The sequence below is a fragment of the Umezawaea sp. NPDC059074 genome (genome assembly GCF_042738955.1).
Taxonomy (GTDB): domain Bacteria; phylum Actinomycetota; class Actinomycetes; order Mycobacteriales; family Pseudonocardiaceae; genus Umezawaea.
This window is the reverse complement of record NZ_JBHYHC010000052.1, coordinates 1-41736: the sequence shown is the minus strand read 5'-3', so window position 1 is coordinate 41736 and position 41736 is coordinate 1. Positions and strand designations below refer to the sequence as shown.

At 70.2% G+C, this 41736-nt stretch carries 32 protein-coding genes, 2 tRNA genes and 1 riboswitch; of the genes, 22 read left to right on the top strand and 12 right to left on the bottom strand.

The features are described from left to right. Window positions 1–114 precede the first annotated feature (114 nt). Entirely contained in the window at window positions 115–1056 is a 942-nt protein-coding gene (locus ACFWW9_RS23735) for a trypsin-like peptidase domain-containing protein (protein WP_390381793.1), read from the bottom strand. Between the two features lie 17 nt (window positions 1057–1073). Further along, the gene (locus ACFWW9_RS23730; protein WP_390381790.1) at window positions 1074–1835 is read right to left on the bottom strand and encodes a hypothetical protein; all 762 of its coding nucleotides are present in this window, start codon (window positions 1833–1835) and stop codon (window positions 1074–1076) included. A 179-nt stretch (window positions 1836–2014) separates the two neighbouring features. Between ACFWW9_RS23730 and ACFWW9_RS23725 the strand changes: the two genes are divergently transcribed. Next, window positions 2015–5302: a BTAD domain-containing putative transcriptional regulator gene (locus ACFWW9_RS23725; RefSeq protein ID WP_390381787.1), complete on the top strand. Its 3288-nt coding sequence runs from the start codon at window positions 2015–2017 to the stop codon at window positions 5300–5302. Window positions 5303–5315: 13 nt separating this feature from the next. Here ACFWW9_RS23725 and ilvD read toward each other — a convergent pair whose 3' ends face one another. From ilvD to ACFWW9_RS23710, 3 genes are all read right to left on the bottom strand, one after another. Then, window positions 5316–7160 carry a dihydroxy-acid dehydratase gene (ilvD, locus tag ACFWW9_RS23720; RefSeq protein WP_390381784.1) on the bottom strand — a complete coding sequence of 615 codons (1845 nt, stop codon included), beginning with the start codon at window positions 7158–7160 and terminating at the stop codon, window positions 5316–5318. Window positions 7161–7237: 77 nt separating this feature from the next. Continuing rightward, window positions 7238–7678, bottom strand: a complete 441-nt coding sequence (locus tag ACFWW9_RS23715) for a vitamin K epoxide reductase family protein (RefSeq protein WP_390381781.1) — start codon at window positions 7676–7678, stop codon at window positions 7238–7240. A gap of 452 nt (window positions 7679–8130) precedes the next feature. Further along, a complete protein-coding gene (locus tag ACFWW9_RS23710; RefSeq protein WP_390381777.1) occupies window positions 8131–8622 on the bottom strand; it encodes a PH domain-containing protein in 492 nt (163 codons plus the stop codon). 291 nt (window positions 8623–8913) lie between these two features. Here ACFWW9_RS23710 and ACFWW9_RS23705 point away from each other — a divergent pair, with 291 nt between their 5' ends. The 4 genes from ACFWW9_RS23705 to ACFWW9_RS23690 all read left to right on the top strand — a co-directional run bounded on the left by ACFWW9_RS23705 (window position 8914) and on the right by ACFWW9_RS23690 (window position 12637). Continuing rightward, on the top strand, window positions 8914–10746 hold the full coding sequence (locus tag ACFWW9_RS23705) for an acetolactate synthase large subunit (protein ID WP_390381774.1): 1833 nt from the start codon (window positions 8914–8916) through the stop codon (window positions 10744–10746). Next, the gene (gene ilvN / locus ACFWW9_RS23700; protein WP_106188137.1) at window positions 10746–11252 is read left to right on the top strand and encodes an acetolactate synthase small subunit; all 507 of its coding nucleotides are present in this window, start codon (window positions 10746–10748) and stop codon (window positions 11250–11252) included. Before ACFWW9_RS23705 ends, ilvN begins: the two co-directional genes overlap by 1 nt. 39 nt (window positions 11253–11291) lie before the next feature. Then, window positions 11292–12305, top strand: coding sequence for a ketol-acid reductoisomerase (ilvC, locus tag ACFWW9_RS23695; RefSeq protein WP_390381770.1), 1014 nt, complete (start codon window positions 11292–11294; stop codon window positions 12303–12305). 65 nt (window positions 12306–12370) lie between these two features. Then, on the top strand, window positions 12371–12637 hold the full coding sequence (locus ACFWW9_RS23690; RefSeq protein ID WP_390381767.1) for a DUF397 domain-containing protein: 267 nt from the start codon (window positions 12371–12373) through the stop codon (window positions 12635–12637). Between the two features lie 7 nt (window positions 12638–12644). Here ACFWW9_RS23690 and ACFWW9_RS23685 read toward each other — a convergent pair whose 3' ends face one another. Both ACFWW9_RS23685 and ACFWW9_RS23680 read right to left on the bottom strand, forming a co-directional pair. Then, on the bottom strand, window positions 12645–13289 hold the full coding sequence (locus tag ACFWW9_RS23685; RefSeq protein ID WP_390381764.1) for a dihydrofolate reductase family protein: 645 nt from the start codon (window positions 13287–13289) through the stop codon (window positions 12645–12647). A gap of 54 nt (window positions 13290–13343) precedes the next feature. After that, the gene (locus ACFWW9_RS23680) at window positions 13344–14453 is read right to left on the bottom strand and encodes an FAD-dependent oxidoreductase (RefSeq protein ID WP_390381761.1); all 1110 of its coding nucleotides are present in this window, start codon (window positions 14451–14453) and stop codon (window positions 13344–13346) included. A gap of 69 nt (window positions 14454–14522) precedes the next feature. Here ACFWW9_RS23680 and ACFWW9_RS23675 point away from each other — a divergent pair, with 69 nt between their 5' ends. From ACFWW9_RS23675 to ACFWW9_RS23625, 11 genes are all read left to right on the top strand, one after another. Continuing rightward, complete coding sequence (locus ACFWW9_RS23675; RefSeq protein WP_390381758.1) at window positions 14523–15203, top strand: TetR/AcrR family transcriptional regulator; 681 nt, start codon at window positions 14523–14525, stop codon at window positions 15201–15203. Between the two features lie 388 nt (window positions 15204–15591). Beyond that, entirely contained in the window at window positions 15592–17187 is a 1596-nt protein-coding gene (serA, locus tag ACFWW9_RS23670) for a phosphoglycerate dehydrogenase (RefSeq protein WP_390381755.1), read from the top strand. A gap of 331 nt (window positions 17188–17518) precedes the next feature. Continuing rightward, window positions 17519–20809 carry a S8 family serine peptidase gene (locus ACFWW9_RS23665; protein WP_390381752.1) on the top strand — a complete coding sequence of 1097 codons (3291 nt, stop codon included), beginning with the start codon at window positions 17519–17521 and terminating at the stop codon, window positions 20807–20809. A 235-nt stretch (window positions 20810–21044) separates the two neighbouring features. Continuing rightward, window positions 21045–22079, top strand: a complete 1035-nt coding sequence (locus ACFWW9_RS23660; protein ID WP_330877254.1) for a 3-isopropylmalate dehydrogenase — start codon at window positions 21045–21047, stop codon at window positions 22077–22079. 173 nt (window positions 22080–22252) lie between these two features. Then, the gene (locus ACFWW9_RS23655) at window positions 22253–23890 is read left to right on the top strand and encodes a discoidin domain-containing protein (protein WP_390381748.1); all 1638 of its coding nucleotides are present in this window, start codon (window positions 22253–22255) and stop codon (window positions 23888–23890) included. Window positions 23891–23992: 102 nt separating this feature from the next. After that, window positions 23993–24065, top strand: a riboswitch (cobalamin riboswitch). 99 nt (window positions 24066–24164) lie between these two features. Beyond that, window positions 24165–25196: a FecCD family ABC transporter permease gene (locus tag ACFWW9_RS23650; protein ID WP_390381745.1), complete on the top strand. Its 1032-nt coding sequence runs from the start codon at window positions 24165–24167 to the stop codon at window positions 25194–25196. Then, a complete protein-coding gene (locus tag ACFWW9_RS23645) occupies window positions 25196–25960 on the top strand; it encodes an ABC transporter ATP-binding protein (protein ID WP_390381742.1) in 765 nt (254 codons plus the stop codon). The genes ACFWW9_RS23650 and ACFWW9_RS23645 overlap by 1 nt, the downstream gene beginning before the upstream one ends. After that, window positions 25957–26934 (top strand): ABC transporter substrate-binding protein, encoded by a 978-nt coding sequence (locus ACFWW9_RS23640; protein WP_390381739.1) that lies wholly within the window; start codon window positions 25957–25959, stop codon window positions 26932–26934. The genes ACFWW9_RS23645 and ACFWW9_RS23640 overlap by 4 nt, the downstream gene beginning before the upstream one ends. A 290-nt stretch (window positions 26935–27224) precedes the next feature. Further along, complete coding sequence (gene cimA, locus ACFWW9_RS23635) at window positions 27225–28823, top strand: citramalate synthase (protein ID WP_390381736.1); 1599 nt, start codon at window positions 27225–27227, stop codon at window positions 28821–28823. A gap of 10 nt (window positions 28824–28833) precedes the next feature. Next, entirely contained in the window at window positions 28834–29607 is a 774-nt protein-coding gene (locus tag ACFWW9_RS23630; protein ID WP_390381733.1) for a fumarylacetoacetate hydrolase family protein, read from the top strand. 166 nt (window positions 29608–29773) lie between these two features. After that, window positions 29774–30433 (top strand): LuxR C-terminal-related transcriptional regulator, encoded by a 660-nt coding sequence (locus ACFWW9_RS23625; protein WP_390381730.1) that lies wholly within the window; start codon window positions 29774–29776, stop codon window positions 30431–30433. On the opposite strand, the gene ACFWW9_RS23620 is transcribed toward ACFWW9_RS23625, so the two are convergent. Next, window positions 30434–31702: an FAD-dependent oxidoreductase gene (locus ACFWW9_RS23620; RefSeq protein WP_390381727.1), complete on the bottom strand. Its 1269-nt coding sequence runs from the start codon at window positions 31700–31702 to the stop codon at window positions 30434–30436. It abuts the gene before it with no gap. A 456-nt stretch (window positions 31703–32158) separates the two neighbouring features. Here ACFWW9_RS23620 and ACFWW9_RS23615 point away from each other — a divergent pair, with 456 nt between their 5' ends. The 3 genes from ACFWW9_RS23615 (at window position 32159) to ACFWW9_RS23605 (ending at window position 33285) form a co-directional block, all read left to right on the top strand. Beyond that, the gene (locus ACFWW9_RS23615; protein WP_390381723.1) at window positions 32159–32896 is read left to right on the top strand and encodes an HAD family hydrolase; all 738 of its coding nucleotides are present in this window, start codon (window positions 32159–32161) and stop codon (window positions 32894–32896) included. A gap of 144 nt (window positions 32897–33040) precedes the next feature. Continuing rightward, window positions 33041–33112, top strand: a tRNA-Gln gene (locus ACFWW9_RS23610). Window positions 33113–33212: 100 nt separating this feature from the next. After that, window positions 33213–33285: transfer RNA gene (locus ACFWW9_RS23605), tRNA-Glu, on the top strand. 293 nt (window positions 33286–33578) lie between these two features. Here ACFWW9_RS23605 and ACFWW9_RS23600 read toward each other — a convergent pair. Continuing rightward, the gene (locus ACFWW9_RS23600) at window positions 33579–34280 is read right to left on the bottom strand and encodes an IclR family transcriptional regulator (protein ID WP_390381720.1); all 702 of its coding nucleotides are present in this window, start codon (window positions 34278–34280) and stop codon (window positions 33579–33581) included. Window positions 34281–34379: 99 nt separating this feature from the next. Between ACFWW9_RS23600 and leuC the strand changes: the two genes are divergently transcribed. The 3 genes from leuC (at window position 34380) to ACFWW9_RS23585 (ending at window position 37349) form a co-directional block, all read left to right on the top strand. Next, window positions 34380–35783, top strand: a complete 1404-nt coding sequence (gene leuC / locus ACFWW9_RS23595) for a 3-isopropylmalate dehydratase large subunit (RefSeq protein ID WP_390381717.1) — start codon at window positions 34380–34382, stop codon at window positions 35781–35783. A 17-nt stretch (window positions 35784–35800) separates the two neighbouring features. After that, window positions 35801–36403: a 3-isopropylmalate dehydratase small subunit gene (leuD, locus tag ACFWW9_RS23590; protein ID WP_390381714.1), complete on the top strand. Its 603-nt coding sequence runs from the start codon at window positions 35801–35803 to the stop codon at window positions 36401–36403. 217 nt (window positions 36404–36620) lie between these two features. Next, the gene (locus ACFWW9_RS23585) at window positions 36621–37349 is read left to right on the top strand and encodes an HU family DNA-binding protein (protein WP_390381711.1); all 729 of its coding nucleotides are present in this window, start codon (window positions 36621–36623) and stop codon (window positions 37347–37349) included. A gap of 74 nt (window positions 37350–37423) precedes the next feature. Here ACFWW9_RS23585 and ACFWW9_RS23580 read toward each other — a convergent pair whose 3' ends face one another. The 3 genes from ACFWW9_RS23580 to ACFWW9_RS23570 all read right to left on the bottom strand — a co-directional run bounded on the left by ACFWW9_RS23580 (window position 37424) and on the right by ACFWW9_RS23570 (window position 41645). Continuing rightward, a complete protein-coding gene (locus tag ACFWW9_RS23580; protein ID WP_390381708.1) occupies window positions 37424–37771 on the bottom strand; it encodes a hypothetical protein in 348 nt (115 codons plus the stop codon). Window positions 37772–38416: 645 nt separating this feature from the next. Next, entirely contained in the window at window positions 38417–39355 is a 939-nt protein-coding gene (locus ACFWW9_RS23575) for an NUDIX domain-containing protein (RefSeq protein ID WP_390381705.1), read from the bottom strand. 22 nt (window positions 39356–39377) lie between these two features. Beyond that, on the bottom strand, window positions 39378–41645 hold the full coding sequence (locus tag ACFWW9_RS23570; protein WP_390381702.1) for an RNA degradosome polyphosphate kinase: 2268 nt from the start codon (window positions 41643–41645) through the stop codon (window positions 39378–39380). Window positions 41646–41736: the final 91 nt, after the last annotated feature.

Here is a 41736-nt window from a genome sequence, read left to right as displayed (position 1 = left end):
GGGGGGTGGTTTTGTGTCTCTCCTTTCTGTTTCCCGGCCGCGGGGCGGGCGGCGGGGTGTTTTTTTGTGTGGGGGGGGTGGGGGGGGGGGGGGGCCCCCCCCCCCCCCACCCCGCTACGCCAGGTTCACGGCGTGGCTGAACTGCTGGACCTGCGTCGTGATGTCGTAGGCCAAGCCCGTCGTGAACCCCTTCTGCGGCGTTCCGGTGTTGTTGTCGGCTCGGAAGTTGAGCCCCACGACGAAGTCGTCGGCGGCGCGCACGAGCACGGACCCGGAGTCACCTCCGTTGCACCAGACGGCACCGTTGGTGCCCTGCACCACGATCGCGTTCTGAACGTCCACCCCTACGCCCCGGTAGGCGAAGTTGAGGTTCGTGACGACACCCGTGGTGAACCTGGTGGTGGCACCGAACTTGTAGACCCGGTCGTTGAGCTGGGCGGTGCCGATTCCCCGGAGCGTCCGATTGCCGGGGTGCAGCGGGCGGTCCGGAACGGCGTTGACGAACCCGCGGTTCGTGAGCGCGACGATGGCGCAGTCGAACTGGGGTCCCCGCGCACTGGCGACGCACATGCCCACGGTGTCCTTGTCCGTGGGGTCGTCCACCTCTCCCGGCTGGATCATGGTCTGGTCCAGTGAAGGCTCGGTGGCCGACGCGGCCACGTGGTGGTTGGTGAGCAGGTAGTCGCCCGCGGGCACCCCGTTGACCGTCCCGTCCGCCCGGATGAAGCACCCGATCGACCCGTACTTGTCCGGGTCCAGGAACGCGGTGATGGACAGGCCGCCGATCACCGGGTCGTGCCGCTCGAACGGGTCGGTGGCCGTCGTGCGGAAGTCGAAGGTCTGTTCGACGACGTCCGTCGGGTGGCCGTCCAGGTCGGCGGGGATGGTCCTGGCCGGGTCGCCCTGGTCCTGCTTGCGGTCCACGTGCAGGACGATCGCGTCCTTGTCGGTGGCCTTGCCGCCCACGGACTTCTTGCCCACCGAGATGGCCGAGACGCCGGGCAGGGCGAGGAAGCGCTCCGCGTGCCGGTCGACGGCTTCGCTGATCTTCGACATGTGCGTTGTCCCCCTGCTCAGATGTCGAGGTTGCCGACGTACTGGACGGCCTTGGCGCCGAGTTTCTTGATCACGGCCTGGCGGACCTGGCCGTAGACGTCCTCGTCGAGCGTGGTGGTCTGGCTCGCGTACACGAGGTCCGTGGACGAGGCCTGGTAGTCGTTCCACAGGAAGCGCACGGTGGTCTCGCTGGTGCGCAGCGAGTAGCCGGACATGCGCATCACCAGGGTGTTGGTCGCGCCGTCCTGGTCGGCGCAGTTGCTCACCTGGAAGTTGCCGTTGGACTGGTCGTGGGTGGTCACGTCCCACACGCGGTACCAGGGGTCGTCGCTCTTGAGCGCGGCCAACGCCTTGAGCGCCGCGGCGACCAGGGCCAGTTCGCCCGCGGGCAGGACGGCGCCGAGGACGCCGAGGACGGCGGTGCTGACGGACATCGTGGAGCCCGCGGCCTGGTACTTCTCGAACTCGAACTCCTGCATGTCCCAGCCGATGTTGGACAGCACCGTCGTGTAGTTGCGGTACCACGCGATGAGCTGCGCCGGGTCGAAGCGGTTGTACAGCTTGTCGGAGTTGAGCTGGGCGAGCAGCGTCGAGTTGAGGGCGTCGCCGCGGTGCTGCGCGCTGACGTTCGCGGTGAACGACATCAGGCTGCCCGCGTCGACGGCGGCGGTCGGCCCGGTCGGCGCGACCTCGTTGGCGAGGCTGACCTTGGCGAGCTTCGGGTGGACGACGCCGATGTCCAGCGCGTGGACGAAGGAGACGCGGTCGATGGTGGTCACGGGGATTCCTCCGCGGGTAGTGGTGGTTCCGGTACGCCCCAAAAGCTAGGGAGGACAACGGGTAGGTCCGCTGGACGCGGGTTTTCGCGCGCGGTCGCCGGTGTACCTGGGAAGTGGTGTCGGGAGGTCGTCGCGCGCGACCGGCAGAACCGGCAGAATGATCTTGAGGTGATGTCGGCGTGGACGAGTTCGGGCAGCGGTTGCGGGTGGCGCGGCGGCGGCTCGGGCTGACCCAGGACGACCTCGCGCACCGGACCGGGGTGAGCGTCCGCGCGATCCGGGACCTGGAGAACGGGCGGGTGCGCGCGCCGCAGCCGCACACCGAACAGGTCCTCGCCGCCGCGACCGGGCTGTCCGACGCGCCACCGCCGGACGTCGTGGACCTCCGCGTCGACGTCCTCGGCCCGCTCACCGTCCACCGCCGCGGCACGCCGGTCGAAGTCGGGCCGCCGATGCACGCGCTGGTCCTCGGCGTCCTCGCCCTGCACCCCGGCGAACCCGTGTCGCAGGACGAGCTGGTCGACGTGGTCTGGGGCGAACGGCCGCCGCCGAGCTGCGTGAACCTGCTGCACACCTACGTGTCCCGGCTGCGGCGGCGGGTGGGCGGCGACGCGCTGGTCCGCGACCGCGGCGGGTACGCGCTGCTGCCGGACGCCTCCGACGTGCTGGAGTTCGCGGACCTGGTGCGCCGCGCGGCCGCCGCGGACGGGGACCGGGCCGCCGTGCACGACCTGACGTCCGCCGCGCTGGCCCGGTGGCGCGGCGACGTGCTGGCGGGCTCGCACGAACGCCTGCGCTGGCACCCGGCGGCCATCGCCGTGGCGCAGCAGCGCCTGTCCGCAGCCCTGCTCCACGCCGCCACCGCCCGCACCCCGCGGGAGCACGGCGAGGTGGCCGCCCGGCTGCGGCCGTTGACCGTCGTCGAACCGCTGCACGAGGAACTGCACGCGGCGCTGATCCGCGCGCTCTCGTCGTCAGGCCAACGCGCGCTCGCCGCCACCTGCTACGCCGAGATCGGCGCCCGCCTGCGCGAGGAGCTGGAGGTGGTGCCGGGTGTCGTGCTGCGCGCCGCCCACACCGCCCTCTACGCCGGACCGGCCGCGCTGGACGCGCCGAGCCCGCCCCGCGCGCCCTCCCAGCTGCCGCCGCTGCCGGTCGGGTTCACCGGCCGCGAGACGGACATGACCGCGCTGGACGAGATGCGCGCGGAGTTCGTCGCCCACGGCGTCACGGCCGTGCTGCTGGTCGTCGGCACGGCCGGGGTCGGCAAGACCGCGCTGGCCGTGCAGTGGGCCCACCACCAGCAGGCCGCGCACCCCGACGGGTGCCTCCACGTCGACCTGCGCGGCCACTCCGGCGGCGAGCCCGTGACCGCGCACGACGCGCTGGCCGGGCTGCTGCGGGCGTTGGGGGCGACGTCGCCGGAGATCCCCGACGACCCCGAGCAGCGCGTCGGCCTCTACCGGACGCTGCTAGCCGAACGCCGGGTCGTCGTGGTGCTGGACAACGCCGCGACCACCGACCAGGTCCGCCCGCTGCTCCCCGGAGCGGCGGGCAGCACGGTCGTCGTCACCAGCCGCAACCGGCTCGGCGGCCTGATCGCCCGTGACGGCGCGCGCGTCCTCGTGCTGGACGTGCTCACGCCCGCCGCGGCACGGGCGGTGCTGGCGCGGCAGATCGGCACGGCCCGCGCCGCCGCCGAACCCGACGCCGTGGCGGAACTGGCCGAGCGGTGCGCGCGGCTCCCGCTGGCGCTGCGGATCTCCGCGGCGATCCTGCGCAGCCGCCCGCACCTGTCCGTGGCGGACTACGCGGCGACGTTGACGGGCGTGGCCGGGCTGGACGCGCTGGCGATCGACGACGACGCGGACGCGGCGGTGCGGGCGTCGTTCACGCTGTCCTACCGGAGCCTCCGCGAGCCCGCGCGGGCGGTGTTCCGGCTGCTGGGGCTCCTGCCCGGCCCCGACTTCACCGCCGCGTCCGTCGCCGCCGCGCAGGGCGAGGACGTGCGGCGCACCGCGACCCTGCTGGACCGCCTGGAGTCCGCGCACCTCGTGCGGCAGCGCAGCGCGGGCCGCTACTCGCTGCACGACCTGCTCCGCCTCTACGCGACGGCCCGGTCGGCGACCGAGGACACCGCCGAGCACCGCGCCGAGGTCCACCGCCGCCTGCTCCTGCACCTGCTCGCCCACGTCCACCAGGCCCGCGTGGCCCTCTACCGGCACATGACGATCCTGCCGGGCGCCGAACGGCACCTGGCCGGTGCTCCGGAGTTCGCCGACGGCGACCGCGCGCGGGCGTGGCTCGACGCCGAACGCCCCGGCGTCGTCGCCGCGATCACCGACCTGCCCGGCCACCCGGACCTCGTCTGGGAGCTGGCCGACGCGCTGCGCGGCCACTTCACGATGGGCGTGCACCTGTCCGACTGGGCCCGCACCGCGCCCGTGGCGCTGGCCGCCGCCGAACGCGCGGGCGACGTGGTCGCGCAGGCGGCGCTGCACCTGAGCCTCGGCGACCTGAACCGGTTGCGCGGCACCACTTCCCAGGCGTTGGTGCACCTGCACACGGCGCTCGCGCTGGTCCGCCGGACGTCGTGGACGCGCGGCGAGGCGGGCATCCTCAACAACCTCGGGATCGTGTTCCTCAAGAGCGGCGAGCTGGAGCACGCCGCCGCGCACCTCCAGGCGTCACTGCGGATCCTGGAACGCGAAGGCGACCCGGTGCTGACGATGGGCAGGCTGGGCAACCTGTCGCTGGTCCTGTTCGACGCGGGGCAGTTGCACGCCGCGCTGGACATCTCGACCAGGTCCCGCGACCTCCAGCTGCGGCTCGGGTCCCGGTTCAGCCAGGGAGTGGCGGCGTCGAACCTCGGCGAGGTGCTGTGCGCCGTGGGCGAGCTGGAGCGGGCACGGGAGGTGCTGCTGGAGGGGGCCCGGCTCAGCGGGGTCAACGGCGACCTCGGCACGGAGGGCGAGTGCTCGCGGCAGCTCGCGGTCGTGCTGCGCTGCGCGGGTGAGCTGCCCGAAGCCCTGGAGCGCGCCGAACGGGCGCTGGAACTGGCCGAGCAGGCGGGGGACTCCCACGACGAGGCGTGCGCGCTCAACACCCTCGGCACCGTGCTGCTCGACCTGGGCCGGGCCGCCGACGCGAGCCGCGCCCACCGGCGGGCGCTCACCGCCGCCGAACGGGCGGGGTCCGCGTACGCGACCTGCGAGGCGCACACCGGCCTGTCCTGGTCCACGGCGGACCCCGACCCGGCGCTCGCGGCACTCCACCTGGCCCGCAAGTCCGGTTACCGCGACCTGGTGGGCGCCGCCCGTGCCGCGCTCGCCAACGCCCACTTGGTCGCGGGCGCGCGCGCCGACGCCGTGCGGCACGCTCAGGAAGCCGTCGACATCCACCACGGCACGGGCAACCGGTACGCCGAGGCCCGCGCGGCCGACGTGGTGAGCCGGGCGCGCGGGTGACTCGGCGGTCGCGCTACCGCGAGGGGTCGCGCACGGCTCCGGTCGACGCGTCCGTGGTCAGCCGGGCGTACGCGCGCAGGGCCGCGGTCACCGGGCGGACCCGGTCCACGGGCTGCCACGGGCGTTCGCTCGCGTCCATCTTCGCGCGGCGCTCGGCCAGCACGTCCTCGTCCACCAGCAGTTCGAGCCTGCGCTCGTGCACGTCGATCAGGATGCGGTCGCCGTTCCGCACCAGGCCGATCGCGCCACCACCCGCCGCCTCCGGCGACACGTGGCCGATCGACAGGCCCGACGAGCCGCCGGAGAAGCGGCCGTCGGTGATCAGCGCGCACTTCTTGCCGAGACCGGAGCCCTTGAGGAACGCGGTGGGGTGCAGCATCTCCTGCATGCCCGGCCCGCCCGCGGGACCCTCGTAGCGGACCACGAGCACGTCACCGGCCTGGATCTCCTTCTTCAGGATCACCGACACGGCCTCCTCCTGGCTCTCCACGACCCGCGCCGGGCCCTCGAAGTGCCACAGCTCCTCGTCGATGCCCGCGGCCTTGATGACCGCGCCGCGCTCGGCCAGGTTGCCGCGCAGCACCGCGAGCCCGCCGTCCTTGGTGAAGGCGTGCTCCACGTCGTGGATGCAGCCCTTCGCCGCGTCGGTGTCCAAAGAGGACCAGCGGTTGGACGTGGAGAACGCCTCGGTGGTCCGCACCCCGCCGGGGGCGGCGTGGAACAGCTCCACGGCCCGCTCGGAGGGGTTCGCGCCGCGGACGTCCCACTCGCCGAGCCACTGCTCCAGCGACGGGCTGTGCACGGAGTGCACGTCCCGGTGCAGCAGGCCGCCGCGGTCGAGTTCACCCAGCAGCGCGGGGATGCCGCCCGCCCGGTGCACGTCCTCCATGTGGTAGTCCGAGTTCGGCGACACCTTCGACAGGCACGGCACGCGACGGCTGATGTCGTCGATGTCCTGGAGGGTGAAGTCGATCTCGCCCTCCTGCGCGGCGGCGAGGATGTGCAGCACGGTGTTCGTCGAGCCGCCCATGGCCATGTCCAGCGCCATGGCGTTCTCGAACGCCTTGCGGTTCGCGATCGTGCGGGGCAGCGCCGACTCGTCGTCGTTCTCGTACCAGCGCTTGCACAGCTCGACGATCGTCTTGCCGGCGTCCACGAACAGCTCGCGGCGCGCTGCGTGCGTCGCCAGCGTCGACCCGTTGCCCGGCAGCGCGAGCCCCAGCGCCTCGGTCAGGCAGTTCATCGAGTTCGCGGTGAACATGCCGGAGCACGACCCGCACGTCGGGCACGCCGACCGCTCGACCTCGTCCAGGCCTTCCTGGTCGACGTTCGCGTTCGCCGACGCGGAGATCGTCGTGATCAGGTCGGACGAGGGGATCGCCACCCCGTCCACGATGACGGCCTTGCCCGCCTCCATCGGCCCGCCCGACACGAACACCACCGGGATGTTCAGCCGCAGCGCCGCGTTCAGCATGCCGGGCGTGATCTTGTCGCAGTTGGAGATGCAGACGATCGCGTCGGCCTGGTGCGCGTTCACCATGTACTCGACCGCGTCCGCGATGACCTCGCGGGACGGGAGGGAGTACAGCATCCCGCTGTGCCCCATGGCGATGCCGTCGTCGACCGCGATCGTGTGGAACTCGCGCGGCACGCCACCCGCCTCGCGGATGCCCTCGGCGACGATGTCGCCGAGATCGCGCAGGTGCACGTGACCGGGCACGAACTGGGTGTACGAGTTCGCGATGGCGATGATCGGCTTGCCGAAGTCGGAATCCGTCATGCCGGTGGCCCGCCAGAGCGAACGGGCGCCCGCGGCGTTGCGGCCGTGGGTGGTGGTGCGGGACCGGAGCGGTGGCACGGCTCCTCCAGAATCTGGGAACAGCGAAACGGTTCAGACGCCTGGTGGGCGTGATGATCAGGTGAAGCCGGGGTGGTTCAGACGTTACTCGTGCGCAGCTCGGCGGTAACCAGCAGAGCGGCCAGTGCGAGCGTGATCACGTGCACGACCGTGCACCACAGGCAGATCTTGCCGATGAGGAACAACTCGGCCGCGACGAGGTAGACGACCATCAGCACCCCGACCCCGGTCGCCCCGAGCCTCGCCCAGCTGATCCAGCGCTGCGGACTGCGCCAGGCCTGGGGGAGGCAGAGCAGGGTCATCGCGACGTAGAACGCGGTACCGAGATCGGCGACCGGGATGCCGAACAACCTGGACTGCTCGCTGCTGGTCACGGAAGCGCAGTCGACAACGCTGTTCTCGGCGCAGACGAGCAGTTCGGGAGACCCGTAGTGGGCGATGGTGAGGTAGATCGAGGTGGCCAGTCCCGCCAAGGCCAGAACCAGGCTGATCAGGGGGACGCGGGAGGTCGTGAGCACGGGTCGACTTTACGGAAGCCGCAGGTTGGCCTGGTGTGAACCATGGATCTAGAGACCCGATCGGGTGATCCGGCGACCACCTACGGGACTGGCAGCTGCCCGGCGACCACCTACGGGACTGGCAGCTGCCCGGCGACCACCTACGGGACTGGCAGCTGCCCGGCGACCACCTACGGGATTGGCAGAAGCATGGCGCCGACTTACGGGACTGGGGGTCGCCTGGTGACCTGCTACGGAACGCTACGGGCCGCCCGCAGCCGTGGCCGATTTTACTTGGGGATTTCGGCCTTAAAATTGGAGATCGGGCAGGGCTTTGGGGCACTGCCTTTTGGCCCGATCAAGGTCGAAATGAGGGGTCCCCAAGTCAAATCGGCCACTCCACGACGCAAATCGCCCGGTGACCACGACGGCACCGGCGGCCGCGAAGGCGACCACGACGGCCCCGGCAGCCACTACTGCCCGGCGCGTTCCCTCTCCTCTGCGGCATCGACCTCAGGAGCGGCCTCGACCTCAGGTGCGGCGTTGACCTCTGCCGCTTCCTCCGCCGGAGCCGGCTCGGCCTCGGGCTTCACCCCAGGCACCGTGATCCGTCCACCGCTCACCGCCGCCAACGCGGGCAGGTGCATCATCCGCACCGCGGGCAGCTTGACCAGCGTGTCGTCGTTCAGCTGCACGCTCAGCCAGGACTTCTCCGCCAGCTTGATCGCCTTCACGTCCGTCCACGCGACGGTCTTCTTCCCGAACACCCCACGCGCCACGATGGTCGAGGGCGTCACCGTCGTCCGGTTCCGCACCACCCACACCGCGAACGCGAGCGGCAGGACGTACAGCGCCTGCATCCCCGGTACGGCGAACGCCACCGGCGTCACGCAGATGACGCCGACCGCGGAGGCGAGGAGGGCTACGGCGGGGATTCGGAAGACCAGCTTGTCCACGTCGGCCATGGTCGCACCGTTCAACCGAGCGGGTGACTCCGGGCTGGGTTCGTGCAGCACGTCACGTCCACGATCCGGGAATCCGATCCCGCCCAGTTGACGGTTCCGCCGATTCACGGTTAACGTCACCGCCATGCAGCGCATGCTCGTTCTCGTACTTCCCAGGCGCGTCGACGCCTAGGCAGTCACAGCTGCGTCGACGCGCGACCCTCGTACGACCCATTCGGGTTGTCGAGGGTTTTTTCGTGCCCGGACCCCCAGGTGGGCCCACCACCGCATCCGACACCACGAGGCAGACAGATGACTAGCGCAACCTCGCGACAGGCCCCAGGCGAGTCGCCCCGCCCCGGCCCGCGGCCCAAACCGGCCCCGCCGAGCGGAGCCCCGATCCGCGTAACCGGCGCCCAGTCGCTCGTCCGTTCACTCGAAGCCGTCGGCTGCGAAATCGTGTTCGGCATTCCCGGCGGGACGATCCTCCCGGCGTACGACCCGCTGCTCGACTCGACCAAGGTCCGGCACATCCTCGTGCGCCACGAGCAGGGCGCGGGTCACGCCGCGACCGGGTACGCGCAGGCCACCGGCAAGGTCGGCGTGTGCATGGCCACCTCGGGTCCCGGTGCGACGAACTTGGTCACGCCCCTCGCCGACGCGAACATGGACTCCGTGCCGGTCGTCGCGATCACCGGGCAGCAGAGCCGTCCGCTGATCGGCACCGACGCGTTCCAAGAGGCCGACATCTGCGGCATCACGATGCCGATCACGAAGCACAACGTCCTCGTCACCGACCCGGCGGAGATCCCGCGGGCGATCGCCGAGGCGTTCCACCTGGCGTCGACGGGCCGACCCGGCCCCGTGCTGGTGGACATCCCCAAGGACGTGCTCCAGGAGATGACCACGTTCTCCTGGCCGCCGGAGCTGCGCCTGCCGGGCTACCGCCCGACCACGCGGCCCCACGGGAAGCAGGTGCGGGAAGCCGCGAAGCTGATCGCGCACGCGAAGAAGCCGGTGTTCTACGTCGGCGGCGGTGTCATCAAGGCCAACGCCAACGCGGAGCTGCTGAAGCTCGCGGAGTCCACCGGCATCCCGGTCGTCACGACCCTGATGGCGAAGGGCGCGTTCCCGGACTCGCACCCGCAGCACATGGGCATGCCCGGCATGCACGGCTCGGTCGGCGCGGTCGCCGCGATGCAGGAGGCGGACCTCCTGGTCGCGCTCGGCGCGCGGTTCGACGACCGGGTCACCGGCCAGCTGTCGTCGTTCGCGCCGCACGCGCAGGTCGTGCACGCCGACATCGACCCGGCCGAGATCTCCAAGAACCGCCGCGCGGACGTGCCGATCGTCGGCGACTGCAAGGAGATCATCACCGAGCTGGTCGACGCCATCAGGGTCGAGGTCGAGCACTCGGACAAGAAGGTCGACCTGGCCCCGTGGTGGGCGTACCTCAACGGGCTCAAGGAGACCTACCCGCTGGGCTACGACTGGCCGTCCGACGGGACGCTGTCGCCGCAGTACGTGATCGAGCGCATCGGCTCGCTGGTCGGCCCGGACGCGCACTACACGGCGGGCGTCGGGCAGCACCAGATGTGGGCGGCGCAGTTCATCAAGTACGAGAACCCGCGCACGTGGATCAACTCCGGCGGCCTCGGCACGATGGGCTACGCGGTCCCCGCCGCCATGGGCGCGAAGGCCGGTGCGCCGGACAAGGCCGTGTGGGCGATCGACGGCGACGGCTGCTTCCAGATGACCAACCAGGAGCTCGCCACCTGCGCCATCGAAGGCCTGCCGATCAAGGTCGCCGTCATCAACAACGGCAACCTGGGCATGGTCCGCCAGTGGCAGAACCTGTTCTACGAGGGCCGCTACTCGCAGACGGACCTCGGCACGCACAAGCACCGCATCCCGGACTTCAAGCTGCTCGGCGAGGCCATGGGCTGCGCGGGTCTGCGGGCCGAGTCGCGCGACGAGGTCGACGCCGTCATCAAGCAGGCCATGGAGATCAACGACCGGCCGGTCGTCATCGACTTCGTGGTCGGCAAGGACGCCCAGGTGTGGCCGATGGTCGCGGCGGGCACCGGCAACTCCGAGATCATGGCCGCGCGCGGCATCCGCCCACTGTTCGATGAGGACCTGTGATGACCCGGCACACCCTGAGCGTTCTGGTCGAGGACAAGCCCGGTGTGCTCGCGCGCGTCGCGGGCCTGTTCTCCCGGCGGGGGTTCAACATCGAATCCCTGGCGGTCGGCAGGACCGAGTACCCCGACATCTCCCGGATGACTATCGTCGTCTCGGTCGACGAGCTGCCCCTGGAGCAGGTCACCAAGCAGCTCAACAAGCTGATCAACGTGATCAAGATCGTGGAGCTGGAGCCGACCGCTTCGGTTCAGCGGCAACTCCTGCTCGTGAAGGTCAGGGCCGACGCGACGGTCCGCAGCCAGGTCCTCGAGACCGTGCAGCTGTTCCGCGCGAAGGTCGTCGACGTCTCGCCGGAAGCGGTGACCGTCGAGGCCACGGGCACGTCTGACAAGCTCGACGCGCTGCTCCGAATGCTGGAACCGTACGGCCTTCGCGAGATCGTGCAGTCCGGCATGGTCGCGATCGGTCGGGGCGCTCGCTCCATCACCGCGACCGCGGTGCGCTAACACCCAGTTTTCCGCTGTAGGGAAGGAAGAAGTAACACCATGAGCGTCGAGATCTTCTATGACGACGATGCCGACCTGAGCATCATCCAGGGACGCAAGGTCGCCGTGATCGGCTACGGCAGCCAGGGCCACGCGCACGCGCTGAGCCTGCGCGACTCCGGCGTCGACGTGCGGATCGGTCTCCTGGAGACGTCGAAGTCGCGTGCCAAGGCCGAGGAAGAGGGTCTCCGCGTCCTCACGCCCGCCGAGGCGTCCGCCGAAGCCGACCTGATCATGATCCTGGCGCCGGACACCGCCCAGCGGCACATCTACGCCCAGGACATCGCGCCGAACCTGAAGGACGGCGACGCGATCTTCTTCGGCCACGGCTTCAACATCCGCTACGGCCTGATCGAGGCTCCGTCCGGTGTGGACGTCGCCATGGTCGCCCCCAAGGGCCCCGGCCACCTCGTGCGCCGCCAGTTCGTGGACGGCAAGGGCGTTCCCGCGCTCATCGCCATCCACCAGGACGCGACCGGCGGCGCGCAGGCGCTGGCGCTCTCGTACGCGGCGGGCATCGGCGGCACGCGCGCCGGCGTCATCAAGACCACGTTCAAGGAAGAGACCGAGACCGACCTCTTCGGCGAGCAGGCCGTGCTGTGCGGCGGCGCGTCCGCGCTCGTGCAGACCGGTTTCGAGGTGCTGACCGAGGCCGGTTACGCGCCCGAGATCGCGTACTTCGAGGTGCTCCACGAGCTCAAGCTCATCGTGGACCTCATGTACGAGGGCGGCATCGCCCGCATGCGCTACTCCATCTCCGACACCGCCGAGTACGGCGACCTGACCCGCGGCCCGCGCGTCGTGAACGCCGCGGTCAAGGAGGAGATGAAGAAGATCCTGGGCGAGATCCAGGACGGCACCTTCGCGAACGAGTGGGTCGCCGAGGACGAGGCCGGCCGCAACAACTACAAGAAGTTGCAGGCCGAGGGCGAACAGCACCCGATCGAGGAGGTCGGCAAGAAGCTGCGCGGCCTGATGTCCTGGGTCGACCGCCCGCTGACCGACACGGTCTGATCAGCGCTTTTCCCCACCGGAGCCCGCGATGCCACGAGCACCGCGGGCTCCGGTATACCTAGGGGATGACCGAGAGCGCGCCGATCTACGACGACAAGGCTCACGTACGCGGCAACCTCGACCTGACCCAGGCCGAGTGGCAGCGCGGCGACGACACGGATCCCGACGGCGAGCACGTGGAGATCGCCTTCGTGAAGCACACCGACGACGTCACGTACGTGGCGATGCGCAACTCCGCGCACCCCGAGGGCCCGGTGCTGGTGTTCACGCCCGCGGAGTGGGACGCGTTCATCCTGGGCGCGAAGGACGGGGAGTTCGACGAACCCTGGTGAGGTCGGCTCACCTCCGCCAGAACAGGTGGTGCACCACCCCGCTGGGGCTGGGCACGACGTCGACGTGGAACCGGTCGCGCAGCTCGTCGGGTGACTCCCAGAGCCGCGACCCGGACCCGAGTTCCACCGGCGAGACGGCCACGTGGAGGGTGTCCACGAGGTCGGCGTCGAGGAACTCCCGGATCGTGGCGGCCCCGCCGCCGAGCCGGACGTCCTTGCCCGCGGCGGCCTCCCGCGCCAGCGCGAGGGCCGAGGCGGGATCGGCGTCCACGAAGTGGAACGTCGTGTCGCCGAGGGTGAACGACGGGCGCGCGTGGTGGGTCAGCACGAACACCGGGGTGTGGAACGGGGTGTCGTCACCCCACCAGCCGAGCCAGTCGTGGTCGGTCCACGGGCCCCGCTGCGGGCCGAACTTGTTGCGGCCCATGATCTCCGCGCCGATGTTGTGGGCGAAGTCCCGCGTGAGGTAGTCGTCGAGGCCGCGGCTCCCGCCCGGTTCGGTGCGGTTGGGCCAGCTCGCCGTGGCGCCCGCCCAGGCGAACATCGTGCCGGGGTCGGCGTGGCCGAAGGGTCGTTCGAGGCTCTGGCCCTCGCCCGCGCCGAAGCCGTCGCTCGAGACGTTGAAGTTCTGGACCTTGAGAAGCTGGCTCACTGTGGATTCTCCTGAGGGGTCGACACCAGGGGAGACTCTGCCGGCCGCGAGGACTCATCGCGGTTGGAAGAACGCCAGCATCCTCTCGGCGGCGTTCGGCGACATCAGCAGCTCCTGCATGTCCGCGGACATCCGCGCGGCGGCGCTGGTGCGCTCGAACATCTCCCGCTCGTACTCCTCGACCGCGGCGGGGACGTCGTCCGGGCGCGCGGCCAGCGCGAGACCGAGCAGGGCCCCGTCGAGCAGCGCCATGTTGGCCCCCTCGCCGACCGGCGGCATCAGGTGCGCGGCGTCGCCGACCAGCGTGACGTCCGGGGCCGACGGCCAGGTCAAGCCGGTCGGGAGGGCGCTGAGCGACCGGGGCGCGACCGCGTCGTCGCACGCCTCGATCAACGCGGTGAACCGCGCGTCCCAGCCGTGCAGCAGCTCGACCAGCCGGGCCTTCGCGGCGGTCGGGTCGTCGAACGGGATGCCCGTGGTGGCGAGCCAGTCCTCGGGGGTGTTGTAGAAGCTGAGGCCGATGCGGACGCGGCCGTCGCCGTTGCGCTGCGCCGCCAACGACATCCCGTCGCCGAGCACCCAGTAGTTGCCGCGCCCCACCATCGCCGCGAGATCGGGGTGCGTGCGGTCGATATCGGGGATGCCGACCTCGACGACGTTCTGGCCGATGTGCGCGGGCCGCGCGTCGGTGAGCAGCGCCCGCACCCGCGACTGCGCCCCGTCCGCGCCGACCAGCAGGTCGTACGTCGTGCTGCCACCACCGGCGAAGCGCACCACGCCGTCACCGGCGGACTCGAACGCGTGCCCCCAGCGCACCGTGCCCTCGGGGAGCGAGTCCAGCAGCAGGTCCCGCAGATCGGCCCGGTCGACCTCGGGCCGGGCGAGCGGCGCGTCGTCCGGCGTGTCCTCCTGGAGGAGCAGGGTGCCGTCGGGTTGGAGCAGCCGCATGTCCTGGCCTTCCCGGCGGGCGATGGCGAAGAACGGCTCGAGCAGTTCCGCCTCCCGCAGCGCCCGCTGCCCCGAGTGGATGTCGAGCATCCCGCCCTGCCCCCGCGCGTCCCGCGACGGTTCCCGCTCGTAGACCTCGGAGTCGATGCCCTTGACGTGCAGCACGCGGGCGAGCGCCAGCCCACCGAGACCCGCCCCGATGATGACGATCGTCATCGTTCCCCTCCTTCGATACGCTGTACTTGTCGATACACTGTATCGCGCAATGCGTTGTACTGTCTGCGCATGGTGGTGTGGGAGAGGCCAGAGCCCCCGAGTCGTCCCGTTCCGAATCCGCTGAGCAGGGAGAAGATCGTGCGGGCCGCGATCGACCTGGCCGACGCGGACGGCTTGGAGGCGGTGTCGCTGCGCAAGGTCGCGACCGAGTTGGACGTCGGCCCCATGCGCCTCTACGGGTACATCGCGAGCAAGGACGAGTTGCTCGACCTGATGGTCGACGCCGTCCACGCCGAGATCCGCCCCACCGGGGACACCTGGAGGGAAGCCCTGCGCTCCCTGGCCGAGTCCACCCGCCGGGCCGCGCACGACCACGAGTGGCTGGCCGACCTGCTCGGCGGCCGCCCCCAACTGGGCCCGCACGCGCTGGCGAGCGGCGAGACCGTGGCGGCCGCGCTGAAGGACGTCGACGTGGACGCCGTGATGCCGGTGGTGGGCGCGGTCAACGCCTACGTGATCGGCGCGGTGCGCCGCGAGATCGCCGAACGGCGGGCCGAACGCTCGACGGGCCTCGACAAGCGCGGCTGGCAGGTCGAACTGGGCCCGTACCTGCTGCGCGCGTTCGCCACGGGCAACTTCCCGGCACTGTCCACAGTGGTCCACGACGCCACCCACCTGGACGCGGACGAGACCTTCCGGATGGGCCTGGACTTCCTCCTCGACGGCATCGAGGCCCGCCTCGCCCGCTGACTCCTCGACCCCGGTGCCGAGCGGACCTGCCGGGTGGACCCCGGTCGACACCGAAGCCCGGTCGGACCGACCCCGCACCTCGTTCCCTCCCGCGCAACCCCACCCCCCGAAGGTGTCCACAAGCCAACCCGAAGGTGTCCGATTCATCCCCGTGAACGAACCGCCCCCACCCCTCCCACACCGTGAGACCGCAGGTCAGCGGGACGGCCGTACGGTTGAATCCGCTGGTGAGGTGGGACACCCGACCGCGGTGGACGAGACCTCGCTGACTAGACTCGTTAACAGTCCGGACACATTGCCGTGGCCGGTCGGCGCGGCTGCCGACGGCGCCATTCCGGCCGCGGCCCGCGCTCCCCATCTGATCCCCGATGCCCTGGGAGCAACGTCCGTGAGCACGAGCCGACCTGTTGTCCTGATCGCCGAGAAGCTGGCCCCCTCGGTGCTCGACGTTTTCGGTGACGGGATCGAGGTGCGCCACGTGGACGGCACCGACCGTCCCGCGCTGCTCGAAGCCGTCGCCGACGCCGACGCGCTGCTCGTCCGCTCCGCCACGAAGGTGGACGCCGAGGTGCTCGCCGCGAGCACGCGGCTGAAGGTCGTGGCGCGCGCCGGGGTGGGGCTCGACAACGTCGAGGTGCCCGCCGCGACCGAGCGCGGTGTCATGGTCGTCAACGCGCCCACGTCGAACATCGTGTCGGCCGCCGAGCACGCCGTGGCGCTGCTGCTGTCCGTCGCGCGCCAGGTGCCCGCCGCGAACGCGACCCTCCAGGAAGGCACCTGGAAGCGCAGTTCCTTCAACGGTGTCGAGCTCAACGGCAAGACCGTCGGCGTCGTGGGCCTCGGCAAGATCGGCCAGCTGTTCGCGGCCCGCGTCGCCGCGTTCGGCGTCACGCTCATCGCGTACGACCCGTACGTGTCGGCGGCCCGCGCGGCGCAGCTCGGCATCGAGCTGGTCACGCTGGAGGAGCTGCTGGAGCGCGCGGACGCGATCTCCATCCACCTCCCGAAGACGCCCGAGACCAAGGGCCTCATCGGCGCCGACCAGCTCGCGAAGGCGAAGCGCGGCGTGATCATCGTCAACGCCGCGCGCGGTGGCCTCGTCGACGAGCAGGCGCTGGCCGACGCGGTCCGCGAGGGCCAGGTCGGCGGCGCGGGCATCGACGTGTTCTCCACCGAGCCCACGACCGAGAGCCCGCTGTTCGGCGTGCCCGGCATCGTCGTGACGCCGCACCTCGGCGCGTCCACGACCGAGGCGCAGGACCGCGCGGGCACGGACGTCGCGCGCTCGGTGCTGCTCGCGCTCGCGGGCGACTTCGTGCCGGACGCCGTCAACGTGCAGGGCGGCGGTGTGGTCGGCGAGGAGGTCCGCCCGTACCTGCCGCTGGTGCAGAAGCTCGGCACCGTGCTGGCCGCGTTCTCGAAGAAGGCGCCGACCTCGGTCACGGTCGAGGTCCGCGGCGAACTGTCCAACGAGGACGTCGCCGTGCTGCCGCTCGCCGCGCTGCGCGGCGTGTTCTCCAGCGTCGTCGAGGAGCAGGTCACCTTCGTCAACGCCCCGAACCTGGCGTCGTCGCTCGGTGTCGCGGTCGACCTGGTGAAGGAGCCGGAGAGCGCGAACCACCGCAGCCTCGTCACGGTGCGCGCCGTGCAGGCGGACGGCACCGTGCTCACGGTGTCGGGCACGCTCACCGGCCTCGACCAGGTCGAGAAGATCGTGGGCATCAACGGCCGCAGCTTCGACCTGCGCGCCGAGGGCAACGTGCTGCTGCTGGAGTACCCGGACCGGCCGGGCGTCATGGGCACCGTCGGCACGCTGCTCGGCGAGGCGGGCGTGAACGTCGAGGCCGCGCAGATCAGCCAGACCACGGACGGCTCGGACGCGTTCATGCTGCTGCGCGTCGACCGCCCGGTCGACAACCAGGTGCTGGACCCGATCGGCGCCTCGGTGGGCGCGCACAAGGTCAGCGCCGTCAGCTTCGAGTAGTGAGCGCCCAGGGGGCGTTCCGGCCCCGGAACGCCCCCTGGAGCTTTGCCTGAATTGGGTATATCGCGAGTACACCCGCCGGTGTGACAGTTGACATCTGGTAAGCAATTCTGTGGGTGCCGTCACTCGTTCGGAGTAATATCCGGGTGATGTTGACCGATTAAATTCCCACCAACGAGGTTGACCGAGGTGCCGTAGAGGGCACGGCACCCCCGCGAGCAGTCCTACCTGGTTCTCCCGCTGCCCGCGCGGTCGTATCCGACCTCGGTTGGGGCATGTTGTGAGTCGATCTCGCATTCTCGCCAGATCAGCGGGCCCGGTGCTCGCCGCGATGCTGGTAGTCGGTGCCACCGCGGGTTCCGCGGTCGCCGCAGACGACCCGAAGGCGGAGGCCGTTTCGGCCGCCAAGGGTCTTTCCGCCGCTTCCCTGCAGCTCAAGGTCTCGCCTCGGCTGAAGACCACCACCGGCAAGGTCACCGCGTTCGTCGAGCTCGAGGCGAAGCCCGCCGTCGACACCTTCGACGAGAAGACCAGCCAGGGCGCGTCGAAGGAACAGGCGAAGCAGGCCGTCAAGGCCACCAAGAACGACACCTCGAAGGTCACCGACCAGGTCGTCGGGCAGCTCAAGAGCACCGACTCGTCGACCGAGGAGGTCTCCCGGACCTCGAACGGCGTCCCCGGCGTGATCGTCACCGCCGACGCCGCGAAGGTCCGCGAGCTGGCGGCCCGCTCGGACGTGAAGTCCGTCCGCTCGGTCGTCACCAAGGGCCGCACCAACTCCAACGCGGTGCAGCTGACCAACACCATCAAGGCGTGGCAGCAGTACGGCAAGCTGGGCGAGAACGTCCGGGTCGGCATCATCGACACCGGCATCGACTACACCCACTCCGACTTCGGCGGCCCCGGCACGGTCGAGGCGTTCCAGGCGATCGACGAGACCAAGGTCGACCCGTCGTACTTCCCGACGGCCAAGGTCGTCGGCGGCTACGACTTCGTCGGCAACGGCTACAACGCCGACAGCAAGGACCCGGCGGTCAACACCCCGAAGCCGGACCCGAACCCGTTGGGCTGCAACGACCACGGCACGCACGTCGCGGGCACGGCGGCGGGCTTCGGCGTCAACGCCGACGGCTCCACGTTCACCGGTGACTACACGAAGCTCACGCCCGCCGACCTGAACGCCATGCGGATCGGTCCCGGCACCGCCCCGAAGGCGCTGCTGTACGCGCTCAAGGTGTTCGGCTGCGAGGGCACGACCAACGTGACGTCGGCAGCCCTCGACTGGGCGCTCGACCCCGACGGCGACGGCGACTTCTCCGACCACCTCGACGTGGTCAACCTGTCGCTGGGCAGCGACTACGGCGCCCCGGACGACCCCGACAGCCTCTTCGTGAAGAAGCTGAACAAGAAGAACGTCCTCACGGTGTTCTCCGCGGGCAACGGCGGCGACCTCTACGACATCGGCGGCTCGCCGGGCTCCACGCCCGAGGCCCTGACCGTCGCCTCGGTCCGCGACTCCTACGTGCTGCGCGACGGCGCCGACGTCACCGCCCCCGCGGGCGTGACCGGCGTCAAGCCCGGCCAGTACAGCCAGAACTACACCGGCTACCCGACGCTGAACCTGACCAAGCCGGTCGCGAAGCTGACGGACCCGGCGAACCTCGACGGCTGCCTCCCGTTCTCGGCCGCCGACGCCGCGCTCGTCGCGGGCAAGTACGCGTGGCTCGAGTGGGACGACGTCGACGCCACCCGCCGCTGCGGGTCGGCCGCGCGCACGAACAACGCCCAGGCCGCAGGTGCGGTCGGCGCGCTGTTCTCGTCCACGCTGGAGAACTTCAACGCGGGCATCGCGGGCAACGCGACCATCCCGGTGTTCCAGTTCACCGGCACGGCCACCGCCGCTCTCCGCCCGGCGCTGAACGCGGGCACGCTCCAGGTCCGCCTCGCGGGCGACCTGCGCACGACGGTCTCGACCTACGACCCGTCCATCAGCGACACCCCGAGCTCGTTCACCTCCCGCGGTGTGCGCGGCCCGGTCGTGAAGCCGGACATCGCGGCCCCCGGTGACACCATCGCCTCGGCGCTGAGCGGATCCGGCAACGGCACCCTGGTCATCTCCGGCACCTCGATGGCCGCCCCGCACACCTCGGGCATCTCCGCCCTGGTCCGCGAGGCGCACCCGGACTGGACGACCGAAGAGGTCAAGGCCGACATCATGAACAGCGCCAGCGCTGACGTGAAGCAGGACGGCAAGACCTACGCGCCCAACCGCGTCGGCTCCGGTCGGATCGACGGCAAGGCCTCGCTGGACAACCAGGTCCTCGCGATGGTCCAGGACGATCCGGGCAACGTGAGCGTCTCCTTCGGCACCGTCGAGGTCGGCGGTCCGGTGTCGCTCAGCAAGACGATCAAGGTCGTCAACAAGAGCGCCAAGTGGGTCGAGTACACGACGGGCTACCAGGCGATCACCTCCATCCCCGGTGTGAGCTACCAGCTCTCCACGGGCTCGGTGAAGATCAGCCCCCGCGGCGTCGCCAAGGTCAAGGTGACCCTGAAGATCGACAACCCCGCCGCGCTGCGCAAGACGGTGGACTCCACCGTCGAGCCGCTCCAGCTCGACGTGCCGCGCCAGTTCCTGGCCGACGCGTCCGGCCGCGTGGTCCTCACGCCGAAGTCCGGCGCGACGGTCCCGCTGCGGGTGCCGGTCTACTCGGCCCCGAAGCCGGTCGCCAAGATCACCACGGCCGACACGCTGAACTTCAAGGGCAAGGACAAGCAGGCCGTCCTGAACCTCAAGGGCAAGGGCGTCAACCAGGGCTCCGGCTCGCAGGCGTACCGCTCGCTGATCAGCGTCCTCGAGCTCCAGGGCACCTCGCCCAAGCTCAAGGAGTGCGGCAAGAAGGTCACCGAGAACTGCACCATCAACGAGACGGCCAAGGGCGGCGACCTCCGCTACGTCGGCGTCGCGTCCACCGCGCCGCTGGCGAAGGCGCAGGGCGCTCCCGAGGAGTCGCTGCTCGCGTTCGGCATCGCGACGTGGGGCAACTGGTACAACATCGGCAGCAACACCATCCCGTTCGTCGACATCGACACCACGGGTGACGGGGTGCCGGACTTCGAGACGTTCGCCACCAAGCTGACCGACACGGACCTGATGGTCGCCACCACCGTGAACCTCGCGACCGGTGCGACCGTCGACATCCAGGGCCTCAACGGCCAGTTCGGCGACGTCGACACGAACATCTTCGACACCAACGTCGTCGTCCTGCCGGTGCTGCTCACGGCGCTGGGCCTCGACCCGACCAAGGACACCTCGCGGGTCTCCTACCAGGTCGGCGTCGCCGGTCCGTACGTCGCGCCGGGCACCACGAACGGCCTGGTGGACTCGATCCCCGGCTCGTTCTCGTTCGACCCGCTCAAGCCGGGCCTGTCCGTTCAGGGCGGCGGTGACGCCGCGCTCTCGTACCTGGCCAAGCCGGGCACGGCGCTCGTGGTCAACCGCGACACCGCGGCGCTGGCGAAGGACAAGGCCGACAGCCTGCTCGTGCTCAACCACCACAACGCCACCGGGGACAAGGTCTCCGTGGTCAAGGTGCGCGGGTCCGGAGGCTCCGGCTACTAGCTAGTACTGCTCCGTTCGAGTGCCGGCCGGCTGGGGACTTCCCCGGCCGGCCGGTCTCGTTACACACTGCGGGTGACACCCGATCGGGTGGTATGGACCGTCTAGGTGTCCCGCAGTACGGGAGAAGTGACCACGAAAGTGTGTCCGAGAACCGTTTGAACTCCGGATAACCGGTAGCCTTTCGCAAAGGAAAGTAAGTCCCGACAATTGGGACTGATACCTGGGAGGTGTGTGGATGCGGCTCGCAGTGATCCCAGGAGACGGGATCGGGCCCGAGGTCATCGCCGAAGCGCTGAAGGTGCTCGGGGAGGTCGTTCCGGCGGCCGAGATCACGCGTTACGACCTCGGCGCGGCTCGCTGGCACGCCACAGGGGAGTTGTTGCCCGAGTCCGTGCTCGGCGAGTTGCGCCAGCACGACGGGATCTTGCTCGGCGCGGTCGGCGATCCGTCGGTGCCGAGCGGAATCCTGGAGCGGGGGCTGCTGCTGCGGCTCCGCTTCGAACTCGACCACCACGTGAACCTGCGCCCGGCGCGGTTGTACCCCGGTGTGCGCAGCCCTCTGGCCGACGCGCCGGAGATCGACCTGGTCGTCGTCCGGGAGGGCACCGAGGGCCTGTACGCGGGCAACGGCGGCCTCCTGCGCAAGGACACCCCGCACGAGATCGCCACCGAGGTCAGCATCAACACCTCGTTCGGCGTCGAGCGGGTCGTCCGCGACGCCTTCGCCCGCGCGTCCAACCGGCCGCGCAGGCACGTGACGCTCGTGCACAAGACGAACGTGCTCACCCACGCGGGCTCGTTGTGGTCGCGCGTGGTGGAGGAGGTGTCCCTCCAGCACCCGGAGGTCACCGTCTCCTACCAGCACGTGGACGCGGCGACGATCCACCTCGTCACCGACCCCGGCCGCTACGACGTGATCGTCACCGACAACCTGTTCGGCGACATCCTCACGGACCTGGCGGCCGCGGTGACCGGCGGCATCGGCCTGGCGGCCAGCGGCAACCTCGACGTGACCCGGCGCAACCCGAGCATGTTCGAGCCGGTGCACGGCAGCGCGCCGGACATCGCGGGCCAGGGCATCGCGGACCCGACGGCCGCCGTGCTGTCCGTGGCCCTGATGCTCGACCACCTCGGCGAGCACGAGTCCGCCCGGCGGATCGAGGCGTCGGTGGCGTTCGACCTCGCCACCCGCGACCACCAGTCGCCCGGCGCGACCTACGCGATCGGCGACCGCCTCGCGGCGCTGGTCTCGTCGAACGTCCGCACCTGATCCACCGCTGTTCGGGAACGCCCGTCGGACCACCCGGTCCGGCGGGCGTTTCCGCGTCCAGGACCGGAACTCGGGCCGAACCCCATCTTTGTCGAGACTTTGCGTGATTCTGCTCACTTCTTGCGTGATACTGGTCCGCGAGCACCCCTCCAACGAAGGAGATCGCGGTGGTTGTGTCACGCAGGACATTCCTCGGATCCGCCTTGGCGGCCACGGCCCTGGCGGGGGTGGTGCCCGCGCAAGCGCGGGCCGCCAGTCCGCCCGGCGACGTGGTCGGCAAGATCACCGTCGGCTACCAGGGGTGGTTCGCCGCCCCGAACGACGGGTCGCCGATCAACGCGTGGTGGCACTGGAGCAACAACTGGGGGCAGGCCCCGTCGCCCTCCAACACCGCGATCACCGCGTGGCCGGACATGCGCGACTACGCGCGCGGCTTCCCGACCGCCTACCGCAACCTCGGCAACGGCCAGCCCGCCACGCTGTTCTCCAGCTACGACCAGTCCACCGTGGACACCCACTTCCGGTGGATGCGCGAGAACAACTGCGACACCGCGGCGCTCCAGCGGTTCAACCCGTTCGGCGGCGAGGGCCCGACCCGTGACGGCATGGCGGCGAAGGTGCGCTCGGCGGCCGAGGCCAACGGCCGCAAGTTCTACATCATGTACGACGTCACCAACTGGACGAACATGCAGTCGGAGATCAAGACCGACTGGACCACCAAGATGTCCGCCCACGTCTCCTCGCCCGCCTACGCCCGGCAGAACGGCAAACCCGTCGTCTGCATCTGGGGTTTCGGCTTCAACGACCCCGGCCGCCCGTTCGCCCCGGCCGCGTGCCAGGACGTGATCACCTGGTTCAAGGCGCAGGGCTGCTACGTGATCGGCGGCGTGCCGACCCACTGGCGCACGGAGACCGAGGATTCCCGGACCGGGTTCGCCGGGGTGTACCGCTCGTTCGACATGCTCTCGCCGTGGATGGTGGGCCGGATCGGGAACGTCGCCGACACGGATCGCTTCTACACCAACGTGAACCAGCCCGACCAGGCCGAGTGCAACGCCCGCGGCATCGACTACCAGCCGTGCGTCCTGCCGGGCGACCTGCCCGCGCGGCACCGCGCGCACGGCGACTTCATGTGGCGGCAGTTCTACAACATGGTCCGCCTCGGCGCGCAGGGCATCTACATCTCCATGTTCGACGAGTACAACGAGGGCAACCAGATCGCCAAGACCGCCGAGACGCAGGCGTACGTGCCCGCCGGATCGGGGTTCCTGGCGCTGGACGAGGACGGCACGGCCTGCTCCGCGGACTACTACCTGCGCCTGACCGGCGACGGCGGCCGGATGCTGAAGGGCCAGATCGCGCTGACGCCCGTGCGGCCGACGCCACCGGTGCTGGGTGGCGGACCACCGCCGGTCGTGGACCTGGCGCGGGGCAAGCCGACGTCGCAGAGCAGTCAGACGCAGGGCTACGGCAGCGGCAACGCGGTCGACGGGAACACCGACACCTACTGGGAGAGCGCCAACAACGCGTTCCCGCAGTGGATCCAGGTCGACCTCGGCTCGGTGGCCGCGGCACGGCGGCTGGACCTGGCGCTGCCGGGGTTCTGGGGGTCGCGGACGCAGACGATCACCGTGCAGGGCAGCACCGACGGCGGGACGTTCACGACCCTGGTCCCCGCCGCCGGGTACGCGTTCGCACCCGGCACGAGCGTCACGCTGCCGGGCACGGGCGTGCGGTACCTGCGCCTGCTGTTCACCGCGAACACCGGCTGGCCCGCGGGCCAGCTGTCCGGGTTGCAGGTCTTCGCCTAGGGCGGTGACGCGGGTGGCCCCGAGCGGGCCGCCCGCGTGACCTGGCGCACGGCGGGTTGACACCCGAACACCCCAGCGCACAGCATCACTGCGCTGCCCGTGGGGGAAGTCCGGTCGAAATCCGGCGCTGACCCGCAACGGTAGGTCCACTCCCCGTGGACGAGCCCGATCACCCATCGGCGGCGTGCTGTGCTCCAGCTCCTGCCGTGGTTCGCGGGAACGGGGACCCCTCGCGGTCGCTCGCGCTCAGGCCACCTGTCCGAAGGGTGACCGCGTGGCCCGGACCGGTCCGCTCGTGGCGGCCCTCGTCGTCGTCCTGCTCGCCTCCGTCGTCGCCGGAGTGGCGCTGGGCCCGGTGAGCATCCCGTTCGGCCGGGTAGCCGGGTTCCTCCATGCCGCCGTGACCGGTGGCCGCGTCGAGGCCGTCGACGCGAGCCAGTACCGGATCGTGTGGGACATCCGCCTGCCACGTGTGCTGCTCGCCGCCGTCGTGGGCGCGGGGCTGAGCGTCGTCGGCGTGGCGATCCAGGCCATGGTGCGCAACGCGCTCGCCGACCCGTACGTGCTGGGCATCTCGTCCGGCGCGTCCGTGGGGGCGACGGCCGTGGCGACGCTGGGCCTGTTCGCGTCGCTCGGCGTCTACGCCCTGTCCGCCGCCGCGTTCCTGTCCGCGCTGGGCGCGACGGCGCTCGTGTACCTGGCCGCCCGGACCCGCGCCGGGCTCACGCCGTTGCGGCTGGTGCTGACCGGCACCGCGATGGCGTACGGCTTCCAGGCCGTGGCGCTGCTGCTGGTGTTCCAGGCCCCGCACGGCGAAGCGGCCCGCGCGGCGATGTTCTGGCTGCTGGGCAGCCTGGGCGGCGTCACGTGGGGGTCGCTGCCGGTCGCCGCCGCCGTGGTGGCGCTGGGGACCGCGTACCTGCTGGCGAACGGCAGGCGGCTCAACGGGTTGTCGATGGGCGACGAGACCGCGACGACGCTGGGGATCGACGTCGGGCGGATGCGGCGGACGCTGTTCGTCGTCACGGCCGGGATGACCGGCGTGCTGGTGGCCGTGAGCGGCGCGGTCGGGTTCGTCGGGCTGATGCTGCCGCACCTCGTGCGGATGGTGGTCGGGTCCGACCACCGCCGCGTCCTCGTGGTGGCGCCGCTGGCGGGCGCGAGCTTCCTGATCTGGGTCGACGTCGCCGCGCGGATGCTCGCCGCGCCGGAGGAGCTGCCGCTCGGCGTGATCACGGCCGCTCTGGGCGTGCCGTGCTTCGTGTTCCTGATGCGGCGGCGCGGCTACGTGTTCGGGGGCAACTGATGGAGCTGGAACTCGACGCCGTCTCGGTGGCCGGGATCGTGCACGACGTGTCCCTGTCGGCGGGCAGCGGCGAGGTCGTCGGGATCGTCGGGCCCAACGGCAGCGGGAAGTCGACGACCCTGCGGTGCGTGTACCGGGCGTTGAAGCCCAGCGGCGGCACGGTCCTGCTCGACGGGCGGGACCTGCTGTCCGTGCCGCTGCGGGAGAGCGCGCGGCGGATGGCCGCGTTGACGCAGGACAGCCACGTCGAGTTCGACTTCACGGTCGCCGAGGTCGTGGCGATGGGACGGCTGCCGCACAAGTCGGCGTTCGACCGGGACACCGCGCGGGACCGTGAGCTGGTCTCGTCCGCGCTGCGGCGGGTGGACGTCGTCCACCTGGCCGCGCGGAGCTTCCTGACCCTGTCCGGCGGAGAGCGGCAACGGGTGCTGATCGCGCGGGCGCTGGTGCAGGAGCCGGACGTGCTGGTGCTCGACGAGCCGACCAACCACCTCGACATCAAGCACCAGCTGGACGTGCTGGCGCTGGTGCGCGGGGTCGGCGTGACGGTGCTGACCGTGCTGCACGACCTCAACCTCGCGGCCGCGTACTGCGACCGCATCCACGTCCTGGACGGCGGGCGCGTGGTCGCGGGCGGGAAGCCGGCGGACGTGCTGACCCCGTCGCTGGTCCTCGCCGTGTTCGGCGTCCACGCCCACCTCGTCAACCACCCCACCAGCGGAGTGCCCCAACTCCTCTTCGAACACCCGGAGGTCCCGTCGTGAGACTGCTCGCCCTGTGCCTGGTCTTCAGCGTCGCCGCGTGCGGGGCGACCGTCGCGCAAGACCCGGCGGCGTCCTCGGGACCGGTGACGGTCAAGAACTGCGGGCAGGACGTGACGTTCGACCGGGTGCCGTCGAAGGTGGTCACGAACGACACCGGGATCGCGGAGATCATGTTCGCGCTGGGGCTGGCCGATCGGATGGCCGGGTACGTGATCGGGGACGGGCAGACGGCGGACGTCGCCTCGTCGCCGTTCAAGGCGGACTGGGACCGGGTGCCGAAGCTGGGGGAGAAGATCACCAAGGAGGTCGTGCAGGGGGCTGGGGCGGACCTCGTGTTCGCGGGGTGGAACTACGGGTTCTCGGAGAGCTCCGGGTTCACGCCGGAGGCGTTGAAGGGCCTGGGGATTCCGTCGTACCAGCTGACGGAGGCCTGCCGGAACGGGATCGGGAAGCAGCGGGGGATCATGCCGCCGTTGGACGCCCTGTACGAGGACCTGCGGAACCTGGGGAAGGTGTTCGGGGTGTCCGCGCGGGCCGAGGAGCTGATCTCGGGGTACCAGGAGCAGATCGCGGCCGCCGGGGCGCTGATGGAGGGGGAGCCCCGGCCGAAGGTGTTCCTGTACGACAGCGGGTTGGACCAGCCGTTCACCTCGGGGAAGAACGCCGCGCCGCAGGACATCATCGCGAAGGCGGGCGGGGCGAACATCTTCGGGGACCTCGACGACAGCTGGACCACCGTGGGGTGGGAGACGGTGGTCCAGGCGAACCCGGACGTGATCCTGATCAACGACTCCGCCGACGGGGACAACAACACGCCTGAGGAGAAGGAGAAGTTCTTGACGGGGTACGCGCCGTTGGCGGGGGTGCCCGCGGTGCGGGACCGGAAGTTCTTCGTGCTGCCGTACGCGGCGTTGGTGGAGAGCCCGCGGAACCCGGCGGCGATCGAGGCGTTCGCGAAGTTCCTGGCCGGGTGAGGGACGCGGGGCCGGTCGGTGGCCGGCCCCGCGTCGGGGTTGGTCGCCGACTCCGCGTGGGTTCACGCTCGGGGGTCACCCAGAATGTGGGAACTGCGGTCCGGTGCCTGGTCGTCTCGGCGGGACTGTGGCACCATCCTCGACGTGGCCTCGAACACCGTGATCATTATTGACGAGCGCGCCGGGTAGTGCTTCTCCAGCACCCGGTGCGCTGACCTCCTGCCTTTCGCGGGGGGTTTTTTTGTTTTTCGGACCCTGCCACCCCCACCACCTCTGGCCAGGAGAGAACCGTGAGCAGCCTCCCGCTCGGCGACACCTTCCACGTCTTCGACACCACGCTCCGGGATGGTGCGCAGCGGGAGGGGATCACCTACTCCGTCACGGACAAGCTCGCCGTGGCGCGGTTGTTGGACTCGTTGGGCGTCGGGTTCATCGAGGGCGGGTGGCCAGGGGCCATGCCGAAGGACACGGAGTTCTTCGCGCGGGCCGCTGACGGGGAACTGGAGCTGCGGCACGCGAAGCTCGTGGCGTTCGGGGCCACGCGCAAGCCCGGCGTCGACGTCGCGGAGGATCCGCAGGTCCAGGCGTTGTTGGCGGCGCGGACCGACGTGGTGACGTTGGTGGCGAAGTCCGATCGGCGGCACGTCGAGCTGGCGTTGCGGACCGACGTCGGGGAGAACCGGGCGATGGTGCGGGACACCGTGCGCTACCTGGTCGACCACGGCAAGCGGGTGTTCGTGGACGCCGAGCACTTCTTCGACGGGTACGCCTACGACCCGGAGTGCGCGCTGTCGGTCCTGGAGTCCGCTGTGGACGGTGGGGCCGATGTCGTCGTGCTGTGCGACACCAACGGCGGCCAGCTGCCCCTCGGGCTGGCGGAGACCGTTGAACAGGTGATCTCCCGCACGGGCTTCCGTGTGGGCATCCACTGCCAGGACGACACGTCCTGCGCGGTGGCGAACACCGTCGCGGCTGTGCAGGCTGGGGCGACCCACGTCCAGTGCACCGCGAACGGGTACGGCGAACGGGCGGGCAACGCCGACCTGTTCGCCGTCGTCGGGAACCTCGTGACCAAGCTCGGCCTTCCGGTGCTACCCGCCGAATCGCTGGCCGAGCTCACCCGTGTCTCCCATGCTCTTGCGGAGATCGCGAACATCGCCCCCTACACCCACCAGGCTTATGTAGGGGCGTCGGCTTTCGCTCACAAGGCGGGACTGCACGCGAGCGCGATCAAGGTGGATCCGGAGCTGTACAACCACATCGATCCGGACACCGTCGGCAACGGCATGCGGGTACTGGTCACCGAGATGGCGGGCCGGGCGAGTCTCGAGCTCAAGGGACGTGAGTTCGGCATCGACCTGGCCCGTCGGCCCGACGCGGTCACGAACGCGGTGCGCAAGGTGAAGGAGCTGGAGGCGCAGGGGTGGTCGTTCGAGGCGGCCGACGCCTCGCTGGAACTGCTGCTGCGGCGGGAGCTGTCCGAATTGGACGAATCGCCGTTCACGCTGGAGTCCTACCGGGTCGTGCTGGACCGGCGGCCGGACGGGGAGATCGTGTCCGAGGCCACGGTCAAGGTGCACGTGGCCGGTGAGCGGGTCATCGAGACCGCCGAGGGCAACGGGCCGGTGCACGCGCTGGACGCGGCGCTGCGCAAGGCGTTGCTGCCGCACCTGTCCTGGTTGGACAGTGTGGAGCTGTCCGACTACAAGGTGCGCATCCTGGCCGAGGATCCCGGCACGGACGCCGTCACGCGGGTGCTCGTGGAGTCCACGGACGGCGAGCGCGAGTGGACGACGGTCGGGGTGCACGGCAACATCGTGGAGGCGAGCTGGCTGGCGCTCTGCGACGCTCTGGTGCACAAGGCGATGCGGGTCCGCGCGCTGGTTTAGGCTGGACGCCGTGCGCATCGCCCGAATCGCCCAGCCAGACGGACTCGCCTTCGCCAAGATCGAGGGCGAGGGCGACGACCTGACGGCCGTCGAGATCAAGGACGAGCCCTTCGGCGGCACGCCGACCTTCACGGGTCGGCGCTGGCCGCTGGCGGACGTCCGGCTGCTCGCCCCGTTCCTCCCGCCCAAGATCATCGGCGTCGGGCGGAACTACGCCGACCACGTCGCCGAGCTGGGCAACGACATCCCCGAGAACCCGTTGATCTTCTTCAAGCCGAACACCTCGATCATCGGCCCGAACGCCGAGATCAAGCTGCCCGCGATCTCCGAGCGCGTCGACTACGAGGGCGAGCTGGCCGTCGTCATCGGCATCGGCGGGCGGGACATCCCGGCCGAGCGGGTCCGGCAGTCGATCCTCGGCTACACGATCGCGAACGACGTGACCGCGCGCGACCTCCAGAAGGCCGACGTGCAGTTCACCCGCGCCAAGGGGTTCGACACGTTCTGCCCGCTCGGCCCGTGGGTCGAGACGGAGTTCGACCCGACCGACGTGGCCATCCGCACCGAGTTGGACGGCGTGGTCGTGCAGGAGGGCCGGACGTCGCAGTTCATCTTCGACATCGGCGAGACGATCGAGTTCATCAGCTCGATCATGACGCTCCGGCCGCTCGACGTCATCCTCACCGGGACGCCCGCGGGCGTCGGCCCGATGAAGGCGGGCCAGTCGGTGTCCGTGACGGTCGAGGGCCTCGGCACGCTGACCAACCCCGTCTCCAACCGGTAGACCGCTCAACTGGCAAAAGTTCCTCCGCAAAGGTTTGCGCCGACCAGCACGGACACCTTCCCGCTGGGCTGGTCGGCCCAACCTCGCGGTCGCAGGTACCGCACCGGCGTACTCGCGGGTAACTTCCCGTGTTCATCAGGCCGTGGAGCCTGGTGGAGGTGGCCAAGTGCTCGACGTCGAGTGCCCCCGCGTGCTGCTGGTCGACGCCTCGCAGCTCATCACCGAGGGGCTGCGGATCTCGCTCAACCGCACGCAGTCCTTCCGCGTGGTGGGCATCGCCCACAGCGCGGCGGACGCCCAGCGGTGCCTGCGGGACCTGCTGGTGGACATCGTCGTGACCGACGTCGACGTCCCCGGCGCGGGACCGCTGCGCACGGTCCACGACGCCGTCAACCACCGCCCGCGCGCCCGCGTGGTCGTCCTGTCCAACCGGGACAGCCGCCACTGGGCCACGGCCGCGCTGGACGCGGGCGCGTCCGCCTACCTGCTCAAGACCTCGCCGTTGAGCGAACTGCTGCCGGTGATGCTCGCCGTCGCCCACGGCGCCACCGCCACCGTCGACGTCCACCTCGGCGAACTGGCCCGCCTGCCGTCCCGGCTGCCGCCGCCGTCCGCGCTGAACCGGCTGAGCGCCAGGGAGTTCGACGTCCTCGCCGAGGTGGCGAAGGGCCTGGACAACCAGCGCATCGCCCAACGGCTGTTCATCAGCACCGACACGGTGAAGTCGCACGTCCGCGCGATCCTCCGCAAGCTCGGCGCCCGCGACCGCGCCCACGCGGTGGCGATGGTGCTCAACGAGTCGGGCGCGGTCGAGCCGGGGGCGTAGTCACTTGGCGCTCGGGTCCGCCTTGGTGCGCTCGATCGTGGCGGGCTCGCGCCGGGCGAACGCGGGCGCGTGCTCGGGGCGCAGCCCGATGGCGACCATGTACGCCGGAATCCCCTGGAGCAGCGGGAACCGCTGGAGCAGCGCGATCGGCTTGGGCGTCCCCGTGCCGCCGACGTCGACCTTCCCGTCGAGCGTGCGCCGCAGCAGGGCGTTCTGGATCAGCCGCTGCGCGCCCTGCGTGACGGCCGTCGGCAGCCAGCGCCTGCGCCGCACCTTCGCGAGCACCGACGGCGTGACCCGGCCGCGCCGCAACGGGGCCGCGAGGATCGTCGCCGCGGCGACCGCGTCCTGCACCGCGAGGTTGATGCCGACGCCGCCGATGGGCGACATCGCGTGCGCCGCGTCACCGACGCACAGCACACCGTCGGCGTGCCAGCGGGTCAGCCGGTCCAGCTTCACGTCCAGCAGCTTCACGTCGTCGAGCGACTCGACCGCGTCCATCCGGTCGGCGAGCAGCGGCACGAGCGCGATCATGCGCTCGCGGAACGCCTCCACGCCCTGCTCGCGCAGCATCCCGTCCGTGCCCTTGCGGATCAGGAAGGCGATCTGGAAGTAGTCGCCGCGGTCGAGCAGGACCAGGCCGCTGCTCTTGCCGAACCGGGCGAGCCCGCCGTTCGGGTCGTCCTCCCGGCGCGGCACGCGGAACCACCACACGTCCATCGGCGTGCCGAACGACCGCACCGGCAGCCGCGCTTCCGAGCGCACGGTCGAGGAGCGGCCGTCCGCGGCCACGACCAGGTCCGCGGCGATCTCGCCCTCGACGCCGTCGGCCGTGCGGTAGCGGACGCCGGTGACCTTCGCGCCCTCCTTGACCAGCCCGGTGACGGCGGTGTTCATCCGCAGCGAGAACGTCGGTTCGAGCTTGCCCGCGTCGGCCAGCAGGTCCAGGAAGTCCCACTGCGGCACGAACGCGATGTGCTTGTGCCTGCCGGGCAGCCTGCTGAGGTCCGCCACGGTCGCGGGCCCGCTGTTGAGCAGCACCCGCATCCGGTCGATCAGCTGGTGGGGGACCTCGGCGAACGCTGGCCCCAGCCCCAGTTCGTCCAGCAGCGTCAACGTGGACGCGTGGACCGTGTCGCCGCGGAAGTCCCGCAGGAAGTCGTTGTGCTTCTCCAGCACGGTGACCTCCACCCCGGCCCTGGCGAGCAGCAGGCCCAGCACCATCCCGGCCGGTCCGCCTCCGACGACGACGCACGTGCTCCGTTCCATGACCCCTCATTTCAACGGTAGTTGAATAAGGGTAGCGTCCTCCTCCGGTGCTCGCGCGGTCAAGGGGAAATCGCGGATGCCACACGGGTGGACGGCACCGCGGGACCAGTGGTCCACGCCCTCGCCCCACTGGTCCACGCGAGACACGCGCGGCTGTCCGAATGTTCCGACATGGTGCGTTTCCTTTTCGTGACAGAGGAAGTCGAGCGGGCGCGCCGAAGGTGTCCCAAGTGGACGGTTCGAGGCCCGTGCCGATCACGGCGCGGGGGCGGGCGTCACCGACCGGACGGTCCACCCGTGCGGTCAGGATCGCTCGATCGGCCGATTGCCTCGTGCGCTCGGGGCATCCGGACTGGTGCGTTCGGTGGGTCAAGCGGTGCTTGACCGTGCAAGAGTCCCCAGATATCACCTCCTTAGCCGAATCGGCCGAGGGGTGATCGCACCTAGCCTCACGGGGTGACAACTGCTTCCCCGACTTTCACGCTCAAGAGAACCGGCGAAATCCGCGCAATCTCGCTCGACGTCGACGACACGCTCGTCGACTACAGCACCTCGTCGCGAGCCGCCTTGGCCTCGATGGTGGGTAACGCCGACGCGTGGTTGTTGTGGCAGCGGGTCACCGACGACCACTGCGCGAGACTCTTAGCAGGGGAACTCCAGTACGAGACGATGCGGAACATCCGGACCCGCGCGTTCTTCGCCGCCCTCGGTGAAGAGCTCGACGAAGCGGAGGCCACACGGCGGGAGATGCGCCGCCAAGAGGTCCTGGCCGACGGCTGGAGCCTGTTCCCGGACGTCGTCCCGTGCCTGGAGTGGCTGCGCGCCACCGGACTGCCCATCGCCGCCGTGAGCAACGCCTCCGGCCGCCACCAGCGCGTCAAGATCGCCGCGCTCGGCCTGGCCGAGTACTTCGACACCGTGCTCATCGCGGGCGAGGTCGGCGCGGCCAAACCCGACCGCATGATCTTCGACACGGCCTGCTCCGACCTCGGCGTCCCGCTCACCGAAACGGTCCACGTGGGCGACCGGCTCCACGCCGACGCCATCGGCGCGCGCGACGCCGGGATGCGCGGGGTCTGGCTCAACCGCCAAGGACCCCGCGAAGGCGCGATGCCCGCGGGCATCAGCACCATCAGCAGCCTCGCCGAGCTCCCCGAACTGCTCGTCTGCGAACTCTCCACCGCGCACGCCTGAACACCCGCTGCACCGGCCCCCACCTCGCCCGATGGGTTGAGGTGGGGGCCGATTTCACTTCTGCGGGCACCGTGGTCTAGTATTCATCTCGTTGGAACGAGCGGCCCTCAGCGCGAAGAGCGGGAGAGCCGATCAGGAAAACATTGGGGTATGGTGTAATTGGCAGCACGGCTGATTCTGGTTCAGTCAGTCTAGGTTCGAGTCCTGGTACCCCAGCTGCGGAGCAGAAATCAGAGTCTGATACGCTACTCCAGCAACAAGCTAGATCGAAAGATCGGCGAATAGCAGGACCAAGCAGTACAAAAGAATCACCTAGGGCCCCGTCGTCTAGCGGCCTAGGACGCCGCCCTCTCAAGGCGGTAGCGTGGGTTCGAATCCCATCGGGGCTACAGAGCTGGGAGAGCCATGCGCCTTTGACAAGGCGCATGGCTCTTTCGCATTTCACACTGGGGCTCTCGCCCCAGACCCCAAGGCAGGGAGGGCTTCGCCCCCCTGCACCCCCCAGGTGTGTGCTGGTGAGGGGTCATGTTGAGGGCGTGGTGCCCACCATGCGGACCTGGGGGCTCGACTTCGTCATCGAGTGGGTGTGGGTGCGGAAATAGGCGTGTGAAAGGGCAAAGGCCGTGAGTGGTGAGGCTCACGGCCTTTGTGTTGTTGCTGTCTTGGTGCTGGGTGTGTCGTGTTAGAGGCGGGATTGTAGGGCTTCTGCTGCTGCTAGCAGGTCGGCTGCCCATCTTGCGCCTGGGCGTCTGCCCATGCGGTCTATTGGGCCGCTAACGGAGATTGCGGCTACTACTGCGCCCGCGCTGTCCCTTACTGGGGCGCTGACGCTGGCTACGCCTGGTTCGCGTTCGGCGACGCTTTGGGCCCAGCCTCGTCTGCGGACTTCCAGGAGGGTGCGTTCGCCGTATACGGCGTCTGCGAGCACTGATCTTTGGGTGCCGGGGTCGGACCAGGCTGCTAGGACCTTGGCGCCGGAGCCCGCGGTCATGGGGAGTCTGGCACCTATGGGGACGGTGTCCCGGAGGCCGCTGGGGGGTTCGGCGGCTGAGACGCAGATGCGCTGCATGCCGTCGCGGCGGTAGAGCTGGACGCTTTCGCCGGTTATGTCGCGGAGGCGGGGCAGCACGGAGGCCGCCGCGTCGAGCAGGGGGTCCGTAGCGCCGCCCGCCAGTTCTGCCAGTGCCGCGCCTGGACGCCAGCGGCCGTCGGAACCCCGTCGGAGGAGGCGGTGGACCTCCAGGCCTACTGCCAGGCGGTGCGCGGTCGCCCTGGGCAAGCCTGTTCGGTTGCAGAGTTCTGCCAGTCCACACGGATCCTTCGCGACGGCGTTCAACACGGCCACAGCCTTGTCCAGCACGCCGATCCCGCTATGCTGTCCCACAGCGCGATACTAACTTCCCGGTATCTGGGAAGTCCAGAAGTTATCGGGAGCCCCCGCTCGTGAGAGAGCTCCCAGCCACGAACCGATGGGGATGAAGCGATGGGCCGCACACTCGCGGAGAAGGTGTGGGAGGCGCACGTCGTGCGCCATGGCGACGGCGCCGAGCCGGACCTCCTCTACATCGACCTCCACCTGCTGCACGAAGTGACGAGTCCGCAGGCGTTCGACGGGCTGCGGCTCGCGGGACGCGGGCTCCGGCGCGTGGACCTCACGATCGCGACCGAGGACCACAACGTCCCGACGGTCGACATCGACCAGCCGATCGCGGACCTCGTGTCCCGGACGCAGGTCGACACGCTGCGCGCCAACTGCAAGGAGTTCGGCGTCCGCCTGCACCCCATGGGTGACGCGGAGCAGGGCATCGTGCACGTGGTGGGGCCGCAGCTCGGGCTCACGCAGCCCGGCATGACGGTGGTGTGCGGCGACAGCCACACGTCCACGCACGGCGCGTTCGGCGCGCTCGCGTTCGGCATCGGCACGTCCGAGGTCGAGCACGTGATGGCGACGCAGACGTTGCCGTTGAGGCCGTTCAAGACCATGGCGATCACGGTCGACGGCGAGCTGCGCGACGGCGTCACGGCGAAGGACGTCATCCTCGCGGTCATCGCGAACATCGGCACCGGCGGCGGCCAGGGCTACGTCCTGGAGTACCGCGGCAAGGCCATCGAGGCGCTGTCGATGGAAGCCCGGATGACGGTGTGCAACATGTCCATCGAGGCTGGTGCGCGGGCCGGGATGATCGCGCCGGACGAGGTGACGTTCGAGTACCTGAAGGGGCGGCCGCACGCTTCCGTTGGGGCCGAATGGGATGCGGCCGTCGAGTACTGGAAGACCCTGCGCACGGACGACGACGCGGTCTTCGACGCCGAGGTCCACATCGACGCGAGCGCGCTGACCCCCTTCGTGACGTGGGGGACGAATCCCGGACAGGGGCTGCCGTTGAGCGCCTCCGTGCCGGACCCGGAGGCGATCGGCGACGACAACGAGCGGGTCGCGGCCGAGAAGGCGCTGACCTACATGGGCCTCACGCCGGGCACGCCGCTGCGCGAGATCAGCGTCGACACGGTGTTCCTCGGCTCGTGCACGAACGGCCGCATCGAGGACCTGCGGGCGGCCGCGGCCGTGCTGCGCGGGCACCGGGTGGCGGACAGCGTGCGGATGCTCGTGGTGCCCGGCTCGATGCGCGTGCGGGCCCAGGCGGAATCCGAAGGGCTGCACGAGATCTTCCTCGCGGCGGGCGCGGAGTGGCGGCAGGCGGGCTGTTCCATGTGCCTCGGCATGAACCCGGACCAGCTCAAGCCCGGTGAGCGCAGCGCCTCCACCTCCAACCGCAACTTCGAGGGCAGGCAGGGCAAGGGCGGGCGGACCCACCTCGTCTCGCCGCTGGTGGCGGCCGCCACGGCCGTGCGCGGCACCCTCTCCTCACCCGACGACCTGGCCTGAGAAGGGAATCCGAGACCATGGACGCGTTCACCAAGCACACGGGCGTCGGCGTGCCGCTGCGCAGGTCCAACGTGGACACCGACCAGATCATCCCCGCCGTCTACCTGAAGCGGGTCACCCGCACCGGGTTCGAGGACGGCTTGTTCGCCGCCTGGCGCAACGACGAGCACTTCATCCTCAACTCCGAGCCCTTCAAGTCCGGCTCCGTCTTGGTCGCGGGCCCCGACTTCGGCACCGGGTCCTCCCGTGAACACGCCGTCTGGGCGCTCATGGACTACGGCTTCCGGGTGGTGATCTCCTCCCGCTTCGCCGACATCTTCCGCGGCAACTCGGGCAAGCAGGGGCTCGTGGCCGCCGAGGTCGAGCAGTCGGACGTCGAACTGCTGTGGAAGCTGCTGGAGACCGAGCCCGGCACCGAGGTCACCGTCGACCTGGTGGAGAAGACAGTCCGCGCAAAGGACTTCACCGCGGCCTTCCGGATCGACGACTACACCCGCTGGCGGCTGCTCGAGGGATTGGACGACATCGCCCTGACCTTGCGCCACGCCGATCTGATCGACGAGTTCGAGTCCCGCCGCCAAGGTTGGCTGCCCACCACGGATCCGCTTCCGACGAGCTGAGAGCGGGCCTCGGAGTCGCCACACACGTGGGGGGATCAGAGGCTCCCGGCCCCTCCCAAAGTGCCCCAGGAGGGGGTTTCTGTCCCTCGACAGAGCGCAATTGCCCACGCCACAACGAAAAATATGGCGTGGCGATTGGTATTTCCCTTCATATGGGCTTACCGTGGCCATCAGTCGGCCCGACTAAGGGCCGTAAGCGTCCTGGGAGGGACTGACGGTGAACAAGGCCCAGCTCATCGAGGCGCTGTCCGAGCGTCTTGGCGACAAGAAGAACGCCGCTGCTGCAGTGGACGGGCTCGTCGACGTGATCGTTCGCAGCGTCCACAAGGGCGAGAAGGTGAACATCACCGGGTTCGGCGTGTTCGAGAAGCGCGCCCGTGCGGCTCGCACCGCTCGCAACCCGCGCACCGGCGAGACCGTCAAGGTCAAGAAGACCAACGTGCCCGCGTTCCGCGCGGGTTCGACGTTCAAGGACGTCGTGAGCGGTGCCAAGAAGCTGCCGCGCGTTGCCGCCGCCGCGAAGGCCCCGGCCGCTGCCGCGACGACGACCACGCGCGCGGCCGCCGCCGCGAAGCCCGCCGCCGCCACCAAGGCGCCGGCGACCCGCAGCACCACGGCCCGCACGACGACGACCCGTACGGCGCGCACCACCACCGCCCGCACGGCCGCCGCGGCGACCAAGGCTCCGGCCACCCGCAAGACCACCACGGCCGCGGCTGCCAAGCCCGCCGCCGTGAAGGCTCCTGCGGCCGCGAAGGCCCCCGCCAAGACGGCCGCCGCCAAGGCGCCCGCCAAGGCCACGGCCGCCGCGAAGGCCCCCGCCGCCGCCAAGAAGGCCCCCGCGGCCAAGGCGACGACGGCAGCGGCCAAGGCCCCCGCCGCCACCACCAAGGCAGCGGCGAAGCCCGCCGCCGCCAAGAAGGCCCCGGCGGCCAAGAAGAAGTAGCACCACCTCCCCGCAAGGGGAGCAGCACCAACGCCCAGGGCCCGATGCGGACGCGCATCGGGCCCTGGCGTTTGTCATCGGTACGTGGCAACGAGCCTGATCAGACCCACAATGGCCGCGTTGAAGGACTCCAGCTCCTCAGCGGGAATCCAGTACTCCCGCAACTCCCGCCCCCCAGCGGTTTGCGGCTCGTACCGGTCCAGGAACTCGTTCGACACCTCGAACTCGGTGACGTGCCCAACCCCTTTGTCGGCCACATTCCACTCCCGCGCGATCCGCGTCGCATAGGCCTCGCTCAACACGGGGTAGAAGATGGGCTGCTCGGGCAATCGCGCCGGCCAAGCCCTCCACCCCGAAGCAACGACCAGATCCAGTTCCGCTTGACCGGTCGGTCTCCACAGGGTCGTCGTCACACGGTTCATCCCGAAATCGTCCCCCGACCACCACACCCAGGTCGACCCAATACTCCGCACCGACTCCGCAATAACGGGGACAGCCCATTCACCAACGAACGAACGATCTATGTGACGACCACCACGACCCCAGAGCCCCAAGACGGCCCACAACAGCCCCGGCGCAGGCTTGGTGGCCCCAAAGGACCCGTGAGACCGCTGGGTGGCCCACAGCGGACCTGAGCCAGCCTGGTGACCACCACGGGTCCGGCACAACCAACTGGCGACCACCACGGGTCCGGCACAACCAACTGGCGACCACCACGGGACCGGCGCAACCGACTGGCGACCACCACGGGACCGGCGCAACCAACTGGCGACCACCACGGGACCGGCAGTGCCATCTGTTGACCTGCTACGGAACGGGACAGGCCGCACGCAGCCGTGGCCGATTTTACTTGGGGATTTTGGCCTTAAAATTGGAGATCGGGCAGGCCTTCGGGCACTGCCTTTTGGCCCGATCAAGGTCAAAATGAGGGGGCCCCAAGTCAAATCGGCCACCCCACGACGCAAATCGCCCGGTGACCACGACGCCCCCGGCAGCCACCTGACCAGCCACAACGGGAGCCGCAGCCACGCCAAGGCCGAGCGGGCTTGTCCGGCCAGCCCAACCCCTCAAGGCCGAGGCGCAGGCAACGCCGTAGGCAGGTAGTGCGCGCTCACCAGCCGTGGCCACCCCGCTGGCGAGTCCGATGTGGACCAGCCTTCCTCCGGCCGGGTGAACGCCAGCACCCACAGGCTGCCTTTCTTGCACGGCACGTCCCCCAGCCGCAGCCCGCCGATGTCCGCCAGCTTCGACACCAGGTCGGGGATCACCCCGCCCTGCGACGACACCACCGGCACTCCATCGGCCGCCGTGATGTCCAGGAACCGCACCAGGCCCGCGTCCGGGTCCGGCCAGTACCCCTCTTCGGACAGCCGGGGTTCGCGCGGCACCGACGACTGGAGGTCGTCCGCCACCCCCTGCACCGTCTGCACGCACCGCACTCGCGGGGCCGCGTGCACGTGTGTCGGACCGAACAGCGGGAGCAGGGACCGCAGCGCCTCCGCCTGCCGCCATCCCGCCGAGCTCAACGGTCGCAGGTCGTCGTCGCCTGGCCAGTTCTCCCTCTTCCCGGCCTTGGCGTGCCGCACCAGCAGCACCGTCTTCAGGTCCGCAGGCACGAGGGCGAACGCCGCCAGCACCTCCCGGTCCAACGACCGCGTCACCAGGGCGGCGGCTTCGTCGACCGGCAGCCAGCGCAGCTCGTCCGACTCGTCGTTGGGCACGAAACCGCCCCACAACGCGCGTGCGCTGAAGTAGTCCACGACCTTCGGCCGACCGAACGCCGTGTAGTGCACGGTCGACACGTGCCGCCCGAGTACGGCGTGGAAGCCGGTCTCCTCGCGCACCTCGCGGACCGCCGCGGCGGGCACGGTCTCGCCCGCGTCGAGCTTGCCCTTGGGGAGGGACCAGTCGTCGTAGCGCGGGCGGTGGACGACGGCGACCTCGACGGTCCCGTCGTCGTCGCGCCACAGCACCGCACCGGCCGCCCGAATGGTGTCGGTCGACAACTCGCGTCTCCTTAGGAAGTGCTCAACCCTGCGCTCGGTGTCGGCGCAGCATCTCGGCCTGGTGGTCGCGCACCACCGTGCCGTCGGAAGGGGAGGCGTCCCACTCGCCGTCCGACCGCAGCACCCAGCAGCGGGTGGCCGGTTCCAGCGCCGAGTCGAACATGTCGTCGAGCTGGGCGGTGAGCTTCGGGCCCGTGACGCGCAACTGCACCTCGACCCTGCGGTCCAGGTTGCGGTGCATCATGTCAGCGCTGCCGATCCAGTGCTCGTCGGCCCCGACGAAGTGGAACACCCGCGAGTGCTCCAGGAACCGGCCCAGGATCGACCGGACGTGGATGTTGTCGCTCAGGCCGCGGATGCCGGGTTTGAGGGCGCACACGCCGCGCACGACGATGTCGACCCGCACCCCCGCCTGCGAAGCGCGGTAGAGGGAGTCGATGACCTCCTCGTCCACGAGCGAGTTCACCTTGATCCGCACCCCGGCCGGGTGACCGGCGCGGGCCAGGTCGATCTCGTGCTGGATGCGCTCCACGATGCCGCGCCGCACGCCGTAGGGCGCGACCAGGATGCTGCGGTAGCTGTCCTGCCGCGCGTACCCGGTGAGCACGTTGAAGAGGTCGGTGAGGTCCGCGCCGACGGACGGGTCGGCGGTCAGGATGCCGACGTCCTCGTACAGCCGCGCGGTCTTCGGGTTGTAGTTGCCCGTGCCGATGTGGCAGTACCGGCGGATCGTCGAACCCTCCTGGCGCACGACGAGCGCGGTCTTGCAGTGCGTCTTCAGGCCGACGAGCCCGTACACGACGTGCACGCCCGCCTTCTCCAGCTGCCGCGCCCACTTGATGTTCGCCTGCTCGTCGAACCGCGCCTTGATCTCCACCAGCGCCACGACCTGCTTGCCCGCCTCGGCCGCGTCGACCAGCGCGTCGACGATCGGCGAGTCGCCGGAGGTCCGGTACAGCGTCTGCTTGATCGCCAGCACGTGCGGGTCGGCGGCGGCCTGCTCGATGAACCGCTGCACGCTCGTGGAGAACGAGTCGTACGGGTGGTGCACCATCACGTCGCCCTCGCGCAGCGTCGCGAACACGCTCTTGGGCGTCTCGCGCTCGCCGAACGCCGGGTGCGTCGCGGGCACGAACGGCGGGTCCTTGAGCGCCTTGCGGTCCAGGCTGTACAGCTGGAACAGGCACGACAGGTCCAGCAGACCCGGCACCTGCACCACGTCGTCCGGATCCACCTCCATCTCGCGCAGCAGCAGTTCCAGCATGTGCTCGGTCATGTCGTCCGCGACTTCCAGCCGCACAGGCGGCCCGAACCGGCGGCGGGCCAGTTCGCGCTCCAACGCCTGGAGCAGGTCCTCGTCGCGGTCCTCCTCCACGTCGAGGTCCGCGTTGCGGGTGACCCGGAACGCGTGGCACTCGATGACCTCCATGCCCGCGAACAGCTCGCCCAGGTGCGCGGCGATGAGCTGCTCCAGCGGCAGGAACGTGGCGGAACTGCTGGCGCGGTCGGCTTCCACGCGCACCAGGCGCGGCACGTTGTCCGGCACCTTCACGCGGGCGAACCGCTCGGTCCCGCCCTCCGGGTCCCGCACCGTGACGGCGAGGTTCAGCGACAGCCCCGAGATGTACGGGAACGGGTGCGCCGGGTCGACCGCGAGCGGCGTCAGCACCGGGAACACCTGCTCGCTGAAGTAGTTCGACAGCCGCAGCCGGTCGAAGTCCGTCAGCTCGCCCCAGGTCACCAGGCTGATGCCGTGGCGGTCCAAGCCGGGGCCGACGTGGTCGAGGAACGCCCGCGCGTGCTGCTCCACGAGTTCCTGCGTGCGCTTGAAGATGTTCGCGAGCTGCTCGCGGGGCGTCAGGCCGTCCGCGCTGCGCACCGACAGGCCGGTCTCGTCGCGGCGCTTCAGGCCCGCGACGCGGACCATGTAGAACTCGTCCAGGTTCGACGCGAAGATCGCCAGGAACTTCGCCCGTTCGAGCAGCGGCTGCGACGAGTCCTCGGCCAGCGCCAGCACCCGCGCGTTGAAGTCCAACCAGGACAGTTCGCGGTTGAAGTAGCGGTCGTCCGGCAGGTCCGCGGTCGGCAGCGCGTCGGCCGTCACGGCGGGCGGCGACGACGGGACCGAGCGGGCACCGGTCGTGACAGCGGGTTGCGACTCGACGACCGGTTCGGGAGCGCGCCCACGACGGGTCGCCGGTCGTGGCTTGCGCCGCGGGGTGCTCGCGGACCGGGTGGTCCGGGTCCTTCGCTTCGGCGTGGCCCTGTCGTCGCTGTCGTCCGTGGTCACACCTGCATTGTGCCGTGCGAACGGCGTTGCCGCGCCCATCCGCGACGACGACGCGGTGAACTCCCGGTCACACCCGGCGTGGAATTAGGCC

Bases quoted from the DNA above. Each gene is read 5' to 3' on its own strand.
- ACFWW9_RS23705 (WP_390381774.1), top strand. From the start codon at position 8,914: ATGACTAGCGCAACCTCGCGACAGGCCCCAGGCGAGTCGCCCCGCCCC.
- ACFWW9_RS23675 (WP_390381758.1), top strand. From the start codon at position 14,523: ATGGTGGTGTGGGAGAGGCCAGAGCCCCCGAGTCGTCCCGTTCCGAAT.
- ACFWW9_RS23660 (WP_330877254.1), top strand. From the start codon at position 21,045: ATGCGGCTCGCAGTGATCCCAGGAGACGGGATCGGGCCCGAGGTCATC.
- leuD (WP_390381714.1), top strand. From the start codon at position 35,801: ATGGACGCGTTCACCAAGCACACGGGCGTCGGCGTGCCGCTGCGCAGG.
- ACFWW9_RS23665 (WP_390381752.1), top strand. From the start codon at position 17,519: ATGCTGGTAGTCGGTGCCACCGCGGGTTCCGCGGTCGCCGCAGACGAC.
- ACFWW9_RS23580 (WP_390381708.1), bottom strand. From the start codon at position 37,771: ATGAACCGTGTGACGACGACCCTGTGGAGACCGACCGGTCAAGCGGAA.
- ACFWW9_RS23710 (WP_390381777.1), bottom strand. From the start codon at position 8,622: ATGGCCGACGTGGACAAGCTGGTCTTCCGAATCCCCGCCGTAGCCCTC.
- ACFWW9_RS23735 (WP_390381793.1), bottom strand. From the start codon at position 1,056: ATGTCGAAGATCAGCGAAGCCGTCGACCGGCACGCGGAGCGCTTCCTC.
- ilvN (WP_106188137.1), top strand. From the start codon at position 10,746: ATGACCCGGCACACCCTGAGCGTTCTGGTCGAGGACAAGCCCGGTGTG.
- ACFWW9_RS23680 (WP_390381761.1), bottom strand. From the start codon at position 14,453: ATGACGATCGTCATCATCGGGGCGGGTCTCGGTGGGCTGGCGCTCGCC.
- leuC (WP_390381717.1), top strand. From the start codon at position 34,380: ATGGGCCGCACACTCGCGGAGAAGGTGTGGGAGGCGCACGTCGTGCGC.
- ilvC (WP_390381770.1), top strand. From the start codon at position 11,292: ATGAGCGTCGAGATCTTCTATGACGACGATGCCGACCTGAGCATCATC.
- ACFWW9_RS23690 (WP_390381767.1), top strand. From the start codon at position 12,371: ATGACCGAGAGCGCGCCGATCTACGACGACAAGGCTCACGTACGCGGC.
- ACFWW9_RS23620 (WP_390381727.1), bottom strand. From the start codon at position 31,702: ATGGAACGGAGCACGTGCGTCGTCGTCGGAGGCGGACCGGCCGGGATG.
- ACFWW9_RS23645 (WP_390381742.1), top strand. From the start codon at position 25,196: ATGGAGCTGGAACTCGACGCCGTCTCGGTGGCCGGGATCGTGCACGAC.